Raw genomic sequence first — 57,671 nt, forward strand, 5'->3', positions numbered from 1 at the left:
GAAAAGGGAATTCGTTAGTTAAAACTGAGTGCATCCCTGCCTCAAACAGGTGATAAGATTTACTGACTGATCCTCCGAGGATGATGGCCTCGGGAGCTAAGGCAAACAAGACATTGGCAATGGCTCGTCCAATGTGTTCTCCAAGTTCATTGAATTGACGAATGGCTTCGGGATCACCTTGTTCTGCTTTTTCAGCAAGCTCTTTTCCCTGCAAGTTTTGGTCTTTGAAAAACTGCCCGCTGGCATAGGCCTCCACGGTTTTGTCGCGGTAGTAGATGGTGCCAAACTCACCAGCTCCACAATAGCGTCCGGAGTAAAGGTGAGCGTTGGTGATGATGCCAGCTCCCAAACCAGTTCCCAGAGCGATTCCTACAAAGTTATCAAGGTTTTGTCCTTTGCCGAAGTGCTTCTCCCCAACTGCAAAACAGTTGGCATCGTTGTTCACATAAACCGGCTTTTGAAAGCGCTCTTCCAGCCATTTTTTGAGAGGAACACGATCCCAGGACGGAATGTTCGTGACATCAAGAACCTCATTGGTTTCCAGGTCTACCAAGCCCGGAACTCCAATGCCAATTCCTAAAATTTCGTCATCATAAACTTGCTGAATAACATCGCCAATGGCCTGTACGACAACTTCTTTTTCTGCTTCGGCAGGAGTGGGAGCTGAGTGCTCTTTGATAATTTGTTTGTTATAAATAAGAGCTGCACTGATTTTTGTGCCGCCAATATCAACACCAATAATTTTCATCTCGTTATCATTTAAGTTTTTAATAGGTATTCGGTGTGTGAAGTTTGTTGTATGGCTTGTTTCAATTTGTGTTTACAGTTTCTGAAGAAAGGAATGACGAAGGTGTCTTGCTTTGACAGCCAAAGTTATCGAAACGCTTCCTTCGGAGCTGGTTTAGGTTTATTCTTTTCAGTTCAAGGCTTATAAAGATATTTATTTTTCTTGTTGTGCAAAATTTTTGATTTCGGGTTAAAATTGAATTGGACATCAAGCTTATCTGATAATTTGAGGGGTGATCCTTAATTCTAATTTTAAGCAAACGAAAACTTATCTGCCTTAATAGGCTAAAACAAAGGATTTAGCTAACTTGCAACCAAATTTAGGAGGATGTAAAATCGGCTTTTAGGGCAATCGGTTGTATGCGTTTTTCCTATATTTTGAAAATTTAAACCGAAATCGTAAACCTATGAAAAACCTGAGACTAAACTTGATGATTTCTTTCGTCACACTACTTGTTTCAACCGTACTATGTGCTGCACAAAACAGGGTTGAAGTAAATCTACCGGATATTCCGGGCTATCAAACCTTAAAGTGTGATTTCCATATTCATACTGTTTTTTCAGATGGCGGGGTATGGCCAACAGTGAGGGTGCAGGAAGCATGGCTCGAAGGCTTGGATGCTATTGCCATGACTGATCACTTGGAATATTTGCCTCACTCGCAGGATATGGAGATAGACCATAATCGTTCCTTTGAAATTGCAGAACCATTGGCCAAGCAAATGGGGATTGTTTTAATTCCCGGAAGTGAAATTACTCGGAAAATGCCTCCGGGGCACTTGAATGCTTTATTTATATCTAATGCCAACTTGTTGGAGCGGGAAGACTGGATGGAAGCTTGTGTTGAAGCGCATGAGCAAGGTGCTTTTGTCTTTTGGAATCATCCGGGGTGGAAAGCGCAGCAACCGGATACCACGCTTTGGTGGAAAGAACATACGGAGCTGTTGGAGAAAGGGATTTTACAAGGAATTGAAGTGTATAACCACAAGGAGTATTATTCGGAAGCTTTAGAATGGGCAAAGGATAAAAAGCTTACGGTGATGTGTAATTCTGATATTCATGCTCCGGTACATATGACATACGGAGAACAGCATCGGCCAATGACATTGGTTTTTGCAACCGATAAATCGATGGGAGCGATTAAGCAGGCACTGAAAGACCGGAGAACAGTCGCTTATTACGAGAACGAACTGGCAGGAGATCGTCAGTATTTGTCTCCTTTGTTTTTTGGCTCAATTAAGGTGAAATCGGGTAGGGTGAAATTGGAGAATCGACAGATTAAAAAAGTGCAAATTCACAATTCCAGTGATGTTGACTTTCATTTAAAACAACGTCAGCCATCCATCGGATTTTCGGGGCCAGAAGAGATTGTGTTGGAAGCCCATCGGACTGTCTTTGTTGATTTGGCTGGAACTTCTGATGAGGTGAAAAACATGGCTAAACTGCGCCTTTTCTACGAGGTGACTAACATGACCATGTTATCGGGGAATCCACTCCCAGTTAACCTGGATATTGCTAATTGATTTGTGAATCGAACTCTATAAACAGAAATAGCGGTGGAGACTTCCACCGCTATTTCTCTAAACAAACAACTAAAATTACCTTTACATCTTTGCAATCACTCAACCAATCAACCCCTAAATAAGTCTATAAAAACAAAGAAAGTGAGATTGCAAAGCAAATACTATTACGTAGATTCATTTTAAATTGTTTCGTTCATTATAAATCACCGAAGAGTGATTAAGCTTTTTTATAATTCGTTCTGACTTTCTCCATCAGTTTTTTGGTGGCCAGAATACCCTCTGTCTCGCTAAGCCCTTTTCCTTCGTACTCAATACCAATGTAGCCGTGGTAGCCGGCTTCCAGAACAATGCCAATCATTTTCTCGTAGTCCGTTTCAACCACATTGCCATTTTCATCAAAGTCATTTGACTTAGCACTCACCGCTTTGGCAAATGGCATCAGTTCGGTTACCCCTTTGTAGCGGTCGTACCATTCTTCTTGCTCGTAGCTAATTCTGAAGTTGGCAAAATCAGGCAGTGTCCCTACCCGTGGATGATCGGTCATTTTCATGACGTCAACCAGCCAGCTGGCATCGCTGGAAAAGCCACCATGGTTTTCAACCAGAATATTGATGTTGGCTTTGTCTCCATATTCGCAGAGCAAGTGTAATCCATCTGCTGCTAATTTCTTCTGCTCTTCGTAGGTGCCTTGGCTACCAGCATTTACCCGAACCGAATGGCAACCTAGAGTGGCAGCGGCATCAATCCATTTTTTGTGATTTTCAAGTGTTTGAACACGTTCCTCTTTAGTTGGAGCTCCAACCAAACCTTCTGCGTCACACATAATCAGAAGTGATTTTACGCCAGCATCATCACAGGCTTTATTTAAATCACTGAGGTAGCTTGCATTTTTAGCTTTATCGAAAAAGCAGGTGTTGACATATTCAACAGCCTCGATCCCCATTTTGCGGGCAAAAGCCGGAAACTCAATATTTTTTAACGAAGCACCTTTCTCAATGCTGGCAAAGTCGTTGCGCAGCATGTGCCCAAATTTTTCCCAACCAGCTTCCAGTGCTTTCCCAAAAATCATGTTGTGAACAGACCATTCTGCCAAAGATATTTTGAAAAGTTCTTGCTCTTTGGATGTGGCACAAGAGATGGCAGAAGGAAGTAAAAGTGTTCCTGAGGCGGCTAAGGCTGAACGTTGTAGGAACGTGCGTCGGTTTAGTTTTGCTTTCATTTGATTCAATTTTTGTTGTGGATGTATAATTATTTTTTGTTGTTGAAGTTGTGGGATAATGATTCAGGAATGTTTTAGGCTTAGTTTTTTTTATTGGCTTAGTTATTAAGGATTTGAAGCTAAAAATAGTAATTAAGTTTAATTCCTCAAACCCAAAGGTGTGAACTTGTGATTCATTGTTCGTATTTATTTTGTGCTTGTCGTTTTATTGACATTCAGTTGGTTTTGGACTAACTTGTAGAAAGACATTAAGCTATTAACTTAAAAAATGAACTATGGAGAATTATCAAAATTTGGTAGAAAAAGCGTATGAAATTGTATTGATATATGGACCCAAGGTATTGCTAGCCATTATTGTACTTTTTGTTGGTTTATGGTTGATTAATCGGGCTACGCGTGTTTCCCGAAAAGTGATGGAAGCACGACAGGTCAATGTGTCGTTAATTGGGTTTGTAACAAGTTTAACCAATATTGGCTTGAAAGCCTTGCTGTTGATTAGTGTCGCTGGCATGGTTGGAATTCAGACCACCTCTTTTATTGCAGTTCTGGGGGCTGCAGGTTTAGCGATTGGCCTGGCACTTCAAGGAACACTGGCTAACTTTGCTGGCGGAGTGATGATCCTGATTTTTAAACCCTATAAAGTAGGTGATTTAATCAAAGCGCAGGGGCATCTTGGCGTTGTAAAAGAGGTTCACATCTTTGTAACCATTTTGTTGTCGCCTGAAAGTAAGACGATTATTATTCCGAATGGTGCGATTTCGAATGGAGATATTACTAACTATACAACTGAAGGGAAAATACGTGTCGATCTCACGTTTGGTATTTCGTACAATGCCAATATAAAACAGGCGAAGGAAGCTTTAATGAGCATTCTAACAAGTCATCCCAAAGTGTTGACAGATCCTGCTCCTTTTGTAGGAGTGAGTGCGTTGGCCGATAGTTCTGTTAATCTGGCGGTTCGTCCTTATGCTAAGCCTCAGGATTATTGGGCCGTTTACTTTGATGTTTATGAAAGTGGAAAAGAAGCGCTTGATAATGCTGGAATCAGTATTCCGTTCCCTCAAATGGATGTTCATTTAATGGACAAATCTTAAAAGATTCTGTTTTTTTAGATTTGATTTCAAATTTTATTTGGTCTTTCAAATAAAAATTCATTTTTTTACACTTTCAAGTTCAAAAAAGATAAAGATATAAATACAATATGGCTTCCGTGGTGGGGTCTTCTTCAAATAGAAGGTAATAGCCATATTGGTATTTTTAAGAAAATATAGCAATGAAACAGATCATGTTTAATTTTTGGTGGTGGCGCAACAACTTTTCACAATACCGTGGAGAGAGGTAGCTTTCATGTCAAAAAATGATCGAAGGAGCGGCTTATCGGAACACGGTAAGCCGCTTTTTTTATGTCGAAAATTTAAAACGAAATCAATACAATGAAGCCAATCAATGTCCAAGTCAATGTTCGCAAAATACTAGCTGATACGCTTACTCCGGTTAGTGTTTATTTGAAATTCAGAGAGTTATTTCCGAACTCCATTCTGTTGGAGAGTTCTGATTATCATGGTAATGAAAATGCCTATTCCTTTATTTGTATTAAGCCTTTAGCCTGCTTTACGGCTGATCAGGGGGTAATTACCACTGAGCTACAGGGGAAGCAGTTGGCGCAAAAGGAAGTTGCCGATCATCATACTGTGGCTGTAGAGCTGGAATCATTTTTTAAGTCTTTTCAGTTGACGGGTGATGTTGAGGAAGCTCCGGCTAATGGCTTGTTTGGCTACCTGACCTTCGACTCAATCCAATATTTTGAGAAGATTGACATTACGGCAACTCGTCATGAAGCCTATGCAATTCCTGAAGCAAAGTATTGTTTCTACAAATATATTTTGGCAATCGACCATTCGAAAGATATGATTTCGCTGATTGAGAACCTCCCGGAAGGGGAGCCTGCTGAAATGGGACAGATTAGTTCGTTGTTGAAAAACCTGTCGTTTCCGGATACTCATTTTGATTTGGTTGGCGAGGAGCGTTCGAATATTACCGATGAAGCTTATCGTCAAATGGTAACCAAAGGGAAAGAGCATTGTTTCCGCGGCGATGTGTTTCAGATTGTGCTTTCACGACAATTTGCCCAACAATATAAAGGCGATGAATTCAACGTGTACCGGGCTTTACGGTCAGTTAATCCATCGCCTTACTTATTTTTCTTCGACTATGGCGATTTCCGGATTTTTGGATCGAGTCCTGAAGCACAGCTGCGGATTAAGGATGGACGCGCTATTATTAATCCCATTGCTGGAACTTTCCGCCGTACGGGAAATGATGAGCAGGATCGGGTGTTGGCTGAAAAGTTGTGTGCTGATCCAAAAGAAAATGCTGAGCATGTGATGTTGGTTGACCTGGCTCGTAACGATTTGAGTCGTAATGCAGCTGAAGTGGTGGTGGACAGTTATCGGGAAGTGCAGTATTTTTCGCATGTGATTCACCTGGTGTCAGAAGTGTCTGGAAAGTTGCCGAAAGAAGCAAACATGGTGTCGGTTTTGGGTGATTCGTTTCCGGCAGGAACACTGTCTGGAGCACCAAAGCACATGGCCATGCAGTTGATTGATCGCTACGAGAACCAGCGACGCAGCTACTATGGTGGAGCAATTGGTTTTCTTGGATTTGACAACAGTCTGAATCATGCCATTATGATTCGCTCTTTCCTGAGTAAGGGCAAAACCTTATACTATCAGGCGGGAGCAGGCGTGGTGGCCGATTCTGTTGAGGAGAATGAGTTGCAGGAGGTAAATAACAAGCTGGCTGCATTGAAAAAGGCGATTGAGTTGGCCCGGGAAATTTGATCAGAGAAAGGTATTGTGAAATCATGAAAGCAAATTCAAAACAAATGAAGATAGTCGTTATCGATAATTACGATTCATTCACCTATAACTTGGTGCATGCAATTAAAAAAGTTTCGGGTCAACCGGTTGATGTGATCCGAAATGATGAACTGGAGTTGAGCGACCTGGAAAAGTACGATAAGATTGTGCTGTCTCCGGGGCCTGGTATCCCTGAAGAAGCTGGCTTGTTGTTGCCTATTATTCGTGAGTTTGGATCGCGCAAAAGTATGCTTGGCGTATGTCTTGGTCATCAGGCTATCGCAGAGGCTTTTGGTGGGCACCTGAGTAATATGAACCGGGTGCTCCATGGAATTGCGACTCCGGTAAAGCAAGTTGCTGCTGACCCTGTTCTTTTTGAAGGACTTCCAACTGAATTTGAAGCAGGACGTTACCATAGTTGGTTGGTTGATCAGGAAGATTTGCCAGCTTGCTTTACCGTAACAAGCATGGATGAGCATGGAATGATCATGTCGATGAAACACAAAGACTATGATTTGAGAGGAGTTCAGTTTCATCCTGAATCGGTGTTGACTCCCCTGGGAGAAAAGATGATTGAAAACTGGTTGAAAGTGTAGTTTAGAAAAATTGAAATGTAACCCCCCGAAAATCAGAATTAAAAGATGAAGAAGACGCTTGACTATTTATTTGAAGGAAACAGTTTGAGCCAATTGCAGGCTGAAGAAGTATTAACCCGGATTGGAGAAGGACAGTATTCTGAGGCTGAGATTGCTTCGTTTTTAACGGTTTATCGTATGCGTCCAATAAAGGCAGAAGAAATGACTGGTTTTCGGCAAGCCTTGCTGAATTTGTGCGTGGCTGTTGATCTATCAGACTACAATAGCATTGATGTTGTAGGCACAGGAGGTGATGGTAAGAATACATTCAATATTTCAACTTTAAGCTGTTTTATAATAGCCGGAGCGGGTTATAAGGTGACCAAACACGGAAACTATGGTTTGTCATCGGTAAGTGGTGCCTCCAATATGTTTGAGTATTTTGGCTACCATTTTAGTAACGATACTGATAAGCTGAGACGCGAGCTTGACGAAGCTGGGATTTGTTTTTTTCATGCGCCACTTTTTCATCCGGCCATGAAACATGTGGGGCCGGTTCGTCGTGCGTTGAAGGTGAGAACTTTGTTTAATTTGATGGGGCCATTGATTAACCCAGCTTCACCGAAGAATCAATTGGTAGGTGTTTCCAACCTGACAATTATGGATTTGTATGATCAGGTTTTTCAGGAGAGCATGCAAAATTACCTGATTGTTTATAGTTTGGATGGCTATGATGAAGTGTCTTTAACGGGGCCAACACAATACATTTCAAATCAGGAAAAGGCCGTGTTGTCTCCTGATGACTTTGGCTTGTCGAAGCATGATCCGATAGAACTGTCAGGTGGGAAATCGGTAGATGATGCAGCCAAGATTTTCTTGAATGTGTTGGAAGGAAAAGGAACCTTAGCACAGCAAGAAGTTGGCATTGCCAACGCAGCCCTTGGAATTAAATGCATGTATCCGGAGCGTAGTTTGGCTGACTGTGTAGCTGAAGCGAGTGAGTCTTTGCGGGGAGGAAAAGCTCTAAAGGTCTTTCGTAAGTTGATCGCAGGGCATTAACAGATCAGTAGAACAAACAATCAAATAGATTAAGACAATGACCATATTAGATGAAATAAATAACAATAAACGGCGAGAAGTTGCAGAGGCAAAAAAGCTGGTAAGCTTGGAGCAACTAAAGTTTTCGCCATTCTTTAAGCGGAAGATAAACTCATTGAAAACTACCCTGAAAGCAGCAGGCGCTTCTGGAATTATTGCCGAGTACAAAACAAAATCACCATCCAAAGGCGTGATCAATGAGCAAGCGGAGGTGGTTGAGGTGAGTTCGGCTTATACCGCTGCCGGGGTTTCGGGTATTTCAATATTAACCGATCGCCAATATTTTGGTGGTGCTTTCGAAGATTTGGCAAAGGCTCGATCAGCCAATCCAACGACTCCAATCTTACGAAAAGATTTTATGCTTGATCCTTATCAAGTTTATGAAGCCAAAGCTCATGGTGCTGACCTGATTTTGTTGATTGCGGCCAGTTTGAGCAAAGAGGAAATGCTGGAGTTAAGCGAAACAGCCAAGGAGCTGGACTTGGAGGTTTTAGTAGAAGTTCATACCGAAGAGGAAATCGAAAAACTGAATTCCTTGGTGGATATCGTGGGAGTTAACAATCGGAATCTGAAGACTTTTGAAGTTGATTTGGAAACCTCGGTGAAGTTGGGGAGCTTGTTGCCTCAGGATATGGTCCGAATTTCGGAGAGTGGCTTGTCATCGGTCGAAAACATTCATTATCTGTGCCAAGCTGGTTTCGATGGTTTTCTGATGGGGGAGAACTTCATGAAAACAGAGAATCCCGGGCAAGCTTGTAAAGAATTCATCGAATTGTTGCGAAAATGAAAAGGCCATTGAAGATAAAAGTTTGTGGTATGCGGCAGTCGGATAATATCCGTGGCGTGTTGGCTGCAGAGCCTGACTTTATTGGTTATATCTTTTATCCAAAGTCGAAGCGGTATGTTGGCGAAAATCCAACAATGGAGATTTTTGATCTGGTTCCGGAGTCGACTCAAAAAGTAGCTGTTTTCGTGAATGAAACAGTTGAGCAAGTGCAGCGTATTTGTAAGCAATTTACGATTGCTTTTGCCCAGTTGCACGGTAATGAAAGTCCGGAATATTGCCGGCAAATCAAGCATGCTGGAATTCGGGTAATTAAAGCTTTTGCGGTTGACCAAAACTTCGATTTTAAAAGCTTGAATGCCTATCAAACAGAGGTTGACTACTTTCTTTTTGATACAAAAGGGAAGTTGCCTGGAGGCACAGGGCTAAAGTTTGACTGGAGTGTGCTTGAGAATTACCAGCTGTCGGTTCCATTTTTACTCAGTGGAGGAATTGGGCCGGACGATGAAGCTGCCTTGAATGCGTTTGCGCATGAGCAGCTTGTAGGTTTGGATATTAACAGTGGCTTTGAGCTTGAGCCGGCTTTGAAAGATGAGCAGAAAGTAAAAGCTTTTGTCGAAGCGATTAGGTCGTGAATAAATCAGAATAAAAAGAAAAAAATATACAGATGAAGTACCAAGTTGATAAAAAAGGTTATTATGGCGAGTTTGGCGGCGCTTTTATTCCTGAAATGATGCACCCCAATATTGAAGAATTGCAACAAAAATACATGGAAGTGATTAACTCATACAACTTCCGGCAAGACTTCATTCAGTTGTTAAAACACTATGTCGGGCGTCCATCGCCTTTGTATTTGGCCAAAAGACTTTCAGAAAAATACGGATCAGATATTTACCTGAAACGTGAAGACTTGAACCACACCGGATCGCATAAGGTAAACAATACCATTGGGCAAATTTTGCTGGCCAAAGCTTTGGGTAAAAAGCGAATTATTGCAGAAACCGGAGCAGGACAGCACGGCGTGGCTACGGCTACAGTTTGTGCCTTGATGGGGATGAAATGCGTGGTTTACATGGGGGCATTGGATGTTGAACGCCAAGCTCCGAATGTGAAGAAAATGCGCATGCTGGGAGCTGAAGTTATTCCGGCTGTTTCCGGCAACCAGACCCTGAAAGATGCAACGAATGAAGCAATGCGCGATTGGATTCGGAATCCGGTGGATACCCATTACATTATCGGCTCGGTAGTTGGGCCGCACCCATACCCGGATATGGTGACTCAGTTTCAGGCGGTCATCAGCGAAGAGATTAAGATGCAGTTGGACGAGCATATTGGTCGGGAGTATCCTACTCGTGTCATTGCCTGTGTTGGTGGTGGAAGTAATGCTGCCGGAGCATTTTATCACTTTTTGGAAAACGAAGAGGTTGAGTTGATTGGAGTTGAGGCTGCCGGAAAGGGAGTTGATACCAGTGAAACCGCTGCTACCTTGACTCTGGGGAATGTTGGTGTTCTGCACAGCTCGCGTTCAATGTTGATGCAAACCGATGATGGTCAAATTGTTGAGCCCTATTCAATTTCAGCCGGATTGGACTATCCTGGTATTGGACCCTTGCATGCGCACTTATGCAAAACGCACCGAGCCAAATACTTGTGGGCTACTGACCAGGAAGTTTTAGATGCAGCTTTGGAGTTGACTCAGTTAGAAGGAATTATTCCAGCTTTGGAGTCGGCTCATGCTTTGGCAGCTTTGAAAAAAATTGAACTGAAGCCTACAGATGTGACAGTGATCAACCTGTCTGGTCGTGGAGATAAAGACATGGAAACTTATTTAAGTCATTTTGGCTATTGAAATTGGAGATTAGAATTAAGAACCAAGACAATAGATTTTCAGATGCTCGGATTTTCGAACAATCTCAAACTCTTTCAAATAACTATAGCGCTTTAGGCACTTCGAACTTTAAACTAAATAAGCAATGAGCACACAAAATAGAATTAACCAGCTTTTTGAGAAGAAGCAAAACAATATCTTTTCAGTTTACTTTACGGCCGGTTACCCCGATTTGAATGATACGGTTCCGACAATTCAATTGCTTGAGCAGAATGGAGCTGATTTAATCGAAATTGGGATGCCTTTTTCTGATCCGGTAGCTGATGGGCCTGTCATTCAGCAAAGCAGCACGGTTGCTCTTAAAAACGGAATGAGCATTAAAAAACTGTTTGAACAGTTGGAAAACATTCGCGAGTCGGTCAATATCCCGCTTATTTTGATGGGCTATGTAAATCCGGTGATGCAATATGGTGTTGAGGCGTTTTGCCAGAAATGTCAGGAGGTGGGTATTGATGGTTTAATCATTCCTGATCTTCCTTTAAATGTATACCAGGAGGAGTATCAGACACTTTTTGAAAAATATGGGTTGCATAACATTTTGTTGATTACGCCGCAGACCTCTGACGAACGAATTCAGGAGATTGATAATGCATCTAGTGGTTTTATTTATATGGTATCCAGTTCATCGACAACCGGAATAAAAAATAAAGCATCCGATTTTCATGTTGATTATTTTGAGCGAGTCAATCAGCTGAGTTTAAAAAATCCACGTTTGATTGGTTTCGGAATTTCGAATCGCGAAACCTTCGATAATGCCTGTAAATACGCGGCTGGAGCTATTATCGGTAGTGCATTTGTAAAAGCCCTTGATCAAAAGCTAACATTGGAAGAACGGATTTCAGGTTTTGTTAAAACTGTTGTAAGCCCGGCATAACGAGAATCGGTTTTATTTGTGTTGCGATCGCGTTTGTTAATGTTATAAAACAAGTTTCTAAACAAGCTGAATGAGCCTGCTGGCTCTCAGTGTATTAATTGACTTAATCTTATTTCGTGATGTTAAATTCTGTTAATTGCTATTCTACGACATACCAAAATCGTACTTGTTTTGTTATCTTAATACAAGTAATTAATAAAAACGTTCTAATGCTATGATTGAGTACGCAAAAGTTATTTTACCAAAGGTTAGCTTTAGCAGGGACTTGTTCCGCAAAGAACTAATCAAATGTGTTAAGTGGGCAGAGACCCCTCAAGATCTCAATGAGCTACGTGAATGGTGTGACGATAATTTCAGGGAAATGTATCCCGAAATTCTCAACGAAGTGTTTTCAACGATTGCTGCATAATGTCTGTATAGAAAAAGGCTCCTGAAGGAGCCTTTTTTATTTGTCTGATTTTTTACCAAAATAACTTCATAAAAAAAGGCCCTCAATGCTGAGGACCTCTTTTAGGAAATTTGTCGAATGAATTGATCTATCCGCATTTGGACGAGCCACAGTCCGGGCAGGTCAAACAACCTTCCTGGTAGATCACATTGCTGGAGCCGCATTCTCCGCAAACTGTTCCCTCTGCAACTGTCCCATTCGGGATATATTTTTTCAGCGCTCTGGCAACACCAGCTTTCCAGCTGTTGATGGTTTCGTTGTCCAGTTGTAGGCTGGTTACGGTATCTACTACTTTGTGAATAGGCATTCCATGACGAAGGATTCCTGAAATCAGTTTTGCATAGTTCCAGAATACTGGATTGAACTTGTAAGACAGTCCTTCAATCGTGGTCTTGTATCCACGTTTATTTTCATATTGAAAGTCGTAACGAGAGTTACCTTCTTCATCGTGACCCTTGATAATTTTTCCTTTTGTAACGGAGCGTGGAAGTAAAATTCCATCTTCATCATCCTGAAGACCGGTGAAGATTTCGTAAGGAAGATCACCCACCAAACCAATAAAAGCGACCCACTTTTCTTTGTTGTTCTGGAACCGTACAACATCAGCTTCCAGTTCGTCAGGACGCTTGGTTGGGAATGATGATTTATCGTCTTTCTTTTTTTCTTCTTTTTTATTTGAAACCAACACGCCTGCACGAGAGCCGTCACGATAAACGGTAACTCCTTTACAGCCGCTCTTCCATGCTTCAAAATATAACTTTCCTACCAACTCTTCTTCAACATCTGAAGGTAGGTTGATGGTTACACTGATTGAGTGGTCGACCCATTTTTGGATCCGTCCTTGCATGCGAACTTTGCTCAGCCAGTCGACATCATTTGATGTAGCTTTATAATACGGTGATTGGGCAACCAATTTGTCCAACTCATCTTGGGAATATTGTTTGTCTGTTCGGTGTCCTTTGGCCTTCATCCAAGTTACGAATTTGTGGTGGAAGACAATGTACTCTTCCCAGCTATCTCCAACTTCGTCAATAAAATCAACCCGAACGTCTTTGTCGTTTGGATTAACTTTCCGGCGACGCTTGTAAACAGGCATGAATACCGGTTCAATTCCGGATGTTGTTTGGGTCATTAAGCTGGTTGTTCCGGTAGGAGCAATGGTTAAAAGAGCAATGTTCCGACGACCATGCTTGGTCATATCTTTATAGAGGGCCTCATCTTGTTCGCGAATGCGATTGATCATTGGGTTGTTCTTTTCGCGTTCGGTGTCGTAGATGGTAAAAGAGCCTCTTTCTTTGGCTAAGTTGACGGATGAGCGGTAAGCTTCAACCGCCAGTGTTTTATGAATCTCTTCGCTGAAGTCTGTTGCGTCTTCTACGCCGTAGCGTAAGCCTAAAGCAGCAAGCATATCACCTTCTGCAGTAATTCCAACACCAGTTCGGCGTCCTTCGCGTGCTTTGGTTTGGATTTTTTCCCACAACTTACGTTCTGTTTGTTTGATATCATCGTCTTCAGGGTCTGCATCAATCTTACCAATGATGGCGTCAATTTTTTCCAGTTCCAGATCGATAATATCATCCATCATGCGTTGGGCATAAGCAACGTGTTCTTTGAACTTGTCAAAGTTGAACTTGGCCTCTGGAGTGAATGGATTCTCTACATAGGAATAGAGGTTGATTGCTAATAGGCGGCAACTGTCGTAAGGGCATAATGGGATTTCTCCACAAGGGTTTGTCGATACTGTCTTGTAGCCCATATCGGCGTAACAGTCGGGCACTGATTCGCGGGTAATGGTGTCCCAGAAAAGAATTCCAGGTTCGGCCGATTTCCATGCGTTGTGTACAATCTTATTCCAGATCTTGCTGGCGTTGGTCTCTTTCTCAAAAACAGGCTTTTCTGCTTCAATGGGGTATTGCTGTAGGTAAGGTGTTCCGCTTTCAATGGACTGCATAAAATCATCATGGATTTTTACAGATACGTTGGCTCCGGTGACCTTTCCTTGTTCCATCTTGGCATCAATGAACTGCTCTGAGTCTGGGTGTTTGATAGAAACAGATAGCATGAGTGCTCCACGGCGTCCGTCTTGGGCTACTTCTCGGGTTGAGTTGGAGTAACGTTCCATGAAAGGAACAATGCCTGTAGAGGTGAGTGCAGAGTTTTTTACCGGAGAACCTTTTGGTCGAATGTGTGATAAATCATGACCAACACCTCCGCGACGTTTCATTAATTGAACCTGTTCCTGGTCAATTTTCATGATTCCACCGTACGAGTCAGAGTTTCCTTCGTTCCCGACAACGAAGCAGTTAGAAAGCGAAGCAATTTGATAATCGTTACCAATCCCCGTCATTGGACCACCTTGGGGAACGATGTGTTTAAATTCTTTTAGAAGCTCATAGATTTGCGCTTCATTCATCGGGTTTTCATATTTCTTCTCGATCCTGGCAATTTCTTTTGCCAAACGTTTATGCATGTCATCAGGACTCTTTTCATAGATATTTCCAAAAGAGTCTTTCAGAGCATATTTGTTTATCCATACCCGGGCAGCTAAATCATCTCCTTTGAAATAATTGAGTGTTGCCTGGTATACCTCCTCCTGGGTAAAAATCTTCTTGCCCGTTTTGGGCTCAACTGCCACATTTTTGAAAGCCATACACCAAATATTAAAGTACTGTTTTTGTTAAGTGATTGTATATTTGACCGAAAGTAAGGTCGCTGTATGCAAAATTTGCTGTATGCAATATAGTATGGAAAAGAAAAAAATGGAATACTTTTTTCTTGACAAGACTCTAAAGTTATCAACTAAAAATTGTTAGTTGATTTGTTTTTAGTGGGTTAGGTTTTTGATAATTAAAGAAAGTTTACCAAAATGAAAAGTTTGAGTTAATTTTGGCAAGAAGAAATTAACAGGTGCTAAACACTTGAACATCAAAACAACGAGTTGTTGTTTTTGAAAAAAAAGGGCCTAAAAATCACTTTTTGTTAAAAACTTTTTGGGTTACCTGTTGGGTTGCCCCTAGGTTTTCAGCCATAAATTCCCGACATTTTTTAGATATACTTTCCCGTTGAGAAGAATCCGTTAATAGTTGTGTTAAAATCGTGTTTAATTCTTCGCTTGTGGCAATTGAAAAAGCAACGCCTCTTTCTTTTAAGTTAACAGCTTCTTGAAAGCGCTGGTAGTTGGGCCCAAAAATAACCGGGATGTTGTAAATGGCTGCTTCCAGTGTATTGTGAATACCAACTCCAAAACCACCACCAATGTATGCAATATCGGCATAGCGGTATATGCTTGACAAAATCCCGATGGTATCAACGATGAGTACTTGAGCGGAAGCTAAGTCTTTATCTTGTGCTTCGGAATAGCAAACAGCAGGAGTGGGGAGTTGTTCTTTTAGTCGTTTGATGTTGCTGGCTTTTACTTCGTGTGGAGCGAAAATCAGCTTGGTTTTTGGATTTTGTTTTAGGAAACTGATTAGTTTCTCTTCGTCAGGAGCCCAGCTACTTCCTGCTACGATCAATTGCTGACCGTCTTTAAAGGTTTCCACCAATGGAAGTTCTTTGTAGTTTGCTGCAATTTCTGCAACCCGGTCAAAGCGAGTATCACCGGTAACGGTTGAGTTTTTAAGTCCAATTTCTGCTAACAAACGAGCTGATTCCGGCGTTTGAACAAAGAAGTGGGTGACTTTATTTAAGATGTTTCGATACCACTTCGCTTTAATTCCTGATTTGAAAAACAGTTGTTCCTTTCTGAAAATTGCAGAGACCAGATAGAGTGGAATTTGTTTGGCATTAAGCAGGTTCATGTAATTAAACCAGAACTCGTATTTAATAAAAAAGACTTTTTCGGGACGAACCAGTTCAATGAATCGCTTGGCATTTTTGAGCGTATCTATTGGCAGGTAGCAGATGTAATCAGCCTGATCGTAATTTTTGCGTATTTCGTAACCGCTTGGCGAAAAAAAGCTGAGTAATACTTGGAAGTCAGGCTGTGTTTTTTTGATGTGTTCTATCAGTGGACGCCCTTGCTCAAATTCACCTAATGAGGCACAATGTACCCAAATGATTGGGCGATTGTGGTTAATCTTGGATTCCAGGTAAGGAAAACTAGCTTTTTGTCCGCGGGTAAACTGGCGGGCTTTAATATTAAAAGGGGCCAAAATGCGCGCAGCCAACAAGTAAAAGAAAATACCAAGCTGATAGAAGAAATTCATGATTGGAAATTCAAATTCGTGTGCAAAAATAGTGATTTGTTGCGAGTAAAAACGGTTTAGTCTTGGTTTTGCAAATACCCTTCATCCTTTTTCAGATTTGGCTGCATTGAGGCCTCTACGGCTAGTTGATCGCAGCGTTCGTTTTCCGGGATGTTGGCATGTCCTTTCACCCAAACAAAGCGAACTTGATGCAACTGGTAAACTTTGATGAAGCGGGTCCAGAGGTCTGCGTTCTTTTTGTTTTTGAATCGTTTTTTCACCCATCCCCAAAGCCATTTCTTTTCGACTGCATCAACAACGTATTTCGAGTCGGAGTAGATGGTGACTTGGCAATTGGAAAACTTCAGGGTTTCAAGAGCCACAATCACAGCTAACAGCTCCATTCGGTTGTTGGTGGTTAGTTCAAAACCATCTGATAGCTCTTTGCGGTGTGGTCCCGAAAGCATGACAATGCCGTAGCCTCCTGGCCCTGGGTTGCCACGAGCTGCTCCGTCAGTATAAATGGTAATACGTGGGGAATTGGTCATAATTGATAAATTCTTTTGCGCAAATATACGAATTGAAAAAGGGTGACCACATCAAATTGGTCACCCTCTTCATTTTTCTATATTTTAGAAATCGTTATTTAACGATTGTCATTTCATCAATTAAGTGAGTCGCGCCTGCAAACTTGTCAATTGTCCACAGTACAAAACGAATATCAACATTGATACATTTCTGCAGCTCGGGCTCAAAAGCGAGGTCTCCACTCATGGCTTCCCAGTTGCCATCAAAAGCAACACCAATTAATTCTCCATTTCCGTTAATTACAGGGCTGCCGCTGTTCCCTCCGGTAATGTCGTTATTGGTAATAAAGCAAGTGTGCAGGGTGCCATCGGCATCAGCATATTGTCCGTAGTCTTTAGCGTAATACAGTTCTTTCAATTTGGCAGGCACATCAAATTCCATGTCTCCGGGGATTTCTTTCTCAATATAGCCTTTCAGAGTTGTGAAGTAGCTGTAATGAACGCCATCGCGAGGAACATAGTCGCCCACTTTGCCATAAGTTAAACGCATGGTTGAGTTAGCGTCTGGGTAGAATTTTTTGTCCTTGTCCATTTCCATCAGTCCGGCAACAAAAAGACGACGTCCCGTAAGTAGTTGCTCGGTGGTTTCGTTCATTTTAGAACCCAGGATTGACATCATATCAAATACTTCCAGAGCTGTTTGGAAGGCCATGTCTTTCTGTAGTGTTTTCAATTTTGGCTTCGCCAGAAATTCACTCAAAGTAGCTTTATCGGCAAACACGGTTTTTTCGAACATCTTTGAAGCAAATGCATCAAAATCACCTTTGTATTTTGTTTTTACCAAGTTGAAGAATGTGGGAAGATAGGCCGAAATTACATTTTCGTCATACACTTTTAAGAGCGCTCCGGTAACTTTTGCATCGGTGGCAGCATCGTAATCTTTGAAGAATTCGTCCAGCTCTGCTTTCAGTTGCTCAGCATTGCTTTTAATGCGCTCTTGATTGTCCTGCTTTAGTGCTTCGTATAATCCTTTGGCTCCATAGCTGAAGTAAAAGATTTCAGGACCGCGTACCATGGTTTCAACCAGGTACTCATAGGCTTCTTCGTCGCGAGTGTCTTCATAGGCTTCCTCGATTAGGTCAAGAGCCTTGCCATACTTTGCTTTGCGTTCGCTGTCAGCATTTACCCAGTTGGTAAATTCTTTTTCAATGGCTTTTTTATTCTCAATAACGCGTAGTGCTTTCAGTCCTTTATTTTGACCGATACTGTATTTGTAATAGTTTGAGCTACGTGCATGTTTTGAGGCATACTGAATTCCTGCTTTTTGGCTGGTTCCCATGTAGCCTTTCAAAATCTCAAGTTTCTCACCACGAGCATCAATTCTTGCTTGGTTGGTTCCATTCATCGTGAACTCAATGCCAAATGATGATTTGTAACGATTGGTGCTTCCTGGGTAACCCATAACCATGGCAAAATCACCATCTTCGTATCCTTTCAATGAAATGGGAAGGTGATGTTTTGGCTCGTAAGGTACGTTGTCTTCTGAGTAATCTGCAGGTTTTCCATCAGGTCCGCAATATACCCGGAACAAGGTGAAGTCTCCGGTGTGACGTGGCCACATCCAGTTGTCGGTATCGCCACCAAACTTACCAATTGACTTTGGAGGAGCGCCAACCAAACGGACGTCACGGAAAGTCTCGTAGACAAAAAGGTAATAGCGATTTCCTTTTAATAGTGATTGAACTTTGGAATCGTAGTGCGTATCCTTCGTGGCTTCTTTTTGAATTTCAAATGCCCGTTTCTGGATGGTTGATTTACGTTCGTTGAAAGAAAGCTCTTCGTCAAGTCCTTCCAGAACCTGATCGGTTACATCTTCAACACGAATCAGAAATGAAACAGTTTTTCCTGGGTTAGGAAGCTCATCCGCTTTTGTTTTTGCCCAAAAACCATCTTTTAGATAATCGTGCTCAACAGAACTGTGTGCCTGAATTTCGCCAAATCCACAGTGGTGGTTGGTGAGTAGCAAGCCTTGCGACGAAATTAATTCGCCAGTACATGAGCCACGGTCAAGTGCGACGATTGCATCTTTTAAACTTGAATTGTTGATGGAATAAATCTCTTCGGCAGATAATTCCAAACCCATCTTCTTCATGTCGCCTTCATTCAATTTATGAACGAGTGATGGCAACCACATTCCCTCATCTGCAATAGCCGAGCTTTGAAAGAGCAGGCAAAGGCCAAAAAATAAGACAAAAATCCTCTTCATTCTAACTTCAATTATATTCTTGTAATTAATTTATTTCTTTTCATGTTGCCGCTTTGGAGCAAATCTGTTTCGAGCAAACTTGGATGATAAACTTGCAAGTTGCTTTTCCTTAGCGTATAAAATAAAAAAGCACAAAGATATTGATCTCTTGCTTCTGGCAATGGAATAAATGAGCAGAAGCACTTTCTTTTAATTTTATGTATTGGTTGTCAAAGCGAAGTTTGCATTACAGCTAAAACATACTGAATCAACTTATTTTCGTTTTTGAGGGGGCGTTTTATCTTAATGTTATGCGGGCAAGAAGCAGATTATCAGAATACTTTCGTCGGCTTTAATTTTCCCTATATTTGCAAAGAATTTTTCAGAAAGCTTGTTGTTATTCTGTAATTTTGGCGTTCATTCTTAGATTTTTCGTTGAAAATATAACGCAATTTGCTTTTGAAAATCAGAATAGATTATCATTGAAATAACAAACACATGAATACCAGGAAAGTAAGAGTTCGATTTGCGCCAAGTCCAACAGGCCCTCTTCATATGGGAGGAGTGCGGACTGCATTGTTTAATTATTTGTTTGCTCAAAAACACGGAGGCGATTTCCTGCTTCGTATCGAGGATACGGACCAAAACCGTTATGTGCCCGGAGCCGAAGAGTACATTATGGAGGCTTTGAAATGGTGCGGACTGAATGCCGTAGAGGGTCCGGGAATTGGCGGCGAATATGGTCCTTACCGGCAGAGTGAGCGTAAAGCTATTTACCGACAATATGCAGAGCAGTTGGTGCAGAGTGGAAATGCTTATTATGCTTTTGATACTCCGGAAGAACTGGATGAATTGCGGGCTAAAGCAGAAGCGGAGAAAAATGTGTTCTCTTACGACCTACACACCCGTCAGCAATTGAATAATTCGTTGAGCTTAACAGAAGAGCAGGTGCAGGCGAAAATTGCGGCTGGCGAACCTTATATCATTCGGTTTAAGATGCCGGAAGATACGGTGATTGAAGAAAAAGACCTGATTCGTGGTGAGGTGAAATTCAATACTAACCAGTTGGATGACAAGGTTCTTTTTAAAGCCGATGGCATGCCGACTTACCATTTGGCCAATGTGGTGGATGATTATTTAATGAAAATTACGCATGTTATTCGTGGTGAAGAGTGGTTGCCATCAATGCCTTTACACATTTTATTGTATGAAGCATTGGGCTGGGCTGAAACACGTCCTCAGTTTGCGCATTTGCCGTTGATTTTGAAACCTACGGGCAAAGGGAAATTGAGTAAACGCGATGGAGATAAGTTGGGCTTTCCGGTATTCCCGTTGTTGTGGAAAGATCCAAAAACCGGCGACATTTCACGTGGATACCGTGAAGATGGTTATTTCCCCGAAGCGTTTGTTAACTTGTTGGCACTGCTTGGATGGAATGCCGGGACAGAGCAGGAATTTTTTAGCATGGATGAGTTGATTGAGGCATTTAGCCTGGAACGTGTGGTTAAGGCCGGAGCTCGTTTTGATCCGGAGAAAGCCAAATGGTTTAACCGCCATTATTTCCAACAAAAGGATGAAGCCTTTTTGGCCGAAGCTTTTAAGCCAGTATTGCAGGAAAAAGGAGTTGAGGCTTCAGATGAATTGATCTTAAAAGTTGTTGGCTTGGTCAAAGAACGTTGCGAGTTTGTCCATGACCTGTGGGAGCAGGGAAGCTATTTCTTTGCTGCACCCGAAAGTTATGACGAGAAAACGGTGAAGAAGAAGTGGAAGCCAGATACCTCAGAAAAACTTCAAGAAATTGAAGCCTTATTTCAATCTGTAGAGGAGTGGAAAGCGGACGCGATTAAAGAAGCTTTTTCGACTTTCATGAACGATAAAGGCTGGGGATTTGGTGTTGTCATGGTACCTATTCGTCTGGCTTTGGTAGGAACAAGTGCCGGAGCCGACCTGTTTGATATTTGCGAGGTAATTGGAAAAGATGAAAGCTTACAGCGTATCCGAAAGGCCATGGAGCAGTTGGGCTAGAAAGAAGTAATTCACAATATTAAATACACGAACCCGGGCTTTTGTCCGGGTTTTTTTGTGCCTCTGTCGGTAGGAGTGCTTAGCTTTATGTAAAGATTAAATATTTGTAACTTTGGAATTAAATCGTATTTTATTCGAAAAATATTTACTCTATTTGCACTTGAAAATAATTAGACAGGAAAACAAGTCATACTAAAATCAATTACAATGATGAAACCACGTGTTTTTTGGTGCTTTGTTTTTATGGCCTGTTTGGTGCAGCTAAAGTCATATGCTCAAACTTCCAATGCAAAAGTGCTTACTTTTTCGGAAGTTTATGACCAGATGATGGGCAATAGCCACGTTTTAAAGCAGGCCGAATACCAAATGAACGAGAAAGCAGCAGAGTTGAAAGCTGCTAAAGGTTTGCGTGCACCTAAAGTCAGTCTTACAGGAACAGCAGTTCAAATGGCAGATCCATTGCATTTGGACTTAACGCCTGTACGCGATGCAATTACGCCACTTTATTCAGCCTTAGGACACTTTGGAGACTTCTCCGGAGTTCCAAACCCAGATCCAGGAACGAATCAGTTAATGCCAACTTTGCCCGATGATATGAGCACGGCTGCTATGCGGGCAAAATTATTGGAAGGCCTGGATCATGTAAATGCAGCAGAATGGGATCAAATGATTCAGGAAAAGCAGTTTGCTTCGTTGAGTGCCTCGGTTGTTTGGCCTTTATTCACTGGCGGGAAGATTAATGCCGCTAACGAAGCAGCCCGCATTCATGAGGAAGAAGCAGGCTTGCAGAAAGAACAAAAGCAGGCTGAATTGCTAAGTGAATTAGTAACTCGTTATTACGGCTTGGTGCTATCGCGCGAAGCCGAGAAAGTTCGGGTGCAGGTGCTTGATGCAATGGAGAAGCACTTGTACGATGCCGAAAAATTAACCGAAGAGGGGCAAATTGCTCAAGTTGAAAAGTTGCATGCCGAAGTGGCTAAGGCCGATGCCGAGCGTGAACTTCAAAAAGCCCGCCGCCAGTCACAAATCATAGAACGTTCACTTCAGAATACGCTTGCGATGGAGCCTACGGAGTCTATTGTGCCGGCCAACCGCTTGTTTATATTAAGTGAAGTTGGTGAAGAGAGTCAGTTTGTTGAATTAGCGAAAACAAACAGCCCGTTATTGAAACAGGTTGATTCGAAGAAGGAGTTAAGCAAAACCGGGGTAAAACTGGAAAAGAGTGATTACATGCCAACGGTTGCCTTGACCGGAATGTACGATATTGCAAACAAAGATTTATCTCCCTACGTACCCGAATGGTTAGTTGGTGTTGGGGTGAAATGGACCTTATTTGACGGTGCGGCTCGTACCCGAAAAGTACAAGCTGCAAAACACCGGGTAAGCCAAGTGGAAGAGGCTGGACTGAAAGCTGAAGATGATATTGAGACCGTGATTCGTAAATTACATCAACAGTTGAGTATGCAGCTGGAACAACACGAAAGTCTGAAGAAATCCTTGACGTTTGCAGAGGCCTATTTGGAAAGTAAAGACCGGGCTTTTCACGAAGGCTTGGCCACTTCATCAGATGTTGTTGATGCTCGCTTGCTGGTTGCCAAGTTTAAAATTGAACAGTTGCAAGCGATGTATCAGTACGATGTTGCTTTGGCCAGCTTGATGCAGATTTGCGGCGTGCCAGCACAGTTCAATAACTACCTGACCAGCGATTTGGTCATTACTCAATCTATTGACTAGCAATTAAATTGAAAAACGAAAAAAAGAAAACATGAATAAGACGAGAAATTTTATCATTGGCCTGTTTTTTACAGCTTTGTTAATTTTTGTCCTGTATACCACTTGGTTGATTACACGACCTGTTCCTTTGGAAATTCAAGGTGAGATTGAAGCCACCCAATTTCGGGTTGCCTCAAAAATTCCAGGACGAATCGATGCCATTGCCGTTCGCAAAGGACAGCAGGTGCAAAAAGGTGACTTTTTATTCTCGATTAAAAGTCCGGAGATTGAAGCTAAACTTCAACAGGCAACTGCTGCCCGCACTGCTGCCGAAGCGCAAAGCATGAAAGCACAGCACGGTGCACAAAAAGAAGATATTCAGGCTGCTTATAGCACCTATTTGAAGGCAGAGGCTGCTGCTCGCTTATATGAAAAGACGTTTGAGCGGGTTTCGAATTTATTTGAAGCCGGGGTTGTTCCTGAGCAGAAAAAGGATGAAGCTGAAACCCAAATGGAAGCTTCCCGCGAAACAGCAAATGCAGCAAAAGCCATTTGGGAGAAAGCTCGCAAAGGAGCCCGGAATGAAGATAAAAAAGCTGCAGAAGCTTTGGTCGCTCAAGCTGAAGGAGCAATTGCCGAAGTGGAATCGTACTTGAGCGAAACACAAATTAGCGCTCCAGCAAAAGGGGAGATTTCAAACATCATTTCGGAAGAAGGTGAACTTGTACCAACGGGTTTTCCGGTAGTGACCATTCACGATTTATCGGATAGTTGGGCAACTTTCTTCATTCGCGAAGATTTGATGGCTGATATTCGTTTGGGAAGCGAGATCAAAGCAACGGTGCCGGCGCTTGGAAATCAGGAAATGACCTTCAAAATTAATTACATCAGTCCATTGGCTGACTTTGCCAGCTGGACATCCACCAAAGCATCGGGTGGTTTCGATATGAAATCATTCGAAATCCATGCCGTACCTGCAAAAGCAGTGGATGGCCTGCGCCCGGGAATGAGTGTGTTAATCAACTGGAAACAATTTAAGAAGCAGTAAGGTATGAACCAGAAAGAGCAAACAGGCTTTTTTCGCAGGAATCCTTTTTTTAGGGTGCTCTTTCGGGAAATCGACCGGATGAGCAGTTCCTTCATCTACTTGTTTATCACGTTGCTAGGGCCGCTGATTGCCTTCATCTTGTTGTTGGCCATTTTCAACGAAGGCGTTCCCCGGAACTTGTCGGTAGCGTTGGTGGATCAGGATAACTCAGCCTTGTCGCGAAAGATGGGCATGTGGATTGATGCTGCTCCGGAAGCCGAAATTGCTATGCGCCTGCCTAATTTGGCAGAGGCCTACCAGCGAATGGAAACCGGTCATGTTGATGCCGTTGTGGTCATTCCCGAGGAAACGGAAAAGAATATTCTGAAGGGCGTACAACAGCAAATTCCGGTTTTTATCAATAATTCAAATATTCTGAAAGGAGGCTATCTACAAAAAGGAATTTATAAAACTCTGGCAACCATGTCGGGAGGAATTAAAGTTCAGGTAGCCATGAAACACGGCCTGTCGGAAAAACAGGCTTTGGCGAAAGCGCAGCCCGTAAAGTTGCATCAGCATATCCTGTTTAACCCATTTGGCAACTATGCCTATTTCCTGTTGACCGCCTTGCTGCCGCTTATGGTGGTGGTGTTTACCTTGCTAAGTACGGTGTATGCAGTTGGTATTGAGGTGCGGGATGGTACCGGCCCCGAGTGGCTGGAGCATTCCGGAGGGAGTGTTATTGTTGGGGTAGCCGGAAAACTGCTGCCTTACACTTTGCTGTTTAGCGTTCTTGCAACGGTGATGAACGTCATTTTGTTTGTGCAGATGGGAACTCCGCTGCGAGGCGAATTCATGTTGATTGTATTGGGTGAATTGCTCCTGATCGTGGCTTATCAGTTTTTGGGAATTTTGCTTGTTGCAGTAACCAGTAATTTACGCTTGTCGTTATCCTTGGGAAGTGCTTATTCCATGATGGCTTTGACTTTCTCAGGCTTAACCTTCCCGCAGTTTGCCATGCCGGTAATTGCGAAAGCGTTTACTTGGCTTTTCCCATTCACCTATTGGGTGAAGTTGTTTATTTCTCAAGCGATACGGGGAGAAGCAGCTGTTTTGGGAATTCGTTATTTAGCGATTATCCCCTTGTTTATCCTATTGTCAGTTGCCTTGTTCCCTCGGCTGAAACGTATTTTGCTGAATGAAAAGTTCTGGGGAAAAGTATAGGCTTTAAATTCGAAGTGTTTTAGGGGCTGAAGTTTGGGCTCTAAATTTTTAGAAATGAAAACAATCGTAACAAAAATAAGGACCGGTATTCGCATGACGGGAGAGTTCTATCAGGATGAAATGAAAGCCATTCTGAAAGACCAAGGTGCTCTTTTGATTTTGTTGGGAGCAATCATCATTTATTCGTTGATTTATGCCTATGCCTACAAAATGGAAGTTGTGCGGGAGATTGATACCGTGGTGGTTGACTTGGACCGTAGTTCTTCAAGCCGACAGCTAGTGCGCATGATTGATGGAACAGAAGAAGCGAATATCAGTCTTTCAGCAACCAGCATGCAAGAAGCCAAGGAACTTTTTTATGAAGATGACCAAGTTGGCGGGATTGTCCTGATCCCTTCTGGATTTGAAAAGGATTTGCTGGAGGGAGTTCAAACTGATGTGTCGGTGTATGCTGATGGTAGTTATTTCTTAATCTATCGACAGCTTGTTGGAGCTGCCGTAAAATCGGTGGGTACTTTTTCTGCAGGCGTTGAAATTAAGCGTTTGATGGCTGAAGGAAAAACCTATGAACAGGCTATGGCTGCCCGCGATCCTTTATCTGCTGATTTGCATTTTTGGTTCAACTCCTCTTCGGGCTATGGCAGTTTTGTAATGCCAGGGCTGATTTTGATCATTCTGCAACAAACCTTGTTGATTGGAATTGGAATGATCGGTGGTACGGGCAAAGAGAAGAATCGGCATAGTTTTCAGGTGCCTGTAGCTTTAAGGCGTGGTGGAATTTTTCCCTTGCTTTTTGGCAAAAGCCTGAGTTACCTGACCGTTTACAGCATCAATAGTGTGTTTGCCATGGTGCTGTTGCATCATTGGTTTGATTATCCGAACCAGGGAAGTTACCTGGATGTCATGGCCTTAACCTTGCTGTTTTTGCTTGCCGTAATTTTTATGGGAATTACCTTTTCGGTGTTGTTTAAAAAGCGCGAATCGTCCATTTTATTTATGGTTTTCTTGTCACCTATCGTTTTGTTTTTGAGTGGAATTAGCTGGCCTGCCGCTTCAATTCCTCCGTTCCTGTACAAGTTGGCCCACGTATTTCCATCAACCATTATGGTTCCGGCTTATTTGCGAATACGTAATCTGGGTGTGGATTTAAGCAGCGTACATTACGAATACTTATTGTTGTTGGCTCAGGTGGGCTTTTATTTTGTAACGGCGTCGGTGGCTTTGTATTTCGAAACCAGACATAACCGGAAGATAGAGGCGAGAGCAAAGACTCAGGAATGAATCAGGATTCACGAGCGCGGAGAAGAAAGTTAGTTGTCAATTTTCATTTCCGCCCCACCGGAAGTAAAAGTTGGCTGCCGATTTTCATTTCCGCCCCACCGGAAGTAAAAGTTAGCCGTCAGTTTTCATTTCCGCAGCACCGGAAGTAAAAGTTGGCTGTCGATTTTCATTTCCGCTTCACCGGAAGTAAAAGTTGGCTGTCAGTTTTCGTTTCCACATCCCACGAAATGAAAATTTCCTACCTCTGGTTCGGTTGCGGCAGCTCTTCATGCCGGAACTGTTGCTACTTCTGGGCTCTATTCAATCACCTTTTCATCATGACTGTTGACAAACAGCATCGAATCGATGTTGTTAAAACCTTGGAAGAGTGGTGTGCCTTGGTGTTTCAGGTGGTCGCCACGGAAACCCAGAATGACTAGTCCGGCATCGGCCGACCGTTGGTTGATCATCTCCTGGATACTTACATCATCCTGTTCTTCTAAAAACTCAATGTTTTTGAGCGTGATGGGTAGGCGCCCGCGTATAATCAGGTCCTGAAGATGTGTTTTTGTATTTTCAATTTCACCTGGTTTCGAAATGTCAAAAATCTTGATGGCACTCTTTTTCCAATCCGGGTGCGCATAAATAATGAAACTTAGCAAAATCATCAGGTTGGCGTTGAACTCATCACTTCGTTTCAGCCACAAATGAATATCCTTGTCCGAGTCAATCGGATCCAGTCCGGTCCGCAGAATTAGCACATCAAAATTCCCAGCATTGACCAAGCCGTAATTCTCAATAATTCGCTTTAAGCCATCTTCATCGTTGGTGTTATTGTCAAAAATGAGCATGTTGTTGTCCAGCCCGGTAATGCCTGGAAGCTGCACGGCCTGGGCAATGGCAGAGGTATATGATGGGGAAATCATGGTGTCAACATACACTTGGCTCTCAATTTTCCCAAATTGCAGGATCAGCTTATCCAGTTTTGCCTTGGCTTCTTTGTTTGAGGCTTTTGAAAAGTAGCCGTGAATGAGGTGAATATAGGTACCAAATCCATATTTGTACGAAATCCAGTTTAGCAGGCGGAATGCCTCTTTGCGCTCGTCAGTTTTGTCTGAAATGCAGATACAGCTAGGACGCCATTCTTTATAAGAAGTCCGTTTTCTGGCATTTTGAAGGTAAACCTGCAGGTTGCGATTGAGCTGAAAAATGGCATTGATGAAAATAATTTCCAGTCCTTTTCGGTCTTTGTGGTAGTGGTTAACCATCAGGTAAATGAGTGCCATGGCCAATAACGACAAGAAAGCGTATAGCGCGTCAATTTTAAACATGACAAACAAGGCGGTCACAAAACCAATAAGTGAGAAATACCAACGCGAGCGGAACGAAGGACGGTACGAAGGTGATGAGCCAAAGTGATTGAGGAATGAGATCAGACACAGCGAGCCGTAAGTTACCATGAAAAACATGGAGATAATTCCGGCAACGGCATTGACATTTCCTGCAGCAACAAAAATGAAGGCAATTAAAATGGTTACAATGCTGGCATTGATGGGCTCACCTGTTTTTTTGTCGTTTATTTTCAGGAAGGCATTGACTCTTATGCCTGGAAAAGATCGGTCGGTTGCTAAGGCTTGCAGGGTTCGTGGAGCAACCATGATGGATCCGATGGCCGATGAAAGTGTAGAGGCCGCCAGCCCGATGGGAATAATAATACTGCCACCAAGAGCAATCTTGCCCATGATTAGCTGTTCTTCAAGAAGATCTGTTTGGCTGGCTGATGATGCCAGTTTCCAGGCAATGAATAAGTAAACAATCATTCCGGAAAAGGTAGCCAGGGTGGTTCCCAACGGAATGGCCTTGGATGGGTTCTTCAGTTCGCCGGATAAGCCAACTCCTGCGGTCATACCGGTAAAGGCTGGGAAAATGATAGCAAACACAATAAAAAATTGATTCATATTGCGCATCTCAGCCGAGAAGATGGAAAAGGTGTTGGCCTCGTAATAGTCTGTTGTTCCTGCAAAAAACAGGATTAAGGCTAAAGCCAGGATTCCAACAATGATATAGAGTGTTTTAACTCCCATGGCCGCCCCTTTCTTCAAGATCAAGTAGGATAAGCCTGCCATGGCTGGTAGGCTTATGGCTTGCCGTGGAAGTACAAAATTATAATTCACTTCTATGTATTGAAAAAGAAACTCAAACGATTCGGTGAAAGCAATGATGTAGAATGCCACACTGATTGCCTGTGACAGGTAAAGGGCAATCCCCACGGTTGCTCCAATATTTAAGCCAAACGAGCGGGAAATAATGAAGTACTCTCCTCCACCTTCAACACGTTTATTCGTTGCAATTTCAGAAATGGCTAATGCGGTAGGGATGGTCACCAAGTGCCCCAGTAAAATGATTAACACAACTCCCCAAAAACCGAGTGTTCCAACACCATACCCAAACCTTAGGAATAGAATGGCCCCAAGTATGGTTGACATAGCCGTGAAAAATACAGGAGCAGTTCCAAACTCTTTTTTAGTTGTTCCCATAGCTTATCATTTTGATGTTCTAACAAAGGAATGATACGTAATGATCATAAAAAAGGCACATTCCTCGAAATTCCTTTGTTGATGGTTACAAGATATTAATTTGAACGATTTGTTATACTGCCTTAATGAAAATAAATCGATGGTTAATTGAAAGTATTGTCATCCAAACCGCCATTTTAAGCTGTTGTGCAAGTCTCGGATTTCAACAAAATGCTTGAATTCAGAATTGGCAGAGTTGGGCATTTGAGCGTTTAACCAGGTGAACTTATTTCTTCTTGAAATAGAAAAATGTTTTTTGCTGAGCAAGGTCGTCAAAATTGAAGATTTGCTTGTCGGGATGTAGCCTGAAGAAGGCTAACATCGCCATGTCTCCGGCACAAAACAGGGAATGGATACACATGACTCCCAGAAAGAAGTATGCCCAGGGAGTGGCCCATAAAAGTATCGCCAAAAGAATCGTAATGACTTTAACAACAACAAATGGAGCCCAGGCAACAACCCGAAAAGAAGGGTAATCAACGACTTGTTGGTCAACTGCTGCATAGAAAATGAATTTATGCCAAATGGCCCCAAAGCGGACAGGCCCCGCTCCTTTGATGCGGTAAGCCAGCGCATGAATCAGTTCGTGCAGAATGATCAGCAGGGTGAACGAAAAAAGAAGTGCAGCTCCCATAGCCACTAAGGGCAAGCTCATATCGCGGGTCGAGAGAATAATTGCCTTAACCAGCAGGATGATGAATAGTCCAATCATGGCTAGCTGGTAAGCTGAATAGTTACGAATCAGCTGTTTCTCTTCTGCTAGCTGCTCAAAAATAAACTGTTTAATATGAAGGTGATCCACTTCGGCGAGTAACTCAAAATCCTCTCCTTCAATTAAATCTTGTGGGGTCAATTTTTGCTTCATTCCTGCTCATTTTTCAAGATGGCAACCAGTGCTTTCAACGAAATTAACCGGCTCATAAAAGCATAGATCAGCCCTGCGCTCCATAGGACAACAACGCCTACTTGCCAGCTCTTAAGGAATAAACTCAGTTTGGCAACTAAAATTGCGAACAGTAGAAATCCCGTTAACTTCAATAGGAGCAAATAGTTGATTTTAAACTTGAACAGGTGAGTGGCGATGGCTAGTTGCGCAACCGCGGTAAGCAACTGGGTGACCAAGCTGGCATAAGCCGATCCGGCCGCATAGAACTTTGGAATCAGCAGTAGGTTGAGCCCAATATTGATCAGCATCCCGCAAAAAGCCATTAGGTTGAGCTGCTTTAAACTCCCGTTTGCAGTTAGCAAAGTCCCAAAAATATAAGTTGTTGCAATGCCTGAGAAGCCAGCCATTAAAATTCCAAAAATTGGTGCAGATTGCTCCATGTGTTCATGGTACAACAAGTGCATGATCGAGAGGCCGTAAAAATTGGCGGTGACACCAACCAAAATGGCCGGGACAATAATCAGCAAAAAGGCAAATTGAACGAGCTGCCCCAGTTCCTCTCGTTTTTTGATCATGCGCGAAAAAATGGGGAGCAGCAAACCGGCAAACAAAGCTCCAAACATCGCAGCTGCATCCAGCAAACGAAAAGCCTGCGCATAGATTCCAGCCTGTTGTTTGCCTAATGGATCGGGAAGGATCCGCTCAAGCATGACAGAATCAATCCGGTTGTAAAATGACATCAACAGAATCAGTAAAGCATAGGGATAGCTTTGTTTTAAAATCAAACGAACGTATCGCCAGTCTAGCCTCAATTTGAAATTTCTAGCATGCTTCAGTACAATTCCAAACGTGATGAGTGCCGTTAGCCCGTAAGCCAGCGTTTGCGCATAAACAAACCAATGGATGGAGAACTCAATGTTCAGCCAGTTGGTAAAAAGCAGGATGCTGCAAAAAACGATCATCAAACCACGGTCGAGAACGGACAACAGGCTGTCGGTGCGAAATAAGTGTAACCCACTGATGTTCGATCGCAGGTAAAGCGTGAATGAGATCAGAAACTGGTTGATGATCAGAAAGAACAAGAGGTGTAACTGAACCTGGCTGTAGCCCACAATGAAAGCTGCGGCCAAACAAACCAACGCATAGCCAATAGCCAGCAAAAATTTTAATCCGACAATGTTGTTCAGGTACTTTTGCAGTAAATGGTGATGCTGGGCAATGTTTCGGTTATTGTAATTGGTTATTCCCAAGTCAAGCAGGATATTCAGGATAACCGAAAAGTTGAGTAATGCAAAATACAGACCATAGCTTTCAGCGCCTACTATATTTTGTACCGTTCGGTCAATTCCAAATATCCAGAAAGGTTTGATTAGCAGGTTGAGAAAGAGAAGCAGTATCAGATTAGTGACGAACTTGCGTTTCAACGGCTGTTTGCTTTATCAGATTAATTGGGTTAAAAATAAACATTTTTTGTGCAGACTTTGTACATTTGAGTTTAAATCTGGGCATGACACGAAACACAGAGTAAGCCAGACAATTTAGAACAACATCCTTTGAAGGAAAAAGACAACCAAAAAAACTGACGAATGATCATTGCTGTAAATACCCGATTGTTGCAAAAAGGCAAGCTGGAAGGTATCGGATGGTTTACGCGTGAAACCCTTTCCCGTATTACCCGAAACCATCCTGAACATCAGTTTCTGTTCTTGTTTGATCGACCTTACGATGAGGAATTTGTTTTTTCGGACAATGTTACGCCGCTGGTTATTGCTCCGCCCACACGCCATCCGTTGTTGTGGTATTTGTGGTTCGAAATTATGGTACCACGTGTATTACGCAAATACAAAGCCGATTTGTTTTTGTCGCCAGATGGCTATTTATCCTTGAGTACGAAGGTTAAGCAGCTGGCTGTTATTCATGATATTAATTTTGCCCACCGCCCCAAGGATTTGCCTTGGCTAACGGCTCATTATTACAATCATTTCTTTCCAAAATTTGCCAAGAAAGCCAAGCGTTTGGCTACCGTTTCTTATTATTCGAAGGAAGACCTGATACGAACGTATAAGATTCATCCGGATGATATCGATGTGGTTTACAATGGGGTAAATACACTCTATACGCCAACAACATCTGAGGAGCAAGAAGCTACGCGACAGAAGTATACCGATGGAAAGCAGTACTTCCTGTATATTGGCTCACTGCATCCCCGAAAGAATATTTGTGGATTGTTGCGGGCTTATGATGCGTTTCGGACATCGATGGAAACAGATATTAAATTGGTGATTACCGGGGGAGAAATGTTTAAAACCGAAGAAATCTCGAAAACCTATGAAGGTATGCGGTTTAAGGAAGATGTGGTGTTTACCGGGCGATTACCAATTGAAGAGTTGCATCAGGTATTGGGAGCTGCACTGGCTTTAACCTTTGTGCCGTATTTCGAGGGTTTTGGCATTCCTGTCATTGAGGGAATGAGTGCTGGCATTCCGGTTATTTGTTCCAACACGACTTCTTTACCCGAGGTGGGAGGCAATGCTGTTTTATATGCTGATCCGTTTGTGGTTAGTCAAATAAAAGATGCGATGGTTCAGATTGCAAGCGATGAAACTTTGCGTGAAGAGTTGATTCAAAAAGGGAAGAAGCAACTGCAGCAGTTTAGTTGGGATAAAACGGCTGATCATCTGTGGGGGAGTATCCAAATTTGCTTGAATACCTGAGTTGAAAGTGCCTAAAGCTAACCAAATCAGGACCAAGTAGGGAAGTTAACCCAGAGTTCGAAGCTGTCCAATGTCTATTGTCTAACATCTTGATTCTTGGCTCTAGGTTCTTGATTCTATTAACTGAATATCGAATAAAAATTGAGTTTTGAAAAAGATACAATCAAAATTAGAACTGTTTTTGAAAGAAGGGCGTGTGGAAGCCGGTTGCGATGAAGCTGGTCGTGGTTGTTTGGCCGGACCGGTGTATGCCGCTGCGGTGATTTTGCCTCCTGATTTTCAATGTGATTTGCTGAACGACTCCAAGAAGTTGAGCGAAAAGCAACGTTATCAGCTCCGCCCAATCATTGAAGAGCAGGCACTGGCTTTTGCCGTTGGCGTGGTTAGCAACCAAGAGGTGGATGAAATTAACGTTCTGAAGGCATCGTTTTTAGCGATGCACCGGGCTGTTGAACAGTTGAAGCTGAAGCCAGAGCATCTGTTAATCGATGGAAACCGTTTTCAACCCTTTCCCGGAATTGCTCATGATTGCATTATTAAAGGTGATGGCAAGTTGCTGCCAATTGCGGCAGCCTCAATTTTAGCGAAGACTTATCGGGATGATTACATGAATCAGATTGATCAGGACTTTCCGCATTACCAATGGCGGAAAAACAAGGGCTATCCCACAAAAGCTCATCGTAGTGCTATTCAGGAGCATGGCCCCTCACCGCATCATCGGATGAGCTTCCGTTTATTGGATAAGCAATTAGCACTTGAGCTATAAGTTGCTAAGGGCATGGAGCAAAGAGGTAAGAGCAGAGAGTAAGCCAAGAACTAAAAAGGGTAAAAGACCTTATCCCGGAAACTTAAAAAGCGCTGAATAGCTGTTTTTTCAGCATTCGATTTTCTATTTTTGTTTCCCAATGGAATTCAATATAAATGATGAAGGGCATCTTCCTGATGGATTAACCGAAAAGCTGACTTTTCGCAGGTAGTGCTGTTTTTTATCACGTTTTGTTTCAGGCATATTTAATTACTTTGAATTTAATTTACTTCCGGGTATTGCCCGGATCATAAGCTCAAATACGCATACGCTAACACATTAATATTCGTAAGATGTACGGGAAAATAAAACAAGATTTACAACAAACCTTGGAAGAGCTGAAAGCTCAGGGATTGTATAAAACAGAGCGAATTATTACATCGTCTCAGAGTTCAAAAATTCAGGTTGAATCAGGACAGGAAGTATTAAACTTCTGCGCCAACAACTATTTGGGATTGGCCAACCATCCTGAAGTCGTAAAAGCAGCTCAGGATGTTATGAATGACTGGGGATTTGGACTTTCTTCAGTGCGTTTTATTTGTGGAACACAAGCCATTCACAAGGAGTTGGAGGTGAAAACGTCTGAATTTTTAGGAACAGAAGATACTATTTTATATTGCGCAGCTTTTGATGCGAATGGTGGTGTTTTTGAACCGCTTTTGGGGCCTGAGTCAGCCATCATCTCTGATGAGTTGAACCACGCATCCATTATCGATGGTGTTCGTTTGTGTAAAGCACAACGTTTCCGTTACAAGCACTCCAACATGGAAGAGTTGGAACAATGCTTGATTGACAGCCAATCGGCTAAGTACCGGATTGTTGTTACCGATGGTGTATTCTCAATGGATGGTGATTTAGCGAAATTGCCAGAAATTGTTGAGTTATGCGAAAAGTATGATGCCATGGTCATGGTTGATGATTCGCATGCTTCGGGTTACATTGGAGCAACCGGACGCGGAACTGCCGAACACTTTGGTTTGTTAGGCAAAATCGACATCATTACAACAACTTTCGGAAAAGCATTGGGCGGCGGTAATGGCGGCTGTACTTCGGGTCGTAAAGAAATTATCGAAATGTTGCGCCAACGCTCACGTCCTTATTTGTTCTCAAATACCTTGTCTCCAGCAACAGTTGGAGCAACTTTAAAAGTAATTGAGATGTTGAGCAGTTCGTCTGAATTGCAAAACCGTACCATGGAAAATGCCAATCGTTTCCGCAGCAAAATGGAAGCAGCCGGATTTGACTTGGTAAAAGGCGAAACAGCAATTGTACCGGTGATGCTATACGATGCACCTTTGGCCGTTAAATTTGCCGACAAACTGTTGGAAGAAGGCATCTACGTAATTGGCTTTGTTTATCCGGTTGTGCCTAAAGGAAAGGCACGTATTCGTGTACAGCTTTCGGCAGCACACACCAATGAGCAAATTGACCAGTCGGTTGAAGCATTCATTAAAGTAGGAAAAGAATTAGGCGTGATTTAATTCAGCCTAAATCAATATAGAATTTACTGAAAGCCATCGTGTTTGTTGCACGGTGGCTTTTTTGTTTTTAATTACAATCCTATTTCTCTCTTCTAATTCCTTCGATTTGTTGAATTTCGATACTCGTTCGAGTTTTCGTGCTTTTATCCTGTGCCGCGTTTTGTTTTCCCACTCTAATTGAAGACTCGACCAATGGTTGGGAGTCTGAAAATCGAGCAATCTATTATGGATTATATTGAACAAATTGGTCGCCTTTGTGAAATAATTTGACCTATTTGGTGTTTTTATTTCTTCTTTTCTCTTCTTTTTTGAATTTTTTTAAAGCCTCTGTTTATCGATATATTTTCGTTCGTTGTCTCAAATGGCCACTTTAACCAAAAAAATGGTTCGTTCCTCAAAAAGCATTAAAATTTCTTTATTTCAATAATAGTCTTTCTTATCTTAAATACATAATCCATATTCTTTGAAACTGCTGTTTCCGATTCTATAAGTGATCTTCGTATTTATCTGTGTCTCCTAATTGATTTATTCTCTTTCTGTTGTTATTAGAAGCTGACTGCTTTCAATTAGATGATTTAATAGAGCGATTATTGACTTCTTTAGAATAAAAATGCAATGTAAAATTCTAATTATTTATCGTCAATATATAATTAGCCAGAGTAAAGCTCAGATTAAACGCAGTTAGTATTGAAAATCTCAAGTTGATTATTCGAAATTGCTTTTATCATATTCAAATAACGATTGTCACATCCTGGTTATTTCGTGTCTTGTTTCAATAAGGGGTAGCTGTAAGGCAATAGGCATTTGCCTTTTTCAAGAGTTTCAATCTTTAGAAAAGCTTATCAGCTTTTTTACAAATAAGCCTTCGTGATTAAAATAAAGCTAAAAAAAACAACCCAATATCAACCCTTTAAAATTTACAGCAATGAATAAAAGACTATTAAACAAACTTATGATGTTAAAAGCGGTGTTAAGCTTTTTAAAGGCTAACGCCCGTGTGTGGAAACAAGTGCCTGATTTAGCCGATGATATTAAAGAATTAGGTAAGCTAACCAATGAGATTGACAGTAAGCGACAGCTTATAGCTAACGATACTAAAGGACATACCGAAGAAAAACGCGACGAACAGCAAAAACTCGAAAAGCAGGTGATTGCGTTGTCGTCGGTATTGGCAGCAATGGCCGAGCGATCGGGAAATGAAGTCCTGTTGGGCAAAGTTGATTTTTCGCGGTCCGAATTTACACAAAAGCGGGATCAGGAGCAGGTAATTATTGCATCAGAAATTGTCGCATTGGCCCGCGAAAACCTGGAAGCTTTAGCATCGAGTGCCATTAGCGAAGAACAGGTTGCTGAGTTGGAAAGCCAGGCTAAACGCGTTGAACAGCTAATGCCCAAAAAGCGGCTTTCGGTATCGGAGCGGAAAGCTGCCAACGGGCAAATGAAGGAGTTGTTTAAAACAACCGACCGCTTATTGAAAAAACGGATAGACCGGATGATAGTCCCTTACGAAAGTTCAGACCCTGCTTTTTATGCGGCCTATCAAAATGCCCGGATGATTATTGACTACGGAACACGATACAATAAGGAAGAAACAGGAGAAACAGCTTAAAGCCAACTGCTGTTTTAGCCTATCGGCTTAGCTGTTTTTAGCTTTTTTTTTGAAAGAAATAATCGTTCGTTAATTTTTTCATGAATGATTGATTTGTAATGCTCTAGGTTGTTGTGATTATGGTGTTGCAAATATCTGAAAAACTGAAAATCGAACGATCTACTAAAGAAAAATACTAACCATTAAAGTAACATTTATGAAAAAACGAAACCTCTTTTTAATTCTCGCCATTGTTTTGTGCCGTTATTCGGTAACGGCACAAAGCGATGCTGCAACCTATTTTGCCAAATACATTACGGCAATGAAGTTCTATGAAGGGAAAGAGCTCCCTGTTAATCACGAAAAAGCTTTTCAACTGATGAAAGAATGTGCCGATGAAGGACAAATGGATGAAGCCATGTTGAAACTTGGAGTGATGTACAAATTAGGTCTTGGAACTCAAAAGTCCGACAAAGAGGCCTTTAGGTGGGTTTGTAAAAGTAGTAGGAACGGAAATCCAGACTCTCATTATTTACTCGGAGTGCTCTATAAAAATGGTCTTGGCACTCAGCAGAACTTTATAGAAGCCAAGAAAGCCTTCAAAAAGAGCGCTGATTTAGGAAATGCGAAAGGCAAATACATGCTTGGCTATATGTATTATCGAGGTCTCGGGGGAGAGCAAAGCTATAAAAAAGCAGTAGAACTGTTCAATGAGGCTGAGATGATAGGTAGTCCAATAGCGTCCTACATGTTGGGAGTTAGCTACAAAAATGGTTATGGAGTTAAGAAAAATCAATCAAAATCTGCTCTTTTTCTTGATAAAGCGATAGAGAGAGGATACCGACATGCAATTAAAGAAAAGCGGAATGGCAGAAGTGAGGTTAATCTTAAACGTGACCAGGAATATAAAAAGAATATTACATCAAATCTCTTTTTAGAAAAGCCAATCAAGCAGGAAAATCTAGGAAATAGGATTTCAGGAGAGTGGCAAGGGAAACAGTATACCTTTGATTGGTCAAGAGAACATATTCTAGAAGAGGTTGATTTAAAGATGGTTATTAAAGAAGAGAATGGATTTTTTTCAGGAGAGTGGTATGAAAATTCGGTATTGCTTCTTAGCTTTTCCGGGAAAATAATTGATAAAGTTATGGTATTCGATCAAGCTCGTTTTAAGGCTCTTACACGGAGAGGAGAACAAGTTGAGATGCTTTTTACTAAAGCCAAACTGGAAATGTTATCGGCAAACAATAAGTACTTGGCTGGCGAGATAGAAAGCTATGTTCCTGGTTTAAAAGAACCCGGATACCCGATGTATATTATTGCTGAACGCGTAGAGAAACTGAAACAACAGGAGCCTGATACTTTGGTGAATAAAACAGCCAAAGTTGAACCTGAAGAGGTTGTGCTGCCAGCAGAAGAGCTTGCTGAGGCTTTAGAGATTGAACAGAATCCCTCTAAAAACGGGCAGAACGGGCAAGAGCAGGATGCAATGATTGGTTTTATTAAGGAAAAAGATGCCATGTTTAAGGTTTATCCAAACCCGGCGGGCCAATCTGTTACCATTGATTACGAACTGGATGAAAAAGTGCCGGCAGTACTCTCTGTTTATAACACCAACGGGGTCGTTGTTATGACTAAAAACTGGACTGAAAGCCACAAGGGACACAACACACACCAAATTGATTTTGGCTTTACGCCCGGAACCTACATTGTGGTATTAAATGTTAATGGACAGTCATTCTCGAAAATCGTCATTAAAAAATAGTTGAAAATGAAGCAGTATATACATCCATTTTACGTTAAATGTATTATTTTAACGTTGTTAATATACTTTTTGCAACTTCAAGAATTTTCGATGAAATGTAAATTCAGTTTTAGAAGTGCTCATGCCATATCTGCGCCTGCTGAGGAGATTCCTGATCCCGATCCAGATGATCCATTTTATTTATTGAGACTTGGCTTAGGAGGAGGTATACTAGAGGGGACTTATTTTTACAACATGGGGCAATGGTCTTATTGTCCGAGTTGTGCTTTTCACGTTTCTATTAGCGAAGTAACTGTTTATGGATCATTTACTTCAAATGTAAGCAGCTATGCTCCGTCTAATACATCATATTCAGACTTATGGCGCTACGAACCAAGCCCAGGTGCTTGGCAATACTGGGAGTATCCGGCAATTACCGGCTCTGGAGGTGGAACCTGGAATCCTGATCCAAATTTTGTACCTTCTCAAATTGAGCCCTTACCTCTTAAACCGACCACTCAAGATTCGGCGAACTGGTGCATGTTTGCTTGTGCCGAAGCTTTAGCAGATTATTTTGATTGCCCCTCCGATCAATATGATTTTGCAGCTGACTATTGGCCTGAATATGACTCTCCTCCAGACCTACCTGCGGGATGGGGGCATTTCAATGCCAATTATTTAAACAATGTGGGATTTAGCAGTTATCCTCCAAGTGAGGAAGAATTAATAGAAGCATTAGAAAATGGATGGCCAGTATTGGCTAGGGTAGATAATACAGAAGGACAAGCTCATGCTGTAATAATTTACGGATATAATAACTCAGGAAGCATATTAAGATTTAACGTACTAAACCCAGATCCGAGTGTAGGGTTAGAGAGATGGAGTTACAATAACGTAACAAGTCGCTTAATGGAAAATACACAGATTACAATTGTCAAAGGAATAACTAACTGTCCTAATTAATAAATTATGAATATACTAGTAGTTAAAATAAAAAGTTTAGTTTTCTTATTTTTTGTTGCTGGTTTTATTGGTTGTATAAATTCCGATCCTGAATTTAATGCTCAAAAATTAATCGAAAATTATGATCGAGCTAAGGTCAAAGAGTTTCTTGTAGATTCACTATTATTGCTTAATAATGAAGAATGGAAGATTTATAATTCGTATTTAGAAAACTTTGGGTTAGAACCTCTTGAAAGTAAGGAGGATATCGATAAATTAGATGTTCTTGTTGTTCCTGTGCTTGATTTGTCCAAGGAAGTACTTGATTATGATTATTCTCAAAACATTATTCAGTATTTACATCCCTTATTTTCAGACTGGTATGAGAATTATAAAAGTTTTGTATTCTATGATGATCATATGATTGGAGCTTTATTTGCAAATAAGAAGCCTGGTAAGCATTGGACACTTTGGGATACAACACCCTATAATGTAGGAGAAAGTTATTTTAATAAAGTTATTGAAAATCATAGAGATAGATTCTTTTATTGTCAAACAATTATGGCATTTTGTTATATTGATAGTGAGCAATTGTATGTTTGTCTTCCAAAGCTCAATAAAGATATCCCGTTTGAAGAGTTTTCAAAGGAGTATTTTTCATTGAAAGTGCTGCGAGAAAGAATCGAGAGAAGAGAAAAGTATTTAGATGAATTTGCAGATAACTCATGAAAAAATACGTAATCATAACAATTGCAATCCTTTTGGTAGGTTGTACTTCTTCATCTCACAAGGATATTAACCTTAAGGGACGCTGGTATTACTTTGATAAGAATTATAAAGAAATCCATGCCAATGATTCATTAGCTTTATTTTTTGATTTTAAAGATCCTCTTAGTGAATTTTATTATCAATTAAGTTACCAAGTAAAGAATGATAGTTTTTACACGATTCCTGTTAATCCTGAAAAGTATTTGAGAGAATATAAACCTTTTTTTCGCGGTGTTATTACCGATTTTAGCCCCAATCAGTTTGTTCTAAAAACAGACAGCTCGGAAGTTACTTATTACAAACTTGATGACAGCCAGGAAGTGTTTTATGAAGGTTTACTGCAATATGCCTATGGCCGTAGGGACAGCCTTAATTTTATGCGGTGGGCCAAATATCATGAAGGTTATCAGAACAGGGCTAGAGCTTATTACCAGGCTCATCCGGAGTTGATGGACAAAGGAGGAAAAAAGTAGTTGTAGCATATTACTGAAAGCCATCGTGTTTGTTGCACGGTGGCTTTTTTTGTGCGCTAAAAAGGAGTCGATGAGCGTTTGACGAACTAAAAAAGGGCACCTTTTGTGGTGCCCTTTGAATCTAACTAAACCTTATCTGTGAAAATACAACTGAACGTTTTTTAGGCGGTTTCCTCTGTCGTTTCGAGGAATAATTTCAGGTCTTCATCTACTGATGAAATTCCTGCGATTCCAAAGTTTTCAACCAGTACGTTTGCTACGTTTGGCGATAAGAATGCAGGGAGAGTTGGTCCCAAGTGAATGTTTTTCACTCCCAGGTAAAGCAGGGCTAGCAATACGATGACTGCTTTTTGCTCGTACCAGGCAATGTTATAGGCAATTGGTAGTTCATTTACATCATCCAACTCGAAGATTTCTTTCAACTTTAAAGCAACTACGGCCAATGAATAAGAGTCGTTACACTGCCCGGCATCAATAACTCGTGGAATTCCATTGATGTCACCTAAAGGCAATTTGTTGTAGCGGTATTTGGCACAGCCAGCAGTCAGGATTACAGTATCTTGAGGTAGTTTTTCGGCAAACTCGGTGTAGTAATCACGGCTCATCATACGTCCGTCGCAACCAGCCATGACAAAGAATTTGCGAATAGCGCCAGTTTTTACTGCTTCAACAATGGGCTCTGCCAATTCAAAAACCTGGTTGTGTGCAAATCCCCCAACAATTTCACCACTTTCAATTTCGGTTGGAGCAGCACATTTCTTGGCGTGCTCAATAATCATGGAGAAGTCTTTCATCTCTCCTTCTTTGCGATCAGGGATGTGGATTGCTCCTGTTAAGCCACTGGCTCCGGTGGTGTAAATCCGGTCTTTATAGTTTGCTTTCTCAAGCGGTGGAACAATACAGTTGGTGGTGAACAAAATTGGGCCATTGAATGACTCAAATTCTTCTTTTTGTTTCCACCAGGCATTCCCATAGTTACCAACCAAGTGTGGGTATTTTTTGAATTCCGGATAGTAGTTGGCAGGCAACATTTCACTGTGTGTGTACACATCAACGCCAGTTCCTTCGGTCTGCTTCAACAGGTCTTCCATGTCGCGCAAGTCGTGTCCCGAAATCAAGATGGCCGGATTGTTGCGAACCCCAATGTTTACTTTGGTAACTTCAGGATTTCCATAGCTTGTGGTGTTGGCAGCATCGAGCAGCGCCATCACGTCAACCCCGAATTTTCCGGTTTCGAGTGTTAGGTTAACCAATTCGTCAACAGAAAGATCACGCGTGGTTGCAGCCAGGGCTTCTTGCATGAAATCGAAAATTTCCTGCTTTTCGTGTTTTAGGTTATAGGCATGCTCTGCATAGGCTGCCAATCCTTTCAACCCATAAATAATGAGCTCTTTCAACGAACGAATATCTTCATTTGCTTCGCTTAAAATACCAACTTCTTTGGCTTTTGCTTCAAATTCTTCGCCGGTTTTAGCTGTCCAATGGACGGACTCATGAGGATTGATAAGCAAACCAGCATCGGCTACTTTTCCTTTTAGTTCATCACGGAATTTCAGTGCTTTTTTAATGCGGATAACAAAAGCCGTGTGGTCAAAATTGGCATTGGTTATTGTGCTGAACAGCCCATCGAAGATAACTTTGTTAGCTTTATTGTCAGCTTTCCCAACGGTTTTGAGGTCGGTATTTAATAGGGCAATTCCTTTAAGTACAAAAAGTAAGGTGTCTTGAAGATTGGCAACATCGCTTGGTTTACCGCAAACTCCTTTAATAGTACATCCAATTCCTTTTGAAGCCTCCTGGCACTGAAAACAAAACATATTTTCCATAACTAAACTTGGTATTTTCTGATTAAATAATTTTCTGTTTGATGGTGCCCCGCATAAGAGCATGAAAGTCGTTCCGAACTTTTTTCGGAATTTGTATCATCCTAGAAAAATGCGTTTTGGGGCAGATCCTGAAATAAGTTCAGGATGATTCGGTTTGCTATTTGACGCAGTTTCGTATCTAAATTGCGATTGTTGGGGCTTTAAACTTTGGGGTGACTAAGAAAAAGCCGGGATTTTTCCTGCACCCGGCTTTTCTTCCTAAATCCACTCTTCAGCCAAAACGTTCCCCCTGATTCCAACAACAATCTCTTTAACCGGAACTTTCCGGCTAGCCCTTTCTATTGCAATTTCAACCAATTGCGAAAGGCCTCCACAACAGGGGACTTCCATAACCACTACGGTAATGGTATTCACTTTTGACTCCTCAATCAACCGAACTAACTTCTCGACATATATTTCTTTTCCCTGATCCAACTTTGGACAGGCAATAACTAGTTTCTTTCCTTTTATGAATGTTTGATGAAAACTTCCATGAGCAAAGGCAGCGCAATCTGCTGCAACCAGCAGGTCTGCTCCTTGAAAGTAGCCTGCAGCCGGATTAATCAGGTGCATTTGTACGGGCCATTGTTGCAATTCCGATTGGCCAGACACGGTTGTGTTTGCCTCGGGGGCCATCATAAAGGATGGACGCTCGAAGCTTACAGGTGCTGATCCCGGACATCCGCCAGATGCACAACCTGATTCCGCTTGAGCATGCGCTTGACTGTTATGGACTTCGCGAATGATGTGATTAACATCCACCTCCAGCTCATCTTCATGGGCTTTTAAGTAACGAACAGCCTCTTGTAAAAAGCCTGTTTCACCATGATCTTTCAGGTGTTTTAGGTGAGCAATCACGAGGTTTTCCCCTTTCGGAATCATTTGCTTGATGACCGTTACCTCATCATATTCCTCTGCTTCTCGCTTTTCAATTTCTATTGCTCCCTGAGGACAATGTCCTAGGCAGGCTCCTAATCCGTCACACATTAATTCACTAATCAGGCGGGCTTTGCCGTCGATGATTTGTAAAGCTCCTTCGTGGCAATTGGGGATACACAATCCGCAACCATCACACAAGTCTTCATCTATTTTTACAATTTCTCTAATCATCTTTTGCTAAGTTTGATGCAACAAATATAGCTTGGGCTTGTTGGGAGAAGTGTATCATTTGTTACAAACACGTTTTTTTTATGATTGACTTTGATTTATTATCTCGCTCTCCGGTTTTTAAAGGAATTACGCCAGATCATTTGAAGGCGATTATGCAGGAGATCCATTATCAGGTGAAAAATTTTGGCAAGAATGAAATGGTGGTTCATTCGGGGGATGAATGCAGTCGCTTGTTTATTGTGCTGGAAGGAAGTGTGAAAGGTGAAATGGCAGATTATACGGGGAAGACGATTAAGATAGAAGACATTGCAGCTCCACGCCCGTTAGCAGCTGCGTTTTTGTTTGGGGCGAATAACCGCTTTCCGGTAACGGTAATTACTAATGAGCCGGTTCGTTTGCTTTGTATTGAACGATCTGAATTTTTGAAGATTTTGCAACAGGATTCTCAAATACTGACGAATTATTTGAATTCGATTTCGTCAAGGGCTCAGTTCTTAAGCCAGCGAATTCGCTTTTTGTCCTTTAAAACCATTCGACAAAAGATTGCGCACTACCTGCTCGATTTGGCTGGCGATCGCTTGGCGGTAGTTGAGTTGCCATTGTCTCAGGCGCAATTGGCCGAGTTCTTTGGGGTCACACGTCCTGCCTTAGCCCGAGCACTTGGGGAGTTGGATCAAGAGGGGTTGATTCAGGTGCAGCGGCGCGTCATTCGAATTCAGGATAAAGGAAAAATGAACGAACTGCTGAAGGGCTAAATTGGTGGATTTACTTTTTAAGGAATGTGGTGATTTTTAATGAATTGTTAACCTTTAAAAATAAAAAATACCTTTCTGTCTTTTATTCTGTAGTTTTACGGGAAATATAATGGAAGATGGAACGAATAGAACTTGGGCACAAATCTTTTTTAACATTCGATAAACTTCGCGAAGTAGGTGTTCTGCATTTTACATCAACCAAGCAAGGTTGGGGAAATGACGGGCTTGCGCGGTTTACCGGAGATGCTCCTGAGGTGTACGGTTCTTTTCGGCTTGAGCTGGCTCATGCTTTCAAATTAAGTCCAGAGCAGTTGATCTTTCCACGACAAACGCATAGTAACCAGGTGCAGGTGGTTTGTCAGCCGACTGAAACTGCTAATCTGGAGGAAACAGATGCGCTGATTACGAATCAACCCAATATTTGCCTTTGCGTGCAAACAGCCGATTGTGTTCCAATTTTGTTGTTTGATCCTGTTCAGCAGGTTATTGCTGCGGTGCATGCTGGTTGGCGAGGGACTGTGAGTAAGTTGGTTAGTAAAACCATTCACGAGATGCAGCGTTCTTTTGATACGTTCCCGGAGGATATTATTGCGGGTATTGGCCCGTCTATTCACTTGCATGTTTATGAAGTGGGCAAGGACGTGATTCGGGCTGTTCGAGAGAATTTTACCGAACACCGGAACTTGCTAAAACCAGCAATGGCAGATGGGAAAGCCTATTTTGATTTATGGGCAGCCAACAAAGCACTGATGGGTGAAGCCGGAATTCCCGAAGATCAGGTGGAAATAATGGGACTCTGTACCTATTCTCATGAATCTTTATTTTATTCTGCAAGGCGTGATGGGGTAGCTACAGGCCGCATGGTTTCCGGGATTATGTTGGGTGAATAAAAGTATTTAGCTATATTGATATATGTCAATCAAAATAGATAAATAGTTAGTTGTTTTGTTTTTTACTTTTGCTCAGAAGAAAAAAACAAACTTATGAGAACTAACTTGATCAAAAAATTAGGCTTTTCAGCCATGCTTATGCTTGCTTTTCTGGCAGCTAAGGCAACTGACGGTTATTTTAGTGTGGGCTATGGTACCATCAATAAAGGATTGGCAGGAGCAGGGGTTGCCTATTACCAAGGATCACTTATCAATGGAAATCCGGCGGGAGCAGTTTTCTTGGGGAAGAAGTTTCAGTTTGGAGTTGATTTGTTTAATCCGAACCGAAAGTTTACCATCTCCGGTAATCCTTCGGGAATGGATGGAACCTTTGGGTTAATGCCCGGAACAGTGGAAAGTGAAAGTAAGCTTTTTGTTATTCCGTCATTCGGTGCCAATTGGATGCTTGGCGAAAAGTCAAGCTTGTCCGTTTCAGCATTTGGTAATGGAGGCATGAATACAGATTACCCCGTGGCTGGCTTTTACGATCAGTCTTCTATCTCTTTGGGCGTTAACTTGGCTCAACTTTTTGGGAACCTAACTTATGCGGTGAAACTGGGTGAAAATCATAGCTTAGGAGTTACGGGCGTTTTGGCTTATCAGTATTTTGAAGCGAAGGGGCTGGCTGCTTTTGGAATGTTTTCTTCGGCTCCCGAAAAGGTTTCAGGCAATGGCAATGACAATAGTTTTGGTGTTGGCTTTAAGCTAGGCTATTTGGGTAAAATTGCCGATAACTTTACGATTGGAGGAATGTACCAAAGTAAGGTTTATATGAGCGAGCTGGAAGAGTATGCTGGTTTGTTTGCGGAACAAGGTGATTTTGATATTCCAGCAAGCTGGAGTGCCGGATTTTCCTGGGATGTGACGGATGTATTTACGGTAATGGCCGATGTGAAACAAATATTTTATGGTGATGTCAAGTCAATTGCCAATCCGATGTTGCCGAATATGATGGAGGCTCAATTAGGAATGGACGGAGGAGCTGGCTTTGGTTGGGACGATGTTACGGTTTTTAAGTTTGGTGTGTCTTGCTCAGCTGTTGAACGTTGGATTTTCAGGGCCGGCTATTCAATCGGTGATAATCCAATTCCGGAATCGGAGGTGATGTTCAATATTTTAGCGCCAGGAGTGATTACCAACCAGCTGGCTTTTGGTTTTTCCAAAGAAGTTGGAAATAAGGGGAATCAATTTCATTTGGCTTTAAACTATGCAATGAATAACCAGGTTGAAGGGCCCAATCCATTGGATCCTCCAGCCGGACAAAGAATCGAGATCGAAATGAATCAATTGGAATTAGAACTGGGATTCTCGTTCTAGTTGAGTTGGTTTTGTTGCTTTATACTTTTAATGGGAAGAAAGAAAGCCTCGCGAAAAGCGGGGCTTTTTGCATGAAGTTGAGATAGATAGGAAACGAAGGTATTTTATTATCTTTGCCGCCCGAAATAGCGAAAGTGCTGAGTGAGATTAGTGAAGTTCGCGCAAAGAGAAAAGAAATGCACAATGAATTGTTATGGTTAGTGATGTTGCTGGCCAATTTCCTGTTAATTATTGCAGCCTTCAAATTGTTTGGAAAGTGGGGATTGATTATGTGGATTCCAATCTCGGTGATTGTTGCCAATATTCAGGTGGTGCAAACCATCGAATTGTTTGGCTTGGTCGCTACCTTGGGAAATATTGTTTATGCTTCCTCCTTTTTGGTTACCGATATTTTATCTGAAAACTATGGAAAGGAAGATGCCAAAAAAGCCGTTTGGATTGGGTTCTTTAGTTTGATAGCGATGACTTTGCTGATGAATATGGCCTTGTACTTTAGCCCATTAGCAGGAGATGAATTTGCCATAAACACCCACGAATCTTTAACCTCTATCTTTAAGTTAATGCCGCGAATTGCTGTTGCCAGCTTGGCGGCCTATTTGGTTTCGCAGCAACATGATATTTGGGCTTTTCATTTCTGGAAAAAGCGTTTCCCTACTTCCGGGCAGTTGTGGTTGCGCAATAATTTGAGTACCATGATCTCTCAGCTACTGGATAGTGTTGTGTTTACTTTTGTTGCCTTTTGGGGTGTTTTCGAATGGCCTGTCCTTTGGGAAATTCTGGTGACTACCTATGTTTTAAAATGGGCCGTCGCTGCTGCTGATACCCCATTTGTCTATTGGTCACGCATCATTCATAAAAAGGGAAACTTCATTCTGAAATAAACTAAGTTCTCCAAAACCAAGGTGTAAATAAGGTCAGCACCGGGAAAATTTCCAGTCGTCCGAGTAGCATGGTAAATGATAGCAAGAGCTTGGAGACATCCGAAAGCATGCTAAAGTTGGACGCAGGACCAACGAGCCCGAACCCCGGGCCAATTCCACCCATGGTAGTTACTACCGACCCGAAGGAAGTTGCCCAATCATTTCCCAAGCCAACCATGGACATTGTTCCTATTACGACAAGTCCGTAGTACAATAAAATGAATGTAGAAACAGCTGACACCTGTTTGTAAGTGAGCAGTCGGTTGTTGTATTTCACATTGCACACGGCATTGGGCGAAATTGTTTGACGCACACTTCGTTTTATAACTTGCCAGTTGATGTAATGGCGAATGACTTTTACACCACCTCCTGTTGATCCTGCACAGGCGCCAATAAGCATGATCAGTACAATGAGCATAATGCCTTGGTTGGGCCACAGTAAGTAATCATCGGTAGCAAATCCGGTCGCAGTAATTACCGATATTACCTGGAAAAATGAATCGCGAAAGGCCTTTTCAAAGGAAATATCTTTTGAGAAAAAGAGAATTAGACTGAGCAAAGCGCCAATAAAGCCAACGATCTTGAGGTAAAAACGAAGCTCATTATTTTTGATGACTCGTTTAAATTTGCCTTGTAAAGTCAATACATGCAGCACGAAATTAATTCCGGAAAGGAGCATGAATAGCATAATGACGTACTGAATGTAAGGAGAATAGTCTGTGATTGATGTGTTTTTAGTTGAAAAGCCACCGGTTGCCACTGTTGCAAAAGAGTGGCAAATACTGTCAAACAGGTTCATTCCTCCCAATCGAAGTAAGAAGGTTTCAATCACCGTTAAGCCTACATAAATTAGCCAGATGTTGCGAGCAACGTAGCGAATTTTTGTGGAGAATTTTTCTTCAACAACAACAGATGCTTCGAGGTTAAAAAGTTGACTCCCGTACATTTTTAGGAGGGGCATGATGGCTACTACCAAAACAATGATTCCCATTCCTCCGATCCAGTGTGTTTCGCTTCGCCAGAACAGAATACTTCGGGGAAGCGCTTCAATATCAGTTAGAATGGAAGAACCTGTTGTGGTGAAGCCTGACATGGATTCGAAGTAAGCATCGACAAAGCTAGGGATGGCTTGTGTAAAGACATAAGGAAGGCATCCAAAGAAAGCGAGGAACAGCCAACCAATAGTTACAATAACAAGGCTCTCGCGAGTTCCAGGCTCTTGATGGCGTCTTTTCCAGCTGATCAAATACATAATAGCTGAAGTGCCTAAGGTAGTTGCAATGGCCATCGCAAATTGAATGGTGTCAGGCTCCCGGTCATAGAAGGCAATAGCAAGTGCCAGCAACATGAATAATCCCTCAAATAGAAGAATGATGGAAATAATATGAATAATTAGAAGTACATTGATTGGACTTCCTTTTCGTAAATTCATGGTTATTTAAAATCAAATGAATAAAAGGCTAACAGAAATAAACACATTTATTCATAAGCAGGAGGCGACAAGTTGCCAACACGACTTAACCAGGCAGTATAGCGTAAAACACTAGTATAAACGGGAAGTCGCTTGATAAACCGAAGTCGAAACGAGTGGTAAGATTTCCGAACGACTTCGGGGATTAGCCGAATGGCATCGGTTTTATTTTCTTCTTCGGCACTGTTTAAGTCGAGGGTAACATCTAATGTTTGCAGGTCGCATTGAAGGAGAGTATCTTCTTGCAAATCAGTATTTGATGTGCTAGTCCCAGCACTTGCTCCTAGAATTAGAATAAGCAATAGAAAAAAGCTACCGATAGTGGCTATTTTCAAAAGCCAATTTTTTTCCGTCTGACTCAACATGATGGGGCAAAATTAGAGAGAAAAACGATTCCAATTTTGATTTAAATGCATGAAAGAGGGGTTTTATTGGTGAATTTAAAACTGGATTAATATTAGATCGCCAGAAGTAAAGTGATCCAAATGATAAAAGTAATTTCTATTAAGTGATTGTTTGAGAGTGTTTTGTGTGTTTGATTGAGCAGGGAGGACTACCGCACTTTGCTTGGAAATACAGTAGATGATAGAAAATCGTTAGAATTGATCTTGCTTTTTCTGAAATAAGTCGGATTATTTTGAAAAAAATAGACAGTCTGATGAATGTTGGTTTTTCTGTCTGCTAAAACTCGTTAAATTTACGACATTAAGAATAGGACGATAAAACATAATCTATGAAAATATTTAAGTTTGGTGGAGCCTCTGTTAGTTCGGCTGATGCAATTCGAAATGCGGCTTCGATAATTGAACTTTTCCCTGACCAAAAAGTGATTGTGATTTCAGCGATGGGTAATACAACCAATGAGTTGGAGGATTTGGTGAAGAGCTTTTTTAAGCGAGGAAACCGTACCGATGCAATTTATGAAAAGATTAAAGAATATCATGCGGGAATCATTGCTGGCTTGGATTTGACTGATGAAGACTTGGTTTTAGTTGAGCAACTGTTTAACGATTTGAAGAAACGTTTACAGGGAATACCTTCCTTAAATTTTGATTACGAATATGACCAATTGATTTGCTATGGCGAGTTGATCTCAACGACAATAATTTCGGCTTATTTGAATAAACGGGGATTGACGAACCGTTGGATTGACATTCGTCAAAGCTTACGGACCGATGAAACTCACCGTGAAGCTGTGGTGGATTGGAAATGGTCTGGCATGTTGATTAATAATAGTTTTAATTTTCAGGAGGCTGACTTGTATGTAACCCAGGGTTTTATTGGTTCAACCAATACCAACCAGACAACAACGTTAGGACGCGAGGGCTCGGATTTTACGGCCGCCATTCTGGGGAATTTGTTGAATGCCGAAAGTGTAACCATCTGGAAGAATGTTCCCGGGGTGTTGAATGCAGACCCTGTTGATTTCGATGATACGGTGAAATTGGAGGAGCTTTCATACAAGGAAGCCATTGAGCTGGCCTATTCGGGAGCAAAAGTCATTCACCCGAAAACGATAAAGCCACTACGCAACAAACGGATTCCTTTGTTGGTTCGCCCTTTTGATGCTCCTGACCAAGCCGGAACAATGATTCACGATGTGGATTATCAGCTGGATTTGGTTCCTGTTTTTATTTTGAAAAAGAGTCAGGCGCTGGTTACCATATCTCCATCTGACTTTTCATTCATTGGAATTGATCAGCTTTCAGAGGTGTTTAGCCTGTTTAGAGCTCGACGAATCAAGGTGAACCTTATTCAGCAATCGGCCATCGACCTTTCGTTGTGTATCGATGAACCAGAAATTGGATTGGAGTCGTTAATTGTGGAACTGCGTAAGACTTTTGAGGTTCGTTACAACACGGGGCTGATCTTGGCTACCATCCGTTTTTACAATGATGATGCTTTGTGTAAGATGAAAGCTAAACGGCAGTTATTCCTGGAACAGAGAAGTAGGAGAACAGCACGTCTTGTATTGAAATAGACCACAATAATTCGAAGCTATAGAATCGATTGGGGAAGTTGGAACGAAGCAGAAGAGCTTTGAAACAAAATTAATTTTGGTGTTATAAGTTCTCAAATTATTGTATTTTTAGACTTGGCACGAATCCGTGCTTGTTTGAATCAAAAATCAGCAACATGGCTAAAAAGAAAAAAAACAAACTACTTCCCTTCGCTCTTGCCTTTTTGGTTGTTCTCATCATCGTATTGGTTGTTGGGAAAAAGAAAGGATGGTTTGGTAAAGACTTTGAAGTAAAAGTGACGACCCAGAAAGTGGTCAGTAAAACCATCACAGAGCTGATCACTGCCAACGGCAAGGTCCAACCGGAAACGGAAGTTAAAATCAGCCCGGATGTTTCTGGCGAGATTATCGTGTTGGAAGTGGAAGAAGGTGATGAAGTTGAAAAAGGCCAATTGCTGGTGGTTATCAAACCTGATATCTACATTCAGGCACTGAATCGAGCTGAAGCCAGCTTAAACTCATCAAAAGCCCGTTTGGCTCAAACCGAGGCCCAGATGATTGAGCGGGAACTGGCGTTTAAACGTACCCAAACCTTATACAAACAGGAAGCTGTTCCCGAATCGGAGTTTGAATCGGCTCAGGCAGCTTATCAGGTGGCTGAAGCTGAAGTTCGTGCAGCTGGATTTTCGGTCAAGTCAGCCGAAGCATCAGTCGCAGAGGCTCAGGAACAGCTGGTGAAAACGAAAATTTATGCGCCCATGAATGGAACCATCTCACGTTTGAATGTTGAGCAGGGTGAACGTGTTGTTGGAACGAACATGTATGCGGGAACCGAGATGATGGTTATTGCCAATCTGAACAAAATGGAAGTGAAGGTGGAGGTTAACGAAAACGATATCGTCAAAGTTTCGAAAGGTGATACTGCTTTGGTTGAGGTGGATGCTTACTTGAAGCGCAAGTTTAAAGGCATTGTTACTGAGATAGCTAACTCGGCCAACACGCTTGGAACTTCTTCAGATCAGGTTACCAATTTTGATGTGAAGGTTTTGTTGCTTCAGGAGTCATATCGTGATCTAATGGACAGCGCCAGCATGAGCTATCCTTTCCGGCCAGGAATGTCGGCAACAGTGGACATTCAGACCGAAACCCGCGAAGGTGTTATTGCAGTTCCTATTCAGGCTGTAACGACACGTGTCGCCGAGTCGGGAGAAGAGCAAGCAGGTGCTGATGACAAGGAGAAGGAAGAAGTTATTTTTGTTATGAAGGATGGATTGGCTTGGAAACAAGTTGTTGAAACGGGGATCCAGGACAATCAAAACATTGAAATTTTGAGTGGCATTACCGATGGCGATGAAATTATCACTGGTCCTTACAATGTTGTTAGCCGCACGTTAAAAGACAGTCTGCAAGTGAAAGCTGTTGACGAAAAAGAATTGTTTAAAGCTGAAAAATAGCCCGTTTCAGTAAAGCTAACTTATTGGCCGTTTTTGTAGTGCAGATGAACCATTCCAAGCTGTATTTCTTTACTGTGTTGGAAGAGCAATATTATTCCAAACTGAGCTTTATAATTCCTTTTGTTTCAAAATAAAAGAGATAGCAAAAAAGACTCTGAGTTCTCTGTGGTAAAAAAACAAAGTAACCACAGAGAACTCAGAGATAATGTATTGACAGAAATTTGTTGTATGTTCTTTGTATTGAATTGAGTATACAACAGTTTGTTGAGTTTGTATTGCTTTGCGGTCTTATTGCGGACGCTTGAAGCTGTTCCAGAAATCCGCTACGTATTCAGCATTTTCAAAATAGTCTTTGCCTGCTAACCGCTTTGGATTTTTTGTCAATGAAAGCACACTGGCTTTTCGGCTATAGCTGACAGTTCTGTTTTGAGTATCAAGATAGGTTTTATCGCAGTCGAGGTAACTCAGTGCGTATTTGCCTTCAAAAGGTTTGTAGGTTGCTGTGAGGTGATAATTTACCTGTGTTTGCTCATTTCTGTTGCTTGCCAGCGAACGGTTATGTGGATTGTTTTTGCTTGATTTAATAACGCATTCGTTGCGCAATATCTCGTAGTTGTTTTGGCTGATATACAGTTTGCCATCCAATTGAGTTGCATAATAATCTCCGGTATGCGCCAAGTTTGCTTCATGTGTTTTGTAGGAAATGATCCATACGGAGTCGCCATTAAACTGACTGACATTTTCCAGTTGTAGATCGTAGTCATTCAGAAGATCATCGTCCAAAATACCGTTTGCCAAGCGAACCAAATCCATTTCAGACAATTCTTCAAAACCTGTTTTTCCTGAAGGAATTGAGTAAGATTCAAAATTTCGTTTGACTTCAGTCACTTGAAAGTTCCGGTTTTTAAACCCATCTGTAATCGACGGAGAAGAGTAGCCTGTTTCATCAGTCATCTCAACAATTGCTTCCCGCTTTTGCTCCGGATCATTGCCTATTTGTTTGCTTTCAGAATAATAAACTTGGTAGCCAATTGGCCCTTTCTGAAAGTTCTCCGGGATCTTATTTGAAGCTGATTTGATCACCCGAAACAAGACTCGTGATTGAGCGGCAACATTCACATCATCAATGCTGTAAGTTTGCTCTTTTAGTTGAATGCTGGAGAACGATTTCTTTAACAGCTCGGGGATAGACAGTACCAGGTTTTCATAACCTACAGCCGAGAAAAAGAGTTGTTCTTTTTTGAATTCGTCTGGGACTTTCAGTTCAAAAAATCCTTCTGCATCACTGGCTGTTCCATAAAAAGTGCCTTCTACTCCAATATTGGTATAAGCAATACCGTCCTGGGTGGAAGCATCTACAACCCGGCCTTTGACAGACTGAACCTGTGCCCATGTGACACTACTTAGAAAAAGAAACAGAGATAGGAATAGAATTCGCATATTTGTGTTTTTTAAAAGCTCAAAGTTTTTTCTATTTTAGCTTATAACGCCAGAACAAATTTAATAGTACAATTTGAATAACATATTTCTGGATAAAGCGTTATTTAGCTGAATGACCAAAACAAACAAAAAAATACTAAAAATAAAACGGGCGATACAATAAGTTTTCTAAAAAGAGAAATGATTGAACGAGCTGTTTTGTTGAATATCATGAAAATTTTTTAAATAAAATAATATGCAAATCATCAGACTAATTATATGCGTTGCTTGCAGCGGAATTCTTTTATCATCTTGTGTTTCAAAAAAGAAGTACCTCGACATGGAATCTTCGAAGTTGCGGGCCGAACAAAGGGTACGTGATCTGACAACCGAGAATAATGCTCAGGCCGAGCGTTTGAAGCAGATGATTGCAGATTACGAGCAGGTGAAAACAGATTTGATGGCCAGCAATGCCGAAAAGGATGAACTGATTGGGAAACTGAATGGTGAAATCAACAACTTGTCGGTTAACGTGCAAGAGAAAGATGCGAATATTGAAGAGAAGATTTATGCTTTTGCCTATGAAAAACAGCGCCTGACCCAACAAGTTGATGAGTATAAAACGCAGGTGGAAAGTTTGAACAATGAAAAACAACAGCTTTCTGGTCAGGTGAAAAAGCTGAATGGTGACCTTGCAGAAGTTCGTTTTGACCTGAATCGTCAGAAAGAGGAGAATACCTCTTTGGAGCATCAGTTGAATAAGCGAGGGACTGAAATTGAGAAACTTTCGAAGCAATTGTCTACTGTAAAAGCTGAAGTTCAGCAGTTGAAAGTTGATATGCAAACCAAGGATGAGACCATTGAACGGTTGAAGAATAATGTGAGCCTATTGAAAAATGAGATTGGCAAATAACCGTTGACTCAACCCTTGTTTCGATAGAAGACCTTATAAATCAAAAAGAAAAATAATTCAAGCTGACAAAACTTTGTTCACTCGGTAGTTCGAGGTGAGGGAAGTTTTGTGGTATCACGCTAGCTTGGTAAACAGAAACTTTAATTTTAAAAACAAACAATGAGAAAATTTACGTATTTGCTGGCTTTGCTTTTGCTGGCCGGTTCTGCCGTTGCGCAGAAAAAAACCTCCCTGTTTAATGGTAAAAATTTGGATGGCTGGAAAGTACATGGCACCGAAAAATGGTATGTTGAAGACGGTCAATTAATTTGCGAAAGCGGACCGGACAAAGCTTATGGCTACCTTTCAACTGAAAAAAATTACGATGATTTTGAATTGGAAGTCGAATTTAAACAAGAAGCCAATGGAAACAGTGGTATTTTCTTCCGTTCTACCTTTGAAGGAACTAAAGTAAGTGGCTGGCAAGTTGAAGTTGCTCCTCCAAATCATGATTCAGGTGGTATTTATGAATCGTACGGAAGAGGTTGGATTTGTAAAATTCCAGATGAAAAAGAAGGTTACCTGAAAATGGGTAAGTGGAATAAAATGAAAATCAAATTGGTTGGTGGACACGTAACCACCTGGCTCAACGGCCATGAAATGTGTAACATGACCGATGAGAAAATTGCCGAAGGCAAAGGAAGTATTGCCCTGCAAATTCACGACGGTGGTGGTATCAAAGTTCGTTGGAGAAAACTTAAAATTCGCGAGCTTTAACCCAACGAGGGTAAGTTTATCCCTTTAATTTTACGAAAAAGGTCTAGGGCATACAGATCTGTCATGCCTGAAACAAAATCAATAACAGATTGCACCTTTTCGTAGGTGGTTTGATGATGTCCGCGGTACTGCTGCGGCATCATCGAAATCAACCGTTTCGAATAGCCTTCCTCCGGAGATAATATAGCTTCAATAAACGATTCCAGCAAAGTGCCGATAATTTGATGTCCGCTAATTTCAATTTCGATAACCGAACGGTGCTTGTAAATCTTGTCGATTGAGAGCGACTGAATTGTTTGCATTGCCTCATGCGACTGTCCCTGAATTTGATCGATCAATGAGCCTTGAAACGTTCCATCCATAATTTCTTGTTGGTTGGCTTCAAAAACCTCAATACACTGGTGCACGAGTTTGTTGATAACTCCGGCACGTAGGTATGCAATCCGTTCGTTGTGGTCGAGTACAACCTTAAAAGTAGCATCAATTTTTTGAAGTAAGTCTTTATCGTCCTGAGGATGGTAGAAATTGCGAAACAAATCACGCGTTTGCTCATAACTGATGATGTTGAGGCGGTGGGCATCTTCCAAATCCATTACCTGGTAGCAAATGTCGTCTGCAGCTTCAACCAGAAAAACCAAGGGGTGACGGGCAAATTTCAACGGATCAGCCTCAAGTTGTTTGATGTTTAACTCATGTGCAATGTCAAGGTAAATGTCTTTTTCAGATTGAAAGAAGCCAAACTTGGGCTTTTTGACATTTACTGATTCAAACGGATACTTGACAATGCTTGCCAAGGTCGTGTAGGTGAGCGCAAAACCTCCGGCCCGTCGACCATTGAACTGATGGCTTAGCAGACGAAAAGCATTGGCATTCCCATCAAAATAAACAAAGTCTTTCCACTCTTCAGCTTGGAGCATCAACTCCAGATTTTGGCCCTTACCATTTTTGAAATAGCTTGAGATTGCCTCTTCTCCGGCGTGTCCAAAAGGTGGGTTGCCCATATCGTGAGCCAAACAGGCCGAAGAAACAACAGCTCCCAGCTCTTGAAGTAGCGGGTTTGTTTCGCCTGACTCAATTAGCTTTTCGGCCAGTATATTTCCTAGCGAACGGCCAACACTGGCAACTTCCAGGCTGTGTGTGAGTCGGTTGTGAACAAAAATGCTGCCCGGTAGCGGAAATACTTGTGTTTTGTTTTGCATGCGCCGGAAGGGCGATGAAAAGATAATGCGGTCGTAGTCGCGTTGAAATTGTGTTCGGTTATATAAATCGCTTGCTTTTACAGTGGGTTTGCTTCCCAGGCGTTTACTTGATATTAATTCGTTCCAATTCATCTTATTGTAATTGTTTATTTTTAGCGACAGAACAATGTCTGGTCGTTTTAGTTGTCAGACAAAGGTTTCGCCTATTTCGTAACCCAACATTTGGGATGATTAATTTATTTCTTGCATCAAAAGTTTTTCGCGCTCTCTTCTTTAAGTAAGCAGTCAATGCCCGTTTCTGTTCAAAAAATATCAACATGATAATTCTTTAGTTCTCGGTCGAGTTGTTTGGCTCCCGGACAAACTGATTCAAGCAATTGCCAGAAGCTTTTGCTGTGATTTTTTTCTTTCGTATGAGCGAGTTCATGTAGCAAAACATAGTCAATTATCCGGTCTGGTAGTCGCATTAAATGTAAATTCAGATTGATATTGTTGATCGACGAGCAGCTCCCCCAGCGACTTTTTACATGTTTTACAAATACTTTTTCAAATTGAAATTGGTGTTGATCAGCTAACTGCTGAAGCCGTATGGGCAAAAAAACTTTGGCTTCCTGCCGCATGACTTCAATAAGCGTGTTGCGTATAAAATGCTGAATAGTTGGGTGTTGTTCTTCTTGATTTGACGGGATATTAATCTGAATGATGCCATTTCCTACAAAGCCTGATACTTTTGCTTGGGGGACAGGAACAATCTTCAATTCGTGAAACTTTGTTCGAAAAGAGCTATCTTGCTTAAAAACAGTTAAACCTGTCTTTATCTTCTGTTGTTGTTGTTGTATCCAGCCCGATTTGGATTTGATAAAATCGATAGCTTTACTTTCTGAGGCTAACACCGGCATGGAGACATGGGCTTGCCCATTCGGTTTTACCCGTAACCGTAAATAGCGGGAACGTTCATTTCGTACTAAAGTAACCTGACCTACAGGTTCAACAACGATCACTTTTTCGGCATTCATACACATGGATAATTGTTGACGAAGATAATCAATCCTTCAAAAATTGAACTATGGAACAAAAAAACGAAATTGAAGTATTTGGGACGATAAACAAACGGGAAACGGTTTTTACCATTGATGATAAGGTAGAACCAGGAACAATGGTTTTTGAGTCTCTTGAGCCTTTCCCGGGCTATTATCACGAAACTCCTTTCGACACCAAACCAATTTACATGTACGTTGTCCTGCAGGAGCACTATCCGCTGGAGAGCATTATTCGTGCAACGCAGGAAGTAGAGAAAGTATTTGATGAGAAGTTTGATGCAGGGAAAGGTTTTCTAACGATCTACAACACCACTTACAATGTCCT

The 57,671-nt window shown here is 41.6% G+C and carries 48 protein-coding genes (2 of these 48 cut by a window edge); 32 read left to right on the forward strand and 16 right to left on the reverse strand.

Translation table 11 applies throughout. The features are described 5' to 3' along the window. On the reverse strand, positions 1–748 hold the 5' portion of the coding sequence (locus tag BM156_RS03735) for an ROK family protein (protein WP_093918464.1). 95 nt of this gene lie to the left of the window's left edge; only the first 748 of its 843 coding nucleotides appear in the window; its start codon is at positions 746–748; its stop codon lies beyond the left edge, outside the window. A gap of 445 nt (positions 749–1,193) precedes the next feature. Here BM156_RS03735 and BM156_RS03740 point away from each other — a divergent pair, with 445 nt between their 5' ends. Next, positions 1,194–2,309 carry an Sb-PDE family phosphodiesterase gene (locus BM156_RS03740; protein WP_093918465.1) on the forward strand — a complete coding sequence of 372 codons (1,116 nt, stop codon included), beginning with the start codon at positions 1,194–1,196 and terminating at the stop codon, positions 2,307–2,309. 217 nt (positions 2,310–2,526) lie between these two features. On the opposite strand, the gene BM156_RS03745 is transcribed toward BM156_RS03740, so the two are convergent. Next, positions 2,527–3,528, reverse strand: a complete 1,002-nt coding sequence (locus BM156_RS03745) for a sugar phosphate isomerase/epimerase family protein (RefSeq protein WP_093918466.1) — start codon at positions 3,526–3,528, stop codon at positions 2,527–2,529. A 275-nt stretch (positions 3,529–3,803) separates the two neighbouring features. Between BM156_RS03745 and BM156_RS03750 the strand changes: the two genes are divergently transcribed. The 9 genes from BM156_RS03750 (at position 3,804) to BM156_RS03790 (ending at position 12,014) form a co-directional block, all read left to right on the forward strand. Next, the gene (locus BM156_RS03750) at positions 3,804–4,622 is read left to right on the forward strand and encodes a mechanosensitive ion channel family protein (protein WP_093918467.1); all 819 of its coding nucleotides are present in this window, start codon (positions 3,804–3,806) and stop codon (positions 4,620–4,622) included. Between the two features lie 339 nt (positions 4,623–4,961). Then, a complete protein-coding gene (locus BM156_RS03755) occupies positions 4,962–6,368 on the forward strand; it encodes an anthranilate synthase component I family protein (RefSeq protein ID WP_093918468.1) in 1,407 nt (468 codons plus the stop codon). A 44-nt stretch (positions 6,369–6,412) separates the two neighbouring features. Next, positions 6,413–6,982, forward strand: a complete 570-nt coding sequence (locus tag BM156_RS03760; RefSeq protein WP_093918688.1) for an anthranilate synthase component II — start codon at positions 6,413–6,415, stop codon at positions 6,980–6,982. Between the two features lie 45 nt (positions 6,983–7,027). Further along, positions 7,028–8,020, forward strand: a complete 993-nt coding sequence (trpD, locus tag BM156_RS03765) for an anthranilate phosphoribosyltransferase (protein WP_093918469.1) — start codon at positions 7,028–7,030, stop codon at positions 8,018–8,020. Positions 8,021–8,057: 37 nt separating this feature from the next. Beyond that, positions 8,058–8,846 (forward strand): indole-3-glycerol phosphate synthase TrpC, encoded by a 789-nt coding sequence (gene trpC, locus BM156_RS03770; RefSeq protein WP_093918470.1) that lies wholly within the window; start codon positions 8,058–8,060, stop codon positions 8,844–8,846. 8 nt (positions 8,847–8,854) lie between these two features. Further along, a complete protein-coding gene (locus BM156_RS03775) occupies positions 8,855–9,478 on the forward strand; it encodes a phosphoribosylanthranilate isomerase (protein ID WP_212733401.1) in 624 nt (207 codons plus the stop codon). A 32-nt stretch (positions 9,479–9,510) separates the two neighbouring features. After that, the gene (trpB, locus tag BM156_RS03780; protein WP_093918472.1) at positions 9,511–10,692 is read left to right on the forward strand and encodes a tryptophan synthase subunit beta; all 1,182 of its coding nucleotides are present in this window, start codon (positions 9,511–9,513) and stop codon (positions 10,690–10,692) included. A gap of 124 nt (positions 10,693–10,816) precedes the next feature. Then, on the forward strand, positions 10,817–11,605 hold the full coding sequence (trpA, locus tag BM156_RS03785) for a tryptophan synthase subunit alpha (RefSeq protein WP_093918473.1): 789 nt from the start codon (positions 10,817–10,819) through the stop codon (positions 11,603–11,605). 214 nt (positions 11,606–11,819) lie between these two features. Further along, positions 11,820–12,014: a hypothetical protein gene (locus BM156_RS03790; RefSeq protein ID WP_093918474.1), complete on the forward strand. Its 195-nt coding sequence runs from the start codon at positions 11,820–11,822 to the stop codon at positions 12,012–12,014. Between the two features lie 127 nt (positions 12,015–12,141). Here BM156_RS03790 and BM156_RS03795 read toward each other — a convergent pair whose 3' ends face one another. The 4 genes from BM156_RS03795 to BM156_RS03810 form a co-directional block, all read right to left on the reverse strand. Next, positions 12,142–14,703, reverse strand: a complete 2,562-nt coding sequence (locus BM156_RS03795; RefSeq protein ID WP_093918475.1) for an adenosylcobalamin-dependent ribonucleoside-diphosphate reductase — start codon at positions 14,701–14,703, stop codon at positions 12,142–12,144. Between the two features lie 319 nt (positions 14,704–15,022). After that, entirely contained in the window at positions 15,023–16,261 is a 1,239-nt protein-coding gene (locus BM156_RS03800; RefSeq protein ID WP_093918476.1) for a 3-deoxy-D-manno-octulosonic acid transferase, read from the reverse strand. A 56-nt stretch (positions 16,262–16,317) separates the two neighbouring features. Then, the gene (gene rnhA, locus BM156_RS03805; protein ID WP_093918477.1) at positions 16,318–16,788 is read right to left on the reverse strand and encodes a ribonuclease HI; all 471 of its coding nucleotides are present in this window, start codon (positions 16,786–16,788) and stop codon (positions 16,318–16,320) included. Positions 16,789–16,882: 94 nt separating this feature from the next. Then, a complete protein-coding gene (locus tag BM156_RS03810; protein ID WP_093918478.1) occupies positions 16,883–19,033 on the reverse strand; it encodes a S46 family peptidase in 2,151 nt (716 codons plus the stop codon). Between the two features lie 477 nt (positions 19,034–19,510). On the opposite strand from BM156_RS03810, the gene gltX reads away from it, so the two are divergent. From gltX to BM156_RS03835, 5 genes are all read left to right on the forward strand, one after another. Then, on the forward strand, positions 19,511–21,037 hold the full coding sequence (gltX, locus tag BM156_RS03815; RefSeq protein ID WP_093918479.1) for a glutamate--tRNA ligase: 1,527 nt from the start codon (positions 19,511–19,513) through the stop codon (positions 21,035–21,037). A 207-nt stretch (positions 21,038–21,244) separates the two neighbouring features. Then, positions 21,245–22,771: a TolC family protein gene (locus BM156_RS03820; protein ID WP_093918480.1), complete on the forward strand. Its 1,527-nt coding sequence runs from the start codon at positions 21,245–21,247 to the stop codon at positions 22,769–22,771. 31 nt (positions 22,772–22,802) lie between these two features. Further along, positions 22,803–23,798, forward strand: a complete 996-nt coding sequence (locus BM156_RS03825) for an HlyD family secretion protein (protein WP_093918481.1) — start codon at positions 22,803–22,805, stop codon at positions 23,796–23,798. Positions 23,799–23,801: 3 nt separating this feature from the next. Next, a complete protein-coding gene (locus tag BM156_RS03830) occupies positions 23,802–25,001 on the forward strand; it encodes an ABC transporter permease (protein ID WP_093918482.1) in 1,200 nt (399 codons plus the stop codon). 54 nt (positions 25,002–25,055) lie between these two features. Beyond that, positions 25,056–26,282 carry an ABC transporter permease gene (locus tag BM156_RS03835; protein ID WP_093918483.1) on the forward strand — a complete coding sequence of 409 codons (1,227 nt, stop codon included), beginning with the start codon at positions 25,056–25,058 and terminating at the stop codon, positions 26,280–26,282. Between the two features lie 296 nt (positions 26,283–26,578). Here BM156_RS03835 and BM156_RS03840 read toward each other — a convergent pair whose 3' ends face one another. From BM156_RS03840 to BM156_RS03850, 3 genes are all read right to left on the reverse strand, one after another. Beyond that, positions 26,579–28,798 carry an amino acid permease gene (locus BM156_RS03840; RefSeq protein WP_093918484.1) on the reverse strand — a complete coding sequence of 740 codons (2,220 nt, stop codon included), beginning with the start codon at positions 28,796–28,798 and terminating at the stop codon, positions 26,579–26,581. Between the two features lie 265 nt (positions 28,799–29,063). After that, the gene (locus tag BM156_RS03845; RefSeq protein ID WP_093918485.1) at positions 29,064–29,702 is read right to left on the reverse strand and encodes a DUF3267 domain-containing protein; all 639 of its coding nucleotides are present in this window, start codon (positions 29,700–29,702) and stop codon (positions 29,064–29,066) included. Next, positions 29,699–31,147, reverse strand: coding sequence for an oligosaccharide flippase family protein (locus tag BM156_RS03850; protein ID WP_093918486.1), 1,449 nt, complete (start codon positions 31,145–31,147; stop codon positions 29,699–29,701). Before BM156_RS03850 ends, BM156_RS03845 begins: the two co-directional genes overlap by 4 nt. A 162-nt stretch (positions 31,148–31,309) precedes the next feature. On the opposite strand from BM156_RS03850, the gene BM156_RS03855 reads away from it, so the two are divergent. From BM156_RS03855 to BM156_RS03890, 8 genes are all read left to right on the forward strand, one after another. Next, the gene (locus BM156_RS03855; RefSeq protein WP_093918487.1) at positions 31,310–32,437 is read left to right on the forward strand and encodes a glycosyltransferase family 4 protein; all 1,128 of its coding nucleotides are present in this window, start codon (positions 31,310–31,312) and stop codon (positions 32,435–32,437) included. A gap of 148 nt (positions 32,438–32,585) precedes the next feature. Continuing rightward, on the forward strand, positions 32,586–33,203 hold the full coding sequence (locus BM156_RS03860) for a ribonuclease HII (RefSeq protein ID WP_212733402.1): 618 nt from the start codon (positions 32,586–32,588) through the stop codon (positions 33,201–33,203). 332 nt (positions 33,204–33,535) lie between these two features. Then, complete coding sequence (kbl, locus tag BM156_RS03865; protein WP_093918488.1) at positions 33,536–34,723, forward strand: glycine C-acetyltransferase; 1,188 nt, start codon at positions 33,536–33,538, stop codon at positions 34,721–34,723. A 925-nt stretch (positions 34,724–35,648) separates the two neighbouring features. After that, positions 35,649–36,332 (forward strand): hypothetical protein, encoded by a 684-nt coding sequence (locus BM156_RS03870; RefSeq protein ID WP_093918489.1) that lies wholly within the window; start codon positions 35,649–35,651, stop codon positions 36,330–36,332. 196 nt (positions 36,333–36,528) lie between these two features. Beyond that, the gene (locus tag BM156_RS03875; protein ID WP_093918490.1) at positions 36,529–38,076 is read left to right on the forward strand and encodes a T9SS type A sorting domain-containing protein; all 1,548 of its coding nucleotides are present in this window, start codon (positions 36,529–36,531) and stop codon (positions 38,074–38,076) included. Between the two features lie 6 nt (positions 38,077–38,082). Further along, entirely contained in the window at positions 38,083–39,018 is a 936-nt protein-coding gene (locus BM156_RS03880; RefSeq protein WP_093918491.1) for a C39 family peptidase, read from the forward strand. A gap of 6 nt (positions 39,019–39,024) precedes the next feature. Continuing rightward, positions 39,025–39,726 (forward strand): hypothetical protein, encoded by a 702-nt coding sequence (locus BM156_RS03885; RefSeq protein ID WP_093918492.1) that lies wholly within the window; start codon positions 39,025–39,027, stop codon positions 39,724–39,726. Beyond that, a complete protein-coding gene (locus BM156_RS03890) occupies positions 39,723–40,238 on the forward strand; it encodes a hypothetical protein (protein ID WP_093918493.1) in 516 nt (171 codons plus the stop codon). The genes BM156_RS03885 and BM156_RS03890 overlap by 4 nt, the downstream gene beginning before the upstream one ends. 161 nt (positions 40,239–40,399) lie before the next feature. Here the strand turns inward: BM156_RS03890 and hcp are convergent, their stop codons facing one another. Both hcp and BM156_RS03900 read right to left on the reverse strand, forming a co-directional pair. Further along, positions 40,400–42,064: a hydroxylamine reductase gene (gene hcp / locus BM156_RS03895; RefSeq protein ID WP_093918494.1), complete on the reverse strand. Its 1,665-nt coding sequence runs from the start codon at positions 42,062–42,064 to the stop codon at positions 40,400–40,402. A gap of 258 nt (positions 42,065–42,322) precedes the next feature. Next, the gene (locus BM156_RS03900; protein ID WP_093918495.1) at positions 42,323–43,213 is read right to left on the reverse strand and encodes an ATP-binding protein; all 891 of its coding nucleotides are present in this window, start codon (positions 43,211–43,213) and stop codon (positions 42,323–42,325) included. 80 nt (positions 43,214–43,293) lie between these two features. On the opposite strand from BM156_RS03900, the gene BM156_RS03905 reads away from it, so the two are divergent. The 4 genes from BM156_RS03905 (at position 43,294) to BM156_RS03920 (ending at position 47,095) form a co-directional block, all read left to right on the forward strand. Then, positions 43,294–43,968, forward strand: a complete 675-nt coding sequence (locus BM156_RS03905; protein WP_093918496.1) for a Crp/Fnr family transcriptional regulator — start codon at positions 43,294–43,296, stop codon at positions 43,966–43,968. Positions 43,969–44,084: 116 nt separating this feature from the next. Further along, on the forward strand, positions 44,085–44,858 hold the full coding sequence (gene pgeF / locus BM156_RS03910) for a peptidoglycan editing factor PgeF (RefSeq protein ID WP_093918497.1): 774 nt from the start codon (positions 44,085–44,087) through the stop codon (positions 44,856–44,858). A gap of 93 nt (positions 44,859–44,951) precedes the next feature. Then, positions 44,952–46,214 (forward strand): OmpP1/FadL family transporter, encoded by a 1,263-nt coding sequence (locus tag BM156_RS03915; protein WP_093918498.1) that lies wholly within the window; start codon positions 44,952–44,954, stop codon positions 46,212–46,214. A 176-nt stretch (positions 46,215–46,390) separates the two neighbouring features. Then, complete coding sequence (locus BM156_RS03920) at positions 46,391–47,095, forward strand: queuosine precursor transporter (RefSeq protein WP_093918499.1); 705 nt, start codon at positions 46,391–46,393, stop codon at positions 47,093–47,095. Between the two features lies 1 nt (position 47,096). On the opposite strand, the gene BM156_RS03925 is transcribed toward BM156_RS03920, so the two are convergent. Continuing rightward, positions 47,097–48,566: a TrkH family potassium uptake protein gene (locus tag BM156_RS03925; RefSeq protein WP_093918500.1), complete on the reverse strand. Its 1,470-nt coding sequence runs from the start codon at positions 48,564–48,566 to the stop codon at positions 47,097–47,099. Between the two features lie 47 nt (positions 48,567–48,613). After that, positions 48,614–48,940: a hypothetical protein gene (locus tag BM156_RS03930; protein WP_139218205.1), complete on the reverse strand. Its 327-nt coding sequence runs from the start codon at positions 48,938–48,940 to the stop codon at positions 48,614–48,616. 398 nt (positions 48,941–49,338) lie between these two features. On the opposite strand from BM156_RS03930, the gene BM156_RS03935 reads away from it, so the two are divergent. Both BM156_RS03935 and BM156_RS03940 read left to right on the forward strand, forming a co-directional pair. After that, complete coding sequence (locus BM156_RS03935; protein WP_093918502.1) at positions 49,339–50,586, forward strand: aspartate kinase; 1,248 nt, start codon at positions 49,339–49,341, stop codon at positions 50,584–50,586. A gap of 155 nt (positions 50,587–50,741) precedes the next feature. Further along, complete coding sequence (locus BM156_RS03940) at positions 50,742–52,019, forward strand: efflux RND transporter periplasmic adaptor subunit (RefSeq protein WP_093918503.1); 1,278 nt, start codon at positions 50,742–50,744, stop codon at positions 52,017–52,019. A 288-nt stretch (positions 52,020–52,307) separates the two neighbouring features. Here the strand turns inward: BM156_RS03940 and BM156_RS03945 are convergent, their stop codons facing one another. After that, on the reverse strand, positions 52,308–53,459 hold the full coding sequence (locus BM156_RS03945; RefSeq protein ID WP_093918504.1) for a carboxypeptidase-like regulatory domain-containing protein: 1,152 nt from the start codon (positions 53,457–53,459) through the stop codon (positions 52,308–52,310). A gap of 319 nt (positions 53,460–53,778) precedes the next feature. Here BM156_RS03945 and BM156_RS03950 point away from each other — a divergent pair, with 319 nt between their 5' ends. After that, positions 53,779–54,351, forward strand: coding sequence for a coiled-coil domain-containing protein (locus BM156_RS03950; protein WP_093918505.1), 573 nt, complete (start codon positions 53,779–53,781; stop codon positions 54,349–54,351). A gap of 159 nt (positions 54,352–54,510) precedes the next feature. After that, positions 54,511–55,107 (forward strand): 3-keto-disaccharide hydrolase, encoded by a 597-nt coding sequence (locus BM156_RS03955; RefSeq protein ID WP_093918506.1) that lies wholly within the window; start codon positions 54,511–54,513, stop codon positions 55,105–55,107. Here BM156_RS03955 and BM156_RS03960 read toward each other — a convergent pair. Continuing rightward, positions 55,104–56,438, reverse strand: a complete 1,335-nt coding sequence (locus BM156_RS03960; RefSeq protein WP_093918507.1) for a deoxyguanosinetriphosphate triphosphohydrolase — start codon at positions 56,436–56,438, stop codon at positions 55,104–55,106. The two genes, BM156_RS03955 and BM156_RS03960, sit on opposite strands and share 4 nt — an antisense overlap. 170 nt (positions 56,439–56,608) lie before the next feature. After that, entirely contained in the window at positions 56,609–57,322 is a 714-nt protein-coding gene (locus tag BM156_RS03965; protein ID WP_170846850.1) for a M48 family metallopeptidase, read from the reverse strand. 50 nt (positions 57,323–57,372) lie between these two features. On the opposite strand from BM156_RS03965, the gene BM156_RS03970 reads away from it, so the two are divergent. Next, positions 57,373–57,671 carry the 5' end (the start) of a hypothetical protein gene (locus BM156_RS03970; protein WP_093918509.1) on the forward strand. Its footprint extends 406 nt past the window's final position, so the window shows 299 of its 705 coding nt (coding positions 1–299); the start codon lies at positions 57,373–57,375; its stop codon lies beyond the right edge, outside the window.

The sequence above is a fragment of the Sunxiuqinia elliptica genome, from assembly GCF_900113005.1.
Taxonomy (GTDB): domain Bacteria; phylum Bacteroidota; class Bacteroidia; order Bacteroidales; family Prolixibacteraceae; genus Sunxiuqinia; species Sunxiuqinia elliptica.

Bases quoted from the DNA above. Each gene is read 5' to 3' on its own strand.
- BM156_RS03740 (WP_093918465.1), top strand. From the start codon at position 1,194: ATGAAAAACCTGAGACTAAACTTGATGATTTCTTTCGTCACACTACTT.
- BM156_RS03745 (WP_093918466.1), bottom strand. From the start codon at position 3,528: ATGAAAGCAAAACTAAACCGACGCACGTTCCTACAACGTTCAGCCTTA.
- BM156_RS03750 (WP_093918467.1), top strand. From the start codon at position 3,804: ATGGAGAATTATCAAAATTTGGTAGAAAAAGCGTATGAAATTGTATTG.
- BM156_RS03755 (WP_093918468.1), top strand. From the start codon at position 4,962: ATGAAGCCAATCAATGTCCAAGTCAATGTTCGCAAAATACTAGCTGAT.
- BM156_RS03760 (WP_093918688.1), top strand. From the start codon at position 6,413: ATGAAGATAGTCGTTATCGATAATTACGATTCATTCACCTATAACTTG.
- trpD (WP_093918469.1), top strand. From the start codon at position 7,028: ATGAAGAAGACGCTTGACTATTTATTTGAAGGAAACAGTTTGAGCCAA.
- trpC (WP_093918470.1), top strand. From the start codon at position 8,058: ATGACCATATTAGATGAAATAAATAACAATAAACGGCGAGAAGTTGCA.
- trpB (WP_093918472.1), top strand. From the start codon at position 9,511: ATGAAGTACCAAGTTGATAAAAAAGGTTATTATGGCGAGTTTGGCGGC.
- trpA (WP_093918473.1), top strand. From the start codon at position 10,817: ATGAGCACACAAAATAGAATTAACCAGCTTTTTGAGAAGAAGCAAAAC.
- BM156_RS03790 (WP_093918474.1), top strand. From the start codon at position 11,820: ATGATTGAGTACGCAAAAGTTATTTTACCAAAGGTTAGCTTTAGCAGG.
- BM156_RS03795 (WP_093918475.1), bottom strand. From the start codon at position 14,703: ATGGCTTTCAAAAATGTGGCAGTTGAGCCCAAAACGGGCAAGAAGATT.
- BM156_RS03800 (WP_093918476.1), bottom strand. From the start codon at position 16,261: ATGAATTTCTTCTATCAGCTTGGTATTTTCTTTTACTTGTTGGCTGCG.
- rnhA (WP_093918477.1), bottom strand. From the start codon at position 16,788: ATGACCAATTCCCCACGTATTACCATTTATACTGACGGAGCAGCTCGT.
- BM156_RS03810 (WP_093918478.1), bottom strand. From the start codon at position 19,033: ATGAAGAGGATTTTTGTCTTATTTTTTGGCCTTTGCCTGCTCTTTCAA.
- gltX (WP_093918479.1), top strand. From the start codon at position 19,511: ATGAATACCAGGAAAGTAAGAGTTCGATTTGCGCCAAGTCCAACAGGC.
- BM156_RS03820 (WP_093918480.1), top strand. From the start codon at position 21,245: ATGATGAAACCACGTGTTTTTTGGTGCTTTGTTTTTATGGCCTGTTTG.
- BM156_RS03825 (WP_093918481.1), top strand. From the start codon at position 22,803: ATGAATAAGACGAGAAATTTTATCATTGGCCTGTTTTTTACAGCTTTG.
- BM156_RS03830 (WP_093918482.1), top strand. From the start codon at position 23,802: ATGAACCAGAAAGAGCAAACAGGCTTTTTTCGCAGGAATCCTTTTTTT.
- BM156_RS03835 (WP_093918483.1), top strand. From the start codon at position 25,056: ATGAAAACAATCGTAACAAAAATAAGGACCGGTATTCGCATGACGGGA.
- BM156_RS03840 (WP_093918484.1), bottom strand. From the start codon at position 28,798: ATGGGAACAACTAAAAAAGAGTTTGGAACTGCTCCTGTATTTTTCACG.
- BM156_RS03845 (WP_093918485.1), bottom strand. From the start codon at position 29,702: ATGAAGCAAAAATTGACCCCACAAGATTTAATTGAAGGAGAGGATTTT.
- BM156_RS03855 (WP_093918487.1), top strand. From the start codon at position 31,310: ATGATCATTGCTGTAAATACCCGATTGTTGCAAAAAGGCAAGCTGGAA.
- kbl (WP_093918488.1), top strand. From the start codon at position 33,536: ATGTACGGGAAAATAAAACAAGATTTACAACAAACCTTGGAAGAGCTG.
- BM156_RS03870 (WP_093918489.1), top strand. From the start codon at position 35,649: ATGAATAAAAGACTATTAAACAAACTTATGATGTTAAAAGCGGTGTTA.
- BM156_RS03875 (WP_093918490.1), top strand. From the start codon at position 36,529: ATGAAAAAACGAAACCTCTTTTTAATTCTCGCCATTGTTTTGTGCCGT.
- BM156_RS03880 (WP_093918491.1), top strand. From the start codon at position 38,083: ATGAAGCAGTATATACATCCATTTTACGTTAAATGTATTATTTTAACG.
- BM156_RS03885 (WP_093918492.1), top strand. From the start codon at position 39,025: ATGAATATACTAGTAGTTAAAATAAAAAGTTTAGTTTTCTTATTTTTT.
- BM156_RS03890 (WP_093918493.1), top strand. From the start codon at position 39,723: ATGAAAAAATACGTAATCATAACAATTGCAATCCTTTTGGTAGGTTGT.
- hcp (WP_093918494.1), bottom strand. From the start codon at position 42,064: ATGGAAAATATGTTTTGTTTTCAGTGCCAGGAGGCTTCAAAAGGAATT.
- BM156_RS03900 (WP_093918495.1), bottom strand. From the start codon at position 43,213: ATGATTAGAGAAATTGTAAAAATAGATGAAGACTTGTGTGATGGTTGC.
- BM156_RS03905 (WP_093918496.1), top strand. From the start codon at position 43,294: ATGATTGACTTTGATTTATTATCTCGCTCTCCGGTTTTTAAAGGAATT.
- pgeF (WP_093918497.1), top strand. From the start codon at position 44,085: ATGGAACGAATAGAACTTGGGCACAAATCTTTTTTAACATTCGATAAA.
- BM156_RS03915 (WP_093918498.1), top strand. From the start codon at position 44,952: ATGAGAACTAACTTGATCAAAAAATTAGGCTTTTCAGCCATGCTTATG.
- BM156_RS03920 (WP_093918499.1), top strand. From the start codon at position 46,391: ATGCACAATGAATTGTTATGGTTAGTGATGTTGCTGGCCAATTTCCTG.
- BM156_RS03925 (WP_093918500.1), bottom strand. From the start codon at position 48,566: ATGAATTTACGAAAAGGAAGTCCAATCAATGTACTTCTAATTATTCAT.
- BM156_RS03935 (WP_093918502.1), top strand. From the start codon at position 49,339: ATGAAAATATTTAAGTTTGGTGGAGCCTCTGTTAGTTCGGCTGATGCA.
- BM156_RS03940 (WP_093918503.1), top strand. From the start codon at position 50,742: ATGGCTAAAAAGAAAAAAAACAAACTACTTCCCTTCGCTCTTGCCTTT.
- BM156_RS03945 (WP_093918504.1), bottom strand. From the start codon at position 53,459: ATGCGAATTCTATTCCTATCTCTGTTTCTTTTTCTAAGTAGTGTCACA.
- BM156_RS03950 (WP_093918505.1), top strand. From the start codon at position 53,779: ATGGAATCTTCGAAGTTGCGGGCCGAACAAAGGGTACGTGATCTGACA.
- BM156_RS03955 (WP_093918506.1), top strand. From the start codon at position 54,511: ATGAGAAAATTTACGTATTTGCTGGCTTTGCTTTTGCTGGCCGGTTCT.
- BM156_RS03960 (WP_093918507.1), bottom strand. From the start codon at position 56,438: ATGAATTGGAACGAATTAATATCAAGTAAACGCCTGGGAAGCAAACCC.
- BM156_RS03965 (WP_170846850.1), bottom strand. From the start codon at position 57,322: ATGAATGCCGAAAAAGTGATCGTTGTTGAACCTGTAGGTCAGGTTACT.